The organism is Microbacterium sp. P5_E9, from assembly GCF_054049175.1.
The window spans coordinates 506,760-561,871 of the sequence record NZ_JBFUMV010000002.1 but is presented as its reverse complement, the minus strand read 5'-3'; the positions used below and the strand labels follow the sequence as shown (position 1 = coordinate 561,871).

Sequence of the window (55,112 nt, the reverse complement as noted above, 5' to 3'; positions counted from 1 at the left end):
CAGTGAGCACGGCATCCGTCCCGGTTTCGGTGAGTTCGATGTCGATCCGCGTTGCGGCATAGCGCAGTGCGTTGTCGAGCAGGTTTCGGACGACGCGGGTCAGCTGGCCGGCGTCCCCGAGCACCTGCGCCGCCGATACACGCGAAACGTCGATCGTGAGCGCGGTCTGCCCGCGGTCGCGCACCTCGGCGAGGACGATGTCATCCAAGTCGACGAGGTCTCGCGTGGCGGCGGGGATCGCTTCGTCGAGCCGCGCAAGCAGAAGCAGGTCGTCGATGAGGCGCTGGAGGCGCTCGGCGTCCTTCAGCGCGCCGCGATGGGTGGCGTTGAGGTCGGCAGTTTCAGGGTGGGCGAGATCGACTTCGAGTGCGGTGCGTATCCGCGCGAGCGGGCTGCGGAGCTCGTGCGATGCGTCCGAGACGAAGCGAGCCTGCCGTTCCGTGGTCGCCTCGAGGCGGGCGAGCATCGAGTTCATGGTCTGAGCGAGCCGCGCGATCTCGTCGTTCGATCGCGGCACGGGCACCCGCTGGTCGAGGCTCGATCCACTGATCTCGGCGACCCGCGATCGGATCCGTTCGACCGGCCGCAGGACGCGTCCGACCAACAGCCAGATCGCCAGCGCAAGGAGCATTGTTGCGATCGGAACGGCGATCAGCAGACTCCTGGTGAGAGCGTCCACGCTCTCGTCGACGTCGTCGAGGGGTGTGCCGACGATGATCGTGTATTCGCCGTGGCGTTCCGTGCGCACCCGGAACCGGGTGTCGCTGGACCCTTCCCCGACGATCACGGATGTCGCGCCGGAAGCGGGCGCGGTGAGATCGAGCCCGGGTGCTCCCGCCGTCGACGCGATGATCTCGCCCGACGCGTCGCGGACGATCGCGAAGGACTCTTCATCGCCGCGACCAGGGATCACCTCGCTCAGCGTTCCGGCATCCAGTTGCATGGTGATCGCACGGGCGTATCGCTGCAGGACCTCATCGACGCTGTCCGTCAAGACGGTGCGCTGGGTCGTGACCAGAGCCGTCGCGGCGATGATGAGCACGAGGAGCACGACGAGCGAAGCCACTGCAGACACGCTCGCACGAACGCCCATCAGCCCAGCCGGTACCCGGCACCGCGCACGGTGCCGATCAGGGTCGCTGATGTCAACGCCGCGATCTTGCGACGCAGCCGTGCGATGTACACCTCGACGATGTTCGGGTCGCCTTCAAAGTCGTCCTGCCAGACTCCGGCAAGGATGTCGCGCTTCGAAAGAAGCTGTCCGGGGCGGTGCAGGAAGAAGGCAAGAACGTCGAATTCTCGCGCCGTCAGGGGCAGTTCTGACTCACCGATCCAGGCGCGGTGCGCGAGTGGATCGACGCGCAGGTCCCCCATCGTGGTGGGCGGCGGGGGCCCGAATGCGGCGCGTCTGGTCAACGCGTGAAGGCGGGCGACCAGCACGGGAAAACTGAAGGGTTTCACGAGATAGTCGTCCGCGCCGGTATCGAGAGCCTCCGCCTCGTCAAGGTCGCCATCCTTCGCGGTCAGCATCAGCACCGGTGTCCAGTCGCCGGAGGCGCGCAAGTCGGCGCAGACCCGGAAGCCGCTGATCCCGGGGAGCATGATGTCGAGGACGATGACGTCGTAACTGCCTTCCTGGGCGCGCCAGAGGCCATCGATACCGTTGCCCGCCACCTCGACGGTGAACCCCTCCGCCGTCAGGCCGCGCTTGACCGCGCCGACGAGAACGGCGTCGTCATCTACGACGAGTACCTTCACACAATTCCTCGAGTCGCTGTACGCAGGCGAACCGCCCGCATTGTCCGGCGCATCCGCTGCTGCTCAGCGTAGGACTGCGTCAGGCTCCGCGGGCGGGTGGAACTGTGCCTACTTGCCGTCCTCGATGTCCGCCTTCGAGCTGACAACGGTGAAGCCTTCGTCGAGTTGGACATCGACCTGTGTGCCGTCGTCCCGGGTGACTTCGACTTCGTAGAGGCTCTCCTCATCCCCGACCTCGGTTCCGGTGACGGCACCCTCTCCGACGTAGTCGAGAGCCGCCCTGCTCGCCTGATCGAGCGCCGGACCGGTAATCGCCGTCTCGGTCGACGAGTCGTCCGATGTGGTGGATACCGCGGCGGCGGCACCACCCGCCGCCAATCCCGCGGTGGCCACGACCGCCGCAGTCGTAATCGCGATTCGCGTCTTGGGTTCCATAGCGTCCTCCTTTGACACCCGAAATATAGGCACCAGGCCCTGACTCTCCGCTGAACGGGCTTCGGTTGCCGGGACCACCCGGGGTTACTGTCTTGCCCATGACACGAACGAGCAGCGTGCGGAGAGTCGGGCGGGCTTTCGCGCTGAGCGCGACGGTGCTCACAATCGGGCTGGGTCTCGCGGCTTGCAGCGGGGGCGGCGGTACAGCGGCGGAGTCCCCGGCGTCGTCAAGTGGGCTCCCTCAGGGGTCAGACAAGGTGACGATCGACCCTGAAAAGTTCTCCACCCACATCGACAACCCCTACTTCCCGATGACGCCAGGCGATGTCCGCACCTATCGAGAGACCGATGACGAGGGCAAGAACGCCACCGTGGTGGTGACCGTCACCGACAAGACGAAGGTCATCGACGGCGTGACTACTCGCGAAGTGCACGACGTTCTCACCGACGGTGGCACGGTGGCCGAGGACACGCTCGACTGGTACGCGCAGGACGACCAGGGCAACATCTGGTACTTCGGCGAGGCGACCACCGAATACGGCCCCGACGGCGAGGCGTCAACCGAAGGCTCCTGGCAGGCCGGCGTCGACGGTGGAGAGCCGGGGATCGTGGTGCTCGCGGACCCTGAACCGGGCCAGGAATACCGCGAGGAGTACCTCGCCGATCACGCCGAAGACAATGCACGGGTGCTCAGCATCGACGAAATGGCCGACGTGCCCTTCGGGGCCTTCGATCACCTGCTGATGACCCGCAACACCACTCCGCTCGAGCCAGACCTGCTGGAGTACAAGTGGTACGCGAAGGGAGTCGGGCCGATCCGCGAAGAAGGGGTATCCGGCGGCTCCGACAAGACGGTGCTGATCAGTTTCCAAAAGGGCTGATCGGACGGCGGAGCCACTCTCGCTGCTGAGCGTTTTCTCACAGGGATTCGACGGACTCGATCTACACCGACACCGCCGGGAAACGGTCGTTCAGGCGGTTGCAAGCGGGAAGGTCACGCTGACCTGCAGACCCTCGCCAGGACTGTTCTGCAGGGTCGTCGTTCCCCCCGAGACCGCCGCGATGCCGGCGACGATCGAGAGCCCGAGCCCCGCACCTCCGCTTGTGCGGGCTTTGCTCTCGCGCGAGAAGCGGTCGAAGGCGAACGGGACGTAGGCGTCGTCCATGCCGCCGCCATCATCGGTGACCGTCAGCCGGAGCAGAGCGCGCTCCGACGTCAGCTTCAGCTCGATGACTCCAGACCCCCCGATCGCGTCGAGTGCATTGGTGACGAGGTTGTCGCACACCCGGCCGAAGTCCGGCTCGCTCACACACACGACGGCGGTGTCTGTCGCGTCGACGTCGGTGGAGTACTCGACGCGGATGTCGCGGCCGGCAGCCCGGAGACGGCCGCGGTCCGCCGCATCCGCGAGCTCCGTCGCGAGGTCCGGCACGGTCGCCCGGCCCGGCTTGGTCTGAGAGTCGATGCGGGACAGTTCGAGCATCGATGTCGCTAGGGTCGACAGCCGGGCGAGCGTCTTCTGGGCTGCCGCGACATCCGATCGCATGTCGGCGAGGCTCGTCGCGTGGCGCTGCGCGAGCTCGAGGCGGGTCTGGATGATCGCGAGCGGGGTGCGGAACTCGTGGCTCGCGTCCGACACGATCTGACGTTCGCGATCGGCAGAGGCCCGCAGATCGCCGATCAGCTCGTTGAGGGTCGACGCGAGGTCAGCGATCTCGTCCCGCGCCGGACCGACCGGAAGCAGGTCGGTGCCAGGTGCCGAGACGAGCTCCTCAGCGCTCTTGCGCAGCCGGGTGACCGGGTTCAGCACGGCGGAGCCGATGAGCCAGGCCGCCGCGCCGAAGGCGAGGTTGATGACCGTGAGGCTCGCGATGAGGAGGACCGCCACCTGGCCGAGCACCTGGTGATCGCTGCGGCTCGCCGTGATCACGTGCCAGGTACCATCCTCCGCGACGACCGACGTCGACCGCACGAGGTAGTCCTCGCCGACGGGGCGGACGCCGTCGGGCTCTGCGGCGAAGTCGGCGACCTGGTCTGCGAGCCCGTCGGGCAGCGTGTTGAGTACGACCGCACCCGTCGGATCGATGACCGCCACGAACTGCCCTGGTCCGGGTGGGTCCATGGCCTCGGTGTCGCCGTCGGTGATCGCCGTGATGTACGGCCCTTCGATCCCCTCGAGCAGCCGCTCCTGGCCGTCGGACACGATCTGCTGCACCTGGTTGAAGATCACGATGCCCACGGCGATCGAGATCAGGATCGCGATCAGCAGCGTGCCGCCCGTGACCCGCGCACGGATCGTCAGTCGCGAGGAGTTCACTCGTCCGCCGAGATCAGCTCGTACCCGACGCCGCGCGTGGTGGCGATGCGCACCGATGCTCCGACGGCCTCGAGCTTGCGACGCACGTAGCTGACGTACTGGTCGACGATGTTGGTATCGATGTAGGTCGGCGATCCCCAGATCGAGTCCAGGATCTCGGCGCGCGGGGTCACCTTGCCGTGGTTGACGGCGAGCAACCGGAGCAGGTCGAACTCCGTCCGGCTCAGGCGCAGCTCCTTCCCGCCCGCCGAGATCTCGTGGCGCAGCATGTCGATCTGCAGCCCGCTGATCTCGAGCCGGGATGCCCCGATCGCATCGCGGCGGCGCAGGGCTCGTAGCCGTGCGGCCAGCTCGGCGAACTCGAACGGCTTCGTGAGGTAGTCGTCGGCTCCGGCATCCAATCCGGTGACCCGATCGTCCACCGCGTCGCGAGCTGTCAGGAGGATGATCGCGAGCCCGTCGTTCTGCCGGCGCAGCCACCGGCACACCTCGAACCCCGACATCCCGGGCAGCATGACGTCGAGCACCGCGATGTCGTACGCGCCCTGCTTGGCCAGGGTGAGCGCCTCAACGCCGTCGCCCGCGACATCGACGATGTAGCCCTCTGCGCGCAGACCGCGAGCCAACAGCTCCGCCATCTCGGGCTCGTCCTCGACGGTCAGCACACGAAGAGCCATCGGCCGCCCTCCTCCCGTGGTGCGATCCTATGGCGCGGGATGAGGGCGACCCAGGGTCCGGCGCTCAGGCGGGCACGTCCACGGCGTCGCCCTCCAGTAGCAGCGACGCTTTGTACTCCTCGACCGCGGCCGCGCGCTGGTGGCGGACCTTGATGCCGAGGTAGGCGGCGAGCGCGACGATCACGGCGAGGAACACGAAGCTCGTAACGGTCGTACCCAGGCCCAGCCCGCCGTCTGCGGGATCCTGCGAGAGCAGATCGCCGATCGAGGCGCCGAGCGGCCGCGTAAGCACGTACGCCGCCCAGAAGCAGAAGACCACGTTGGCCTTGAAGGCGAAGCGGGCGATGACGATGATCCCGATAAGCGATGCGAACAGGATCGTTCCGAAGAGGTAGCCGAGGCCCATTCCCTCTGAGATCAGATCGCCGGCGGCCGTTCCCAGGGCGAAGGTGAACAGGATCGCGACCCAGTAGAAGGCCTCGCGCCGGCGGGTGAAGATCGTGTGGATTGAGAGCGTGCGCTCGCGGGCGAACCAGATGCCGAACGTCGCAGCGAGGACGACGCTGAAGATGACGGTGCTCACCCAGAGCTCGACGCCCAGCACATCTGTCAGGTTGTCGGTCAGCAGTGTGCCGACGATGCTGATGAGAACGACGACGCTCCAGTAGATCCCGGAGTTGTAGCGCTTGGTCATGAATTGCGCGACGAGCGAGATCGCCAACAGGGCGCTCATGACCCAGGTGGTGATCGTGAGGCCGAGACCGAGTCCGTCATTGAGATAGTCGGCGAACGTCTCGCCGGTGGTCGTGGAGAGGATCTTGATCACCCAAAAGGCGAACGTCACCTCGGGCACCCGGTTGAACAGGATCGTGCGGATGTGCTCCGGCATGGGTTTGGTCATGCCGACAACTCTTTCGGCGCAGAATCGGCGTTCCCGATGATCGAGGCGTGCGGGGGTGAGTGTTCTCTCAGAAAGGCGGAGGGCGGGGATGCCGCGGCCTGAGGGTTCTCTCAGAAACGGCCCTGCGGTTCGGGCGGGGATCAGCAGGCCCCGCCGTTAGCGTCGGGTGATGGAGAGACGCGGTCTGCTCGTCACGGCGATCGCCGGGATCGTGGCGGTCGTGCTGCTCGGCATCGTGATCCTCCTGTTGGGCAACGGCCCGCTCCCTGTGGACACGTGGTGGCACGACCTCATGGTGGCGTGGCGGACGGATGCCGGACTCGTTGTCGCCGAGGGTCTGCAGCTCATCGGTGCCGGGTTCTGGTCGGTTGTGATCGTCACCGCTATCGTCGCCGGGTGTGTCTTCGCCGGTCGGCCCTGGAGCGCCGCCACGGTCGTGGTCGCCGTCCTGGTGTCGCAGGCGATCACGGGTGCCCTCAAGTTCAGCTTCGCTCGGCCGCGCCCGGAGGATTCGCTCTCGACCGACGCGATGACTGCCTTCCCGTCGGGGCACACCTCGATGGCTGCGACCCTGGCAGTCGTCCTCGCTCTGCTCATCCGGGCCCGGCTCGCCACCATTCTCGCCGTGGTGTGGATCGTCGCCATGGCGTGGAGCCGCACGTATCTCGCCGCACACTGGCTGAGCGATGTGATCGCGGGTGCCGTGCTCGGCGCCGCCGTGGCGCTGCTCACCTGGACCACGCTCGACTCGATGGAGCGCGCCGCGGAGAGCCCCCTACTCATGCTCCCGAAGACCCCCGCGCCCAGATAAGAGCGGCGGCCTCGCCCTGCCGGTCCGGCGTGGGGCGCGGCCGCCGCTGCGGCTGATCGGGATCAGTCGTCCGCGGTCTCGCCGTCGGCGGTGCCGTCCTCGACGCCCTGGTCGGTGCCCTGGTCATCGGCGGTCTCACCGTCGTTCGTGCCGTCCTCGACCGCCTCGTCGTCGGCCGTCTCGCCGTCGTTGGTGCCGTCTTCCACGCCCTGGTCGTCGGCCGTCTCGCCGTCGTTCGTGCCGTCTTCCACGCCGACGCTCGTTGGCGCGGGGGACGAGGAGGATGCCTGTGCGATGGCCGGGATGCCGATCGCGAGCCCCGATGCAAGGACGATCGCGGCGATGCCCGCCCCAGTTGCGAGCCGGACCTTCTTCTTCTTCTCGGCTTCCATGTGAGCCTTCCCTTCAGACGGAATCTGCCGTCGCTCCGACGCTACGGAGCGGATCGTGAGATGAACGTGAGAGGGGTAGGCGTACTCGCACGGTCGTGCCCTCCCCCGGCGTCGAACTCAGTGAGATGTGCCCACGCAGAGAGGTCACGACGTCACGGACGATCGATAAGCCGAGACCGGCGCCCTCGCTTGCCCGCGATGGATCCGCCTGCCAGAACCTGTCGAACGCGCGCCGCGATTCCACCGCACTCATCCCGATGCCGTGGTCCTCGACCTCGATGACACCCCAGCGTCCTTTGGCGAAGACCCGGACCGACACCCTGGTGTCGTCGCTCGCGTACCGGCAAGCGTTCACGAGAAGGTTCGTCAGGACGCGTTGTACGGCGGCGGCGGATGCCACGACCTTGGGCTGGCCCGTCACCGTGACCATCACCCGCTCCGGCTGCGGCAGCATCGCGCGGGCGCGGTGCACCGCCTCGCCGAGCGCAACCAAGCTGTCGTGCGACCGCTCGCGCGGATCCTCCGACGCGACCAGCAGATCTTCGACGATGTCACCCAGGACGTGCGTCGCCTCGAGCGCCTTCTCACACGCGTCGCGATAGTCCGCGACGTTGCGTGGCCGCAGGAGCGCCAGTTCGAGCTGCGCCTGGATCGCGGTCAGCGGGGTCCGCAGTTCGTGCGATGCATCATCCACGAACCGGCGCTGCGCGGCCAGAGTGGCCGCGACCGGTTTCATCGCGAGTCCCGCGAGGATCCAGCTGGAGAGCGGCGCCACCACCAGAAGGCCGGCGAAGGCGAGCAGCAGGGCGGTGCGGAGCGTCGCGAACCCGGCCTCCGCCGTGGAGACAGATCCTCCTTCTTCGATGCCATCGAAGTCGAAGCTGGCGGTCACGAACGCGTAGACGGACACGGCGAAGACGGCGTAGGTGATCAGCTGAACAGCGGCGAACCCGATGGTCAGCCGCCAGCGTGCGCGACGCAAGATCATCGCGACCTGCTTGACACCGAATACCCGGCGCCGCGATGGGTGACGATCGGGTCGGCTTCTCCGGGCAGGGCGAGTTTGCGGCGGAGGTAGCGAATGTAGGTGGGCACCACATTGCTATAGCCCTCGTAGTTGCGATCCCAGGCGTGGTCGATGAGCTCACTGCTTGTCACGACCACATCAGGGTGACGCATCAGATAGTCGAGCACGGAGAACTCCTTCGGGCTGAGCGGGATGACGCGCCCCCGCCGCTCCACGCTCCGCTGGCCGGGATCCAGCGTGAGCGACCCGACGGTGAGCCGAGGGGGAACCGCGCTGGGTACGCGACGCAGCAGGGCGCGGATGCGGGCGAGCAGCTCGTCGACGTGGAAAGGTTTGACGAGATAATCGTCGGCACCGGCATCGAGGCACTGCACGATGGTGGCTCGGGCACTGATCGCCGTGAGCATCAGAATCGGGACATCTGACGATTTCTCCCGGATCCGCCGGCACAGCTCGATGCCGCCGCCCGACATGCCTGGCAATCGCACATCGAGTACGACGAGATCCTCAGGCTCGATTTCGAACGTCACCAGACCCGAGGCGGCATCCGCCTCCGCATCCACCGCATATCCAGCTTCGCGCAGCAATTGCGTCACGGTCTCCCCGAGCATCGGATCGTCCTCGACAAGCAAGATTCGCATCGGTCCCCCTGGGTGAATCCTGCCCTGAGTCCCTTTGAACCGTGCGCATAGGAATTGACCTGCTCTGAGAATTCGTTCAGCCTCCGCGAGTAGCTGCGTCGCTCAGCGGCGTATCCCCGTCTACAGCGTCGGCTCAGTCGCCTGCAAATGGAGGATCGTGAGCTGCACGGCCTGTGGGGAGGGGAATCCAACGGAAGTTCAATGTCGCCTCAGGCTCGGGGCTCGACCAGCGAGTCTGTGCGTGCTCCCCTGAGTCCCCACCCCGATGATGGAGAGCGCATCGTCACATACCCACAGTGGTGGCGTAACTGGCCAAAGGACGTCATCGATCCCTCATCGCGAGATCGAACTGCCAGCTGATGGAGCACCGGGCATCGTGAACGGTGCTGATGCCTCGGGCCATGGTGCGGCCCTCCGCGCCGCGTCCACCTCGGCACGCGCACGTGCCGCCCTGGCAAGATCCGCCCGTGCGGCGTTGACCGAGTCGGCGATGCTCACCTCTGGGAGTCCGCGCATCATGCTCGCGGCAATCTGCGACTGCGCGGCTCGATCCGTCGACGCGATGGTGATCGCCTCGTTGTGGAGTCGGCCGCGGGTCATCCCGACGTACAAGCCGGCGGCGTCGACGCCAGGGCCGACGATGGATGCGTCGGTTGTCTCGCCCTGGATGCCGTGGACGGTCGAGGCATAACCAAGGTGAACGTGCTCTGAGACGTACTCGGCAGTGACGAACCGCACATCGCCCGAGTCGTTGAGGCTGACCAGCTCGACGCCGCCGGGGCCGATTAGCCCCACGGTCCACAGCGCACGGTTCTCCACGCCGGCATCGCTGTCGTTCCGGCGGGTCTGCACGATGTCTCCGCGCAGGATGGGCTGCTCCTCCGCGCCGAGAATCGTCTCGCGGATCGACAGCTGGCCGAGGTCGATGCGGCGCTGCTGGATGGCACGGTTCACGGCATCCGCCTCGTCGTTCGTCGCAGTCACGAGCGCGACACGCTTTCGATCACCGGTCCAGTGGAAGTAGCCATCGACCATCGCGTCGAGTGCACGGTCCTCGCTTGCGACACGGCGCAGCAGACCACGCTCGTCGAGTTCGGCGGCAACCTTTTGCGCGGCCTCGACGGACTCGGGTTGGCGCAGTGGAAGAGTGAGATCGGCGTAGCTCCGGTCGCGGAAGCGATGCACACAGGTCATTTCGACGGTCACGCCACTGCGTCGCGCCATGCACGCCATCGCGCCGGCGTGCCCAACCGGGGCGGCCTGCAGCGGGTCACCGACCATCGCGATTCCGGCACCCGTCTCGTGCGCCAGCCGAGCGAGGGCGATCGCGGTGTGAAGGTCGACCATGCCCGCTTCGTCGACGACGATGCGGTCCCCCTCACTGACCGGCGTGCGCGGGCCGCGATAGATACGCCCTGAATCGGGGTCGGCCTCCCCTATGGCGAGACGCACCCAGGTTTCTCGACCGGCGTCGTCGCGGTTCCATCTCCAGCCATGATCGGCGAGCAGGGCGTGGAGACTGGATGCCGCAGCACCGAGTTCTCGACCGGCAACACTGGCGGCCTTCTTGGTAGGCGCGACCACGATCATGCGGCGATGCTGCGCTTCGAGCGCTCTGCGCGCGACCCGCAGCATGGTTGTCTTGCCGGTGCCGGCCGGTCCCGTGATCGTGACAAGCCGGGCGGTGCCGGCGACGGCGGCCGCGGCATCCGCCTGTCCGTCGTCGAGTTCCGCATCGGGCTCGAGCGCGTGCGCTGCGACCAAGGCGATCGTCTGTCGCTTGAGCACGCGACCCGGCTCGTTGAGGGCATCGAAGCTCTCGGCGAGATCCAGCTTCGCCGCGGCGGTCGCGGTCGCCATGTACGCCTTGATGTGACCGGGGCGCGAGGATTCATCCTCGAGGAGGTCGATCGTCCACTCTCGCGCTCGCACGACGACGTCTTCGATGAGTTCCTGCAGCGTCGCCCGATCGGCAACGACACCGGATGCCGCCACCGCCCGCACCGTGCCGGCGCGGACGTCGTAGTCGCTGAATCTGCCCCCGCAACGCGCGGACCGCTCGTCGGCGTCAACGATCGCGCGTGCCGCGAGCAGGTCTCGATCGACGTGCGCGACCGGCGTGCGAGGCGGATTCACCGGCTGGCGAGGGAGGAGCAGCGCGGGATCGATCTCTGCGATCTCGTGCCGCACGAGGTTTTCCCACTCATGCTCGTCAAGGTCGGCCGGCTTGTTCGGACGAGACAGTGCCCATGCGCGCCGGTCGATCTGCTGCAGGATGTCGTGGCTCGGCTCCTGGCCGGGATGCCCGGCGTGCCACTCCCCGAGGAGCGTGGTGCGGTTCGACTCGATCTGGTTCGATCGACGCGACAGCGGACGCACGGCGTGCGTCAACTCGGCGATCTGCCCATCGGCGTCGAGGGTGTATCCACGGCGGGCGAGTGCGGCGATCCACTCGGGATCGGTGCGGGCGGCGAGCTCCCCCTCGGCGTTTACCACCGTGTGGAACTTCATCGCGACTCGGGAGTCGACAGTGGACCACTTGCCGTCGTTCCCGAGCACCTTGGCGTTGAGCCATAGGTGCCGGTGGATGTGCGGGTCGAGCGCCCGCGAACGACGGTGCTTGAGTTCGACGACCTCGATTCGTGCGAGCTCTTCGCGGATCGCGCCGGCATGGCCGCGGCGGGCATTGAGCTCGCGCTGCCAGGTGAGGATGATGCGGTCGCGAAGACGGTCCTGCAGCGCCTCGAACTCGTCGGCGAGGTCAGGATGCAGGAGGGCCGCGATGCTGTACGTCTTCGGCGCGTTGATCGTGCCGTCCAGAAGCAGGTCGGACTTCTCGGTCAGTTGAGGGATGCCGCGTGCCTCGCCGGTGAAGGGGTCCTGTCCGTTCACCCAGCGGCGAAGCGCCGGCGCGTCGAGTTCGCTGCTGCCGGTGCGGCCGTTGAGGCACACGAACCTTGTGACGGTGGCACCCTCGGCGTGAGCGTACGTCTCGAGAGCCTCGCCGCCGCTCGTGAGCGAACGGTGCGCGTCGCAGGTGCCATCGAACGCGTAGCCGATCGCATTGCGGACGCCGCGCGACTCGGTGCCCCGCTTCCACCTCTCCAGTCCCCCGCGCATGGCGCCTAGGGTACGCCCGTTCTTGCTTATTCGGTAGGTCGTTTCACATTGGTGCCTGCGTGCATTGCTCCTTTGTTCTTCCCGGGGTGTTCTTCCCGGGGTCGTCTTCCTCCCCCTCGATCAGTTCTCGAATCGAAGGGACGCCTACCAGCTGTCGGCGACGCCAGCCTCGATGAGGCGCCGGGGCCGGCCAGCGCCTGTGCCCATGTGGCGCCCAACGAGTACGCGATGCAGACAGTCGCAATCAAGACGAATGTCGCCTCTGCAGTCGAAGGGGGCGTGAACATGGCGACCACCAGCAGCAGCACTCCACGCTGAACACCGCCAGAATCGGCCACCAGCCGGAGCGTTTCACTGTCATGACGCTAGGAACTGGCGGATGCCCTCGGCTATCGAGTCGTCATGCCGACTCCGTGTGATCGGCACGCGGCGGCACAGCAGCGTCTCCATGGTGTGCTGGCCCGCCCACAGGCGGTCAGCGACATCGGGCGGTCGGCTCTGGCGATGACGTAGAGTGCGTGGCGTGGACAACGGTGTCGGCGAGTGGTTCCTGAACCGTGCCGAATGGGCGAATCCGCACACTGCGGTGCATGGGGGTGGTGCGGGTGCCGCGCCTTGGTCGGAGGGCAATCTCGTGCGCCCGCTCGTGCACGGGGCTGCCTATTTTGAGCGGCTTCACGATGAGCTGTCGGACCTGCGGGCGGGAGACCGCGTGTGGTTCACCGACTGGCGCGGCGATGCCGATGAGCGGCTGCTCCCAGACGGGCCGTCGATCGGCGTCCTCCTCGCCCGGCTGGCTCGTGCCGGCGTAGAGATCCGTGGGCTGATCTGGCGGTCACATGGGGAGCGCGTGTCTGCGCCGATCAGTGGCCGTTCGAATGTCCACCTCGGCCGGCTCGTGAACGATGCGGGAGGCGAGGTTCTGCTGGATCAGCGGGTGCGTCTGTTCGGATCGCATCACCAGAAGTTCTTCGTCATCCGCCGCCGTGATGACCCCTCGCGGGACGTCGCGTTCGTCGGCGGGATCGACCTCTCGCACAGCCGCCGCGATGACGCGCACCACGCTGGAGACCCGCAGGCGCTGTCGATCAACCCTCGCTACGGCACGCGGCCGCCGTGGCACGACGCCACCCTTGAACTGCGGGGCCCCGTGGTCGCCGAACTTCTCGAGGTGTTCGCCGAACGCTGGAACGACCCCCATCCACTGGACCACCGCACTCCCTATCGCATGCTTCTGCAACGACTCGCGGATATGCCTCGTCACCCCAAGCCGCTTCCCGAAGCCGCACCGCCACCGCCTTCCGCGGGTCCCCACGCAGTTCAGCTGCTGCGAACCTACGGACCCAAACGGCCGCCATTCCCCTTCGCCCCGGCGGGCGAGCGCAGCGTCGCGCGGGCCTACGCAAAAGCGTTCGCCAAAGCGCGCGCGTTCATCTACATCGAGGACCAGTACCTGTGGTCAACCGAGGTCGCCGCCGGAATCGCCGACGCCCTCACCGCGAACCCTCGGCTGCAGGTGATCGTGGTGCTGCCGCGATATCCGGACGCGGACGGGCCAGTCACGGGACCGCCGATCCGGCTCGGTCAGCTGCGGGCTGTATCGATGCTTCGGCGCGCCGCACCCGACCGATTCGGCGTGTTCGATCTGGAGAACGCCGCAGACACTCCGATCTATGTCCATGCCAAGGTCTGCATCGTCGACGACACCTGGTTCACCTGCGGATCGGACAACTTCAACCGACGCTCATGGACGTCCGACAGCGAGCTCACTTGCGCCGTGGTCGACACCACCGCCGAAAGCGCCGGCGCACACGAAGCCGGGGCGGACGAGCGGCCCAGGCTTGGAGTCGCCCACCGCCTGCGCCTGCAACTCTGGTCTGAGCACCTGGGCCTCGAGGCGGACGACCCTCGTCTGCTCGACACCCGCTCGGGGCTCGCGCTCTGGAACACCACTGCGGACGCGCTCGATCGATGGCACGCCGGCGAACGCCGCTCCGCGAGACCGATCGGACAAGTGCGGCGTCACAGCATCCAGCCGGTTTCGCGAGCTCAACGACTATGGGCGGGGCCGATAAATCGCCTGATCATAGATCCGGATGCCCGGCCCCGCCGTTCGAGGGGCACCCCCGTATTCTGAACCGGCGACGATTACTCGCAGCCCGCTTCTGGTCTGAAATACGAGCGCTCGGGACTCAGCGTCAAGCATGCGGAACAAGAAGCGAGGGCGTGCGACCATCTTCAGACCCGCGCGTAGACCTGCTCAAACGATCGCCGCGCGGATAGGGATCCTGACAGGGCGCGACGCTACGGTTGCAGCGACTCTGTCCAACGCGTGGCGGAAGCAGCTTGAGTTACCCGATGAGGCTGACCGCTCGGGCGATGACGAGGGCGAGGAGGATGAAGCCTCCGAAGGACTCCAGGGACATGAGCAGTTTCGATCGCGCGGTCAGCGGCATCACGTCGGTGGGGCTGAACGCCATCGAGTTGGACAGCGAGAAGTAGAAGTAGTCGACGAAGCCGGCCGTCCAGTCGGACTTCAGCGATGACCCGACCGCTACTTCGACGATGGTGTCGTCATCCTCGTCTTGCGGAAAGCGAAAGTCGGCTCGCGGAAGGGCGGAGCGTTTCGCCATCGTGCGCACGACGGGTCCACCGCGATCGATCTCCCAGAACAGCAGCGCGAACCCAATCACATTCACCACCCAGACTTGCAGCGCCGATTGCAGCAGCGTTGGCCCGTCACCGCCCCCGTGGACGAGTACCAGAACGAGCGAGACGAGGGTGACCTGGTTGGACAGCACGACGATGATGGCGAGCGTCAGCGATGCGATGCGCGACCACGTGGTCTGCTTCTTAAGTCGGTGGGGATTGATGATGATGAGAGGGATCAGCAGCAGGATGCCGATCGCGACCGTCACATATCGCTGCACAGTGACTAGATCGTTCGGCAGTGCGCCGTACAGGACCAGCGCGACGACGAGCGCGAACACCGCCGGCCACCGGTGCTCGATGCGCGCGCTGCGCGTCAGGTGTTGGCTCACGCGCGAAGTCTAGGTCGATGACTTCCGCAACCCCGCCGCGGCGCACCGGAATGGGCTCGGGGACATAAACCCCATCGAGTTCCGGGGCGAAACCCCCGCAATCGGATGCCGACACGCAAGTGTTGGCGTGTCCACAGCAAGCGGAGTTCGCTGCCAAAAGCGGGACCGTCAGGCACGCTCACTGAAACGCACATGGGGCCGGCGCCTAAAGCAGCGACGCTTCGGGCGATCCTCAGGGTGCTGAGTGCGGCGGGAGCCTGCGCACGGCTATCCCACCCATCGGGACCTTCCATCGGCCGCCCGTCCAGGGTGACACTCGCAGCTCCGCGGCACTCTTTGAGCCAATCAGTGAGGGTGATCGAAGCCTGCACAGAGAGCGACTCCGGCCAAACCCGCTGCTCGCTGAGGGATCCCAACCCGCCCGGGCGCACACGTAGCCGCGGCCGAGAGGCTAGCCGCTATTCGGGAACAACTGTCCCAGTCGGCCGGCACCTCGACGGGCATGATTCGATCACATTGGTCGACCGCGGCCGCATGGGGCTCCTACGCTTCCGGCGTGCCCAGGGCGGCGGGTCAGTGTGAGCCTTCTCCGGACTGATCGATCGCCGCTTCGGGGGCTGCAACCTTCACCCAGATCGGCGGATGTGGTTTGCGGCGCTCACGGTAGAGCACAAACGCAAACGGGGCCCAGATGATCACCGCAAGGCCGACGCCGACGAGCATCCCACCGACCGTGTCGGATATCCAATGCGCTCCGAGGTAGGTGCGACTCAGCATCATCAGCAGTGTGTAGGCGGCTCCCACGATCCAAACCCACCTACGCCAGAAGATGATTCCCAGCGTCGTGGCGATGAGCGCTGCGTTCGCGCTATGGCCGGACGGGAACGAGCCGACGTCGGCCGTGACGAGGATATCGGTCGGACGCGGACGACCAACGACGTTCTTCATGACGAGGACGACCAGTGCGCTGGCGATCGTGGCACAGACGAAATAGAGCGCCGCCCACGGCCTTCGCCAGATGAGCAGGCCGCCGACGATGACGAGGGGAACAATCGCGACCCCGCTGATGCCCCCGCCGATCCAGTTCAAGGCGAGCGCGAGGGCCGTGAACACCGGCACGCGAGCCTCGACCAGTTCTCCCATCCACTCCACTTCGAAACCGAAGGGCTTGTCCGCCTGGCGATAGAAGATCACCGCGCCGAGCAGCACGACAAGCAACAACGCGGCGGCCGCTGAGACCACCCACCACACGCGAGCGATCTTCACCGGCGCGGGGGCTGGGCCTTCGACCAGATCCGAGATTTCTTCGTCATGCATCTGGGACATCGGCGACTTCCCGGCATCCAACACCGGTGATCCGTCGTGCGGCAGAAACACGGCACCGCGCTGCGCGCCCTGCGCTTCTTTCCCGGTCGTGGCCACAGAGGCCTCGGCGCCCGCCGCGGGTTCCCCCGACTGGCTCAACCCTCCCGGGGAATCAGTCCTGCTCGGAGACATGGCCTTCCCTTCATGTACGAATCCCACGCTACGTCCGATGGCGAAGGCCACTAATGGGCTTGCGCTCACGGCATCGGCGGGCTACCTGCGGTGCCGAACGGCGGAACACCGCCCAGGGCTTTTCCTCAAACGCCCGCTGAAGGATCCTCGGCGACGTCTGTCCGCAGCCGGATGGATGCTCCGCGGGCATCACCTTCATCCCGCGGTAGCGTGCCCGAATGAACTCATCCCCCGCCGTAACCGGCTATATCGCGATCCTGCTCCTCGTCGGCCTCGGCAAGGCGAAATTCGGGACGCTGCTGCCCCTTGGTGGCGGGCTGACGGTCGCGCTCATCGGAGCCGCTTCGATCGGCGCCGGGCTCGTGCTCATCGGAGTGCGGATGATGGAGTCCGCCCGCTGAAGGATGGGTAGCGACCACCGGGAGGGGTGTTGGTGTCCTTTGTCCTAGCGTGGACCGGTGGGGCCGTATGAGCGGCTGACGGTGGCGATCCGGACCTGGTAGTCCTCGTACCAGACCGCTCGACCGCGTGCTTGGGCGATCACGTGTTCGGTCACCCGTTTCCATCCTGCTGCCGCAGAGTCGTCCGCCCAGTAGGAGACCGTGATGCCCAGCCCTTCGCGCGCAGCCTCGACGCCAAGGAATCCCGGCTGCTGCGACGCGAGGTCGATCATCCGCTGGGACATCACCCGGTAGCCGCTGTCCCCATCGGTACGCAGCGAGGTGAATATGACAGCGGTGTAAGGCGGTTCGGGCGTCTGCGCGATCGACATGGATCACATCCTGACACTCAAGACACTCCTGGGGCGTCCGGTGCTGCACCGCGCCGACGAAGTAGCCCAACGTTGGGCACGTCGTTGCGGAACGGATGGGGCATAGCCGACTTCCGGCCCGCGCGCCGGGCCCTGAGCGCCTCACGGCGTCGGTGGTCGTCGGTAGGGTCCTGTTGTGATCGAGATCGCGCGAACCGAGCTGTCCTCCTCCGCTTCCCCCGAGCGATTCGTGGCGCGCTGGCGGGACCTCGCGACGCATCCGGAGTGGGCGGCTGGAATGGAGTACCTGCGACTCAATGAGCCCTTCGCCGTGGGGGCGAGGGGTGTGCTCAAGGTGCTCGGTGGGCGCGAGGCCCCCTTCGTTGTGACGGAGTACGTACAGGGCCGCCTGTATGCCGACACCACAATCCTCGACAATGCCGAGCTCACCGTGCACCACTCCGCCGAGCCATCGGGTTCGGGGTCGGCGCTCGTGCTGCGCGCGTGGCTCACCGGTGCGCGGGCGGGTGAGTACGCCGACGAGCTGCGCGACGACGTCCAGCGCAGCCTGGATGTCGACCTCGCGGCGCTCGCGTGGATGCTGGAGTCCGAGGACGAAGCGACTTCCCGCACTCATGAGTGAGCAGTCGCGCGCCCGCTGAGAGATCGTGACTGACCGTCCTGCGGCTTGACTCGGGGCAATGAGCTGCGGGGAGCCGACGCACCGACGACCAGCTTGTTCCCCGTTCGAGCACTGCCCGCCGAGGGATCGCTAACGGGCGAGTGCCGCGGCGGCCGCTCGCCGGAACGATCGCAATGCGGCGCCCCAGTAGAAGCCGACGCGAAGGCCGCAAGTACGCAGTGCCGCCCCATGGTCAATCGCGACGACCGTCGCCGCGCCGACCGCGACGCACCACCACGCAGCGAATACCAGCGCTCGTACCGGGGTTGGCAACGCCGCGAACTCCAGTCGTAGTTGATCGATCTGGAACGCCAGGTGGTGCTCCTCGTCAAGGGCGATCCGTGTGCCAATCGCCCGGATCATCTCGTCCGGTCCGGAACGTGCGAGGACGACGAAGTACGGCATGGCGACAGCTTCGGCGGTGAGAAACAAGGCCAGCTCGTTGCGCAACCCAAGCGACCGGCGCAGATATGTGAACACTCGGTCCGACCAATGGCCGTCCAATGTTGGAGCACCAAGGTGCAGAAGGCCACGCTGAAACAGTCCGGAATGCAGTTGCTCCTCCGCCACGAGCATGCGCAGCGCTTCTTGTTGAGCCGCGCCACAGCCGGAGGCCTTGCGGAGAAGGTGCGTACCTTCGCCCCCCTCGCCCAGTTCGAACCGCTGGAAGGACCGGATGAGAGCGGTCCGGACGTTGTCAGGAAGATCGGCCGGTGCATCCCAGTCAATGCGGGCCTCGATTGCGTCGTGCCGTGCCTGATTGGCGGCAAAGTGAGCGACCCAGCGTTCGAATACAGGGGCGCCGACATTGGCGGATACCGCAGACCTCATGACAGTAAGTCTCGCAGTGCTCCCGTGATCGTGGTCGTATCGCGACCCCTCGCGGACGGTGGTCACGACGAGGACGACCTTGTGCTCAACGACGTCATCTGTCTACAGCGCCAGAGCGGAACGTCACGACGGGCGCCCGGTAAGGGATCGGGCGTCGGGCAGCCGTTGTCACACGCAGCGCAGGCGTCTCAGCGGTTCCGCTTCGTCACGACCCCCATCGAGTCGCCCTCGAGTTCCGGGCTTTCAGCTAGCTCACTCTTAGCCGTCGCTCCGACAATCAGCGATCGAGCGGTCGGGGGCCGCGGAGTTTCCGCAGCGAGCGGTTGCTAAGCGCAGCTCGGAGCGCAGCGGAGAGCGGAGTCTGCAAATAGCGAGCGGAGGGAACGCAGCAGCCACCGACCGCTACACTCCCGTCGTCGGAGCCGGAGGGTTCAATACGTCCGATGTGCGCGCGAAGCCTCGGTGCCCGACTGTGCGATCCACTCCTCGAGTTCGTCGAGCGCGTAGACGACCTTGCGGCCGAGCTTGTAGTACTTCGGTCCTTTGTGTTCGTACCGCCACATCGCGAGCGTGTTCTTGGTGACGCCCGGCAGGAGCTCAGCCACCTGCTCGGGGCTCAAGTACTGATGGCGCAGCTGCGCGGCTTCGGTTCCGGCGAGAGTCGTCATGATCCACCTCTTTTGCGTATAACCAAACCTGATTGACACAAGTACACGCCTAAGTCATGATGTTCGTCAAGGACAATCTGCGAATTAGCGCAGTGAACAGGCAAACTGGTCAGGTGAAGGTCAAAGTGAGGACGCTCGAGGACAAGAAGATGACTGCCCGCGGCACCACGGTGCCGGTCGGGTCGGGTCTGCGAATCGCACCCGGCTTCATCGCGTCCGCCGTTGATCAAGAAACGGGCATCGAGACCGCGCTCGAGGCGCACTACCGGCGAGACGAAGGGCGATACGTCGTCACGGCCATCGTGAACCGAGCGATCAGCGAGGAGTTCGACTCGGAAGCGCTCCGACGGATGTCGTCTTCGGGCATCCTGCAGGCCGCGATCCCGAAATGCATCTCCATCGACATCTTCGAAGACGGCAACTGGACGACGGTGGCGAACATCAGCGCCGTCGAAGGTCGCCTCATCCCGGAGTGGCTGGCCAAAGCGGTGGTCAAGCGCGGGCAGACCGAAGCGCGTATGGATGTCATCGAGATCCTCTACGGCGCCTCTGCACTTGCCGGGCTGCCGCCGGTTAAGGCGGTGCAGCGCGAACTCGACGTTCCGCATCGCACCGCATCCGATTGGATCATGAAGGCGCGCAAGGCCGGCCGTCTCGAGGGCATGAACTACGCGGTCGGGCGCCAAGCCGAGAGCCAGTGACGAGCAATGGGAAGCGTCACGCCCTACGAGACCGCGAACGGTCGGCGCTATCGCGTGCGCTACCGCAAGCCGGATCACAGCCAGACCGACAAGCGCGGCTTCCGCACCAAGCGCGATGCTGAGCTCTACCTCGCGTCCGTCACCATCGCGAAGGCCACCGGCGACTACATCGATCCAGCGCTGTCCCGCACGACGGTCGGGCACCTCGCGCCGCTGTGGATCGCCTCGAAGCGACCGCCCGTACTGAAGCCCTCCTCGTACCTGCCGATCGTGACGTCGTGGAAGACCCACGTCGAGCCGAAATGGGGCCATCGGGATCTCGCCTCGATCCACCCCTCCGAAGTGCAGGCGTGGGTGAGCGAACTCGCGACCCAGAGGTCGACCTCGATCGTGCTGCGCGCCCTCGGCGTACTTGCCGGCATCCTCGATGTCGCCGTCGACGATCGTCGACTCTCCCGCAATCCGGCGCGCGGTCTGCGCAATCTTCCCCCTCGCTCCGCGAAGAAGCGGCGCGTCTACCTCACTCACGATCAGGTTCAGACGCTGGCATCGGTCTCCGCCCACCCGACCCTGGTGCTCGTCCTCGCCTATTGCGGGCTGCGCTGGGGCGAGGCGACTGGTCTCCGCGTTCGGCACGTCAACCGCGCCCGGCGTCGCCTGAACATCGAGGAGAACGCCGTCCTCGTCCGGTGGGAGGTGCACGTCGGCACACCGAAGACGCACGAGCGTCGATCAGTGCCCTACCTCGAGTTCCTCGCTCCCCTGATCGATGCCGCGTGCGCCGGCAAAGGCCCAGAGAATCTGCTGTTCGGCAATGGCGAGACGCACATGAAACGCGAGAACGACTCGGAGAACTGGTTCGCCGTCGCCGTGCGTCGCGCCCAGAAGATCGACCCCAGCATCCCCCGCATCACTCCACACGACCTTCGCCACACGGCCGCTTCGCTCGCGATCAGCGCGGGCGCGAACGTGAAGGCCGTGCAGAAGATGCTCGGTCACGCCTCGGCGGCGATGACGCTCGACACGTACGCGGATCTGTTCGACGACGACCTCGACGCCGTCGCGGATCGCATGCAGGAGGCTGCCCAGATCGCCAGCGCCGGCCGCCCCTGGGCGGCTCTCCTCGAGCGCTGAACAGACGCCTCGAACCGGCCGTAACGACGTTCGACGACGGCATTCCACGCGCACTGACACCCGAAAAGTGTGGGCAAAGTGTGGGCAAACGCGATTTCAGCGCCTGAATCACATCAATAAAAGCCAGGTCAGAAGGCATAAAACAACTGTGCCCCTGGAGGGACTCGAACCCCCAACCGTTTCCTTAGGACGGAACTGCTCTTCCATTGAGCTACAGAGGCTGGCGGCATCCATTCTACTGGGAGTCATCGGCGCGCCCCGGCGCATCGGCCTCCAGATCGATGAGCACGACCACCTTGCCGCGGGCGTGACCGCCACCGACATACGAGAGAGCTTCGGGGACCTCGTCCAGGGTGAAGGTGCGGTCGACATGGATGCGCACGGCGCCCGACAGAACCGGCTGCTCGAGCGTCGTGAAGCTCGCAGGGCCGGGGCGCACCGCCAGCACGCCGAGTCGCGCGCCGGTCAGTCGACCCAGGAGTGCGCCGATCGTGACCACCCGCAGCAGTGCCCGTGCGGTGCCCCCGACGATCAGGTAACGGCCCCCCGCGGCCAGAGCCCGGCGGTAGGCGAAGACCGAGCGACGAGCCACGAGGTCGACGATGAGGTCGTACGGCCCGCCCAGGGTGAAGTCCTCGGAGCGGTAGTCGATGACCCGCTCCGCACCGAGGGAGCGCATGAAGTCGAGCTTCTCGGCGTTGTCGACCCCGGTGACGTGCGCACCGGCGCGAACAGCCAGCTGGATCGCGAACATCCCCGAACCGCCTCCCCCGCCGTTCACGAGCATCCGGTCGCCGGGGCGTGCCCGCGCCACCGCCTGTACGGCGATGGCTCCCGCCTGCGGCAGCGTCGAGGCGTCCGCGAAGGAGAGGCCATGAGGCTTGGCTGCGAGGGCTGACTCGGGTGCCAGCGCGTACTGCGCGAAGCCGCCGAGCACCGCAAGGATGTCTCCGTGCACGGCGTCGCCGACCGCGAATCTCGACGATCCAGCCCCTAGAGCGACCACCACGCCGGCGATGTCGGATCCCAGAACGTGCCGTCTGGGCCGGAGAAGTCCGCCGAAGCGCGAGTAGGCGGGCGAACCGCGAAGGCCCTCCCAGTCGCTCAGGTTGACCGAGGTCGCGACCACCTTGACCAGCACCTGCCCGCGTCCCGGGGAAGGCATCGGCAGGTCCTCGATCGCGATCCGCGCGGGTGAACCATAACGGCGGTAGACAGCAGCTCTCACACTCACCACTCCTCGGGCGCCATGGCGCAAATCTATCGCCGGGTCTACGTTCTGTGGCATGACCAGCATGCTCGAGCGTTTGCGAGATGCGGCGAACTCACACGATGCCGAACGGTTCGCCGCTCTGTTCGCCGACGATTACGAGAGCATTCAGCCCGTGCATCCGGCCCGCTACTTCCGCGGAAACGCCCAGGTGCTGTCGAACTGGACGGCTGTGTTCGAGGGCGTGCCCGACTTCTCGTCGGAAGTGCTGTCCTCCGTGGTCGAAGGCGACACCGAGTGGGGCGAGTGGGAGTGGCGCGGCCACCATGTCGATGGGTCCGCATTTGCTGTGCGTGGGGTGATGATCCTGGTCGCGCGCGACGGGCTGGTCGCTAGGGCGCGCCTCTACCTGGAGTCCGTCGAGGTCGACGGCGGCGACATCGACACCGTCGTCCAGGAGATGTACCGGCCGCCGAGCGCGGAGTCGGCCTGACAGTCGCGACGGAGCAGCTCCCCACGGTCCAGCGCGGGCCAGTTCATCGTCTGTTCACATCGCATTTGATTTCGGGTATGAGCGGCATCGATAGCTTTCGGCTTATGCCCCTTCCTCTCTCCCGCGCTGTCGCGATTCTCGCCACGACAGCTATTGCCGGAGCGCTCGCGATCGCGCTCCCCACGGCCGCCCAAGCCGAAGGACCGACGCCCGCCTGGACGAACGTCCACATCAACGAGATCTCCTCCGACAACGGCGCCACGCCGGTCGGCGACGCGATCGAGCTTTACAACAGCAGCGATGCCGTTGTGAGCATCGCCGGCTGGCTGCAGACCGACAGCAGCGCCGCCACCGCCGCCCTGGCGTTCTCCGCAAAACTCGCGGATGGCACCGTAACCACCGAGATCCCAGCGCACGGCTATGTGTACTTCACCTCGACCAAGGGTCTGGGCAGCGGCGGCGACGGCGTGAAGCTCTACCTCCCCGACGGCGCGAACGGCACCGCCGGCACGCTGGTCGACTCGGCGGTCTATACGGCGGGCGAGGCCGGCACCGACGAAAGCAACAACTTCGGCGCAGGCGCGTTCGCGCGATGCCCGGAGGGCAGCGGCGCGTTCGTCTCGGTCGGAGCCAAGAGCTTCGGCGCGTCGAACGCCACCGCGTGCCTGACGCCACTGACCAACCCCGCGGACAACCCCGTCCCGACGCTCGCGTGCGAGCCGGAGGCGGCGTCCGGCACGGGCGCCCTTCCTGTCACCGCGGTCGTGCCGGCGGCCTGGCCGGGGAGCGCCGCAGTCGTCGTCGCCGATGCTCAGTGCGCGTGGAAGACGACGACCGGCCCTGAGGGCCGCGACATCAGCGGTCTGATCTTCGACCCGAGCGACGCGAACGTGGTCTACACGGTGAAGAACAAGAGCTGGGTCTTCCGGCTGGTGAAGCAGGGCGGCCTCTGGGTCCCCGACACCAGCAACGGCTGGGGCGCGGGCAAAGAGATCTTCTTCCCCGGCAGCACCGACCCGGTGACGAACCAGCCCGACTCCGAGGGTTTGACGATCGGCGCGGACGGCGCGCTCTACATCACCACCGAGCGCAACAACGCAGCGAACACGATCCCGCTCAACGCGATCCTGCGCTTCGACCCCACCCAGTCCACCACCCAGCTGGTCGCGACCGACGAGTGGAATCTGACCGCGGAGTTCCCCGAGCTGCACGCCGGGAACAAGACCGAAGCGAACCTCGGCTTCGAAGGCGTCACCGTCGTGCCGGACGCCTACCTGACCGCCAACGGGTTCGTCGACCAGTCGACCGGCAAGACGTACCGGCCGATCGACTACCCGACGCACGGCGGCGGACTGTACTTCGCGGCGCTGGAGAACGACGGAAAGCTGTACGCGTACGCGCTCAGCAGCGACCACTCGTTCCACCGGGTCGCTGTGGTCGACACCGGTATGGGCCATGTCATGGACGTGCAGTTCGACGCGGACACCCAGCGGATCTGGGCGCTGTGCGACAACACCTGCGGCGTCACGACGACGGTGCTGAAGGTGGGCTCGACGGGCACGATCATCCCCGAGGTCGCCTACAGCAAGCCGGCGAGCCTGCCTGTGAACAACATCGAAGGTTTCGCCCTCGCGCCGAGCACGACCTGCGTCGACGGCACCAAGGAGGTGCTCTGGGGGGACGACGGCATCTACGGCGCCGGCCCGGGCAGCGCAACGGAGGGGCACGCGCTCTTCAGCGGGCGCATCGACTGCGACCTGCACCTCGGCGCGCAGGGCGTGCCGGCACCGGACGATTGGGCCAAGACCAAGGTCTACAACACCGGCGACACGGTGAGCTATGGCGGCAAGGTCTTCGAGGCGCTCTGGTACACCTCGGGCCAGACGCCCGGCACGAAGAAGAACGGCGCCTGGGCCGAGATCGCCATCGCCCCCGACGTTGGGCTGCGCCGTGGGTGGGCGCCCGGCGAACGGCCGGGCGCCCTCCACCTCGCCTCAGCGGAAGTCCCTGGATTGGTGCTGCACCCCCACCCTGAGGTCTTCGAACCCGTCGGCGAGGAGGTTCGTGACGCCTTCGACCGAGCGCTCCAGCATCCCGCGCACGATCAGTGCTGGTGAATCCCGCACGACCCGGCGGTAGCGATTCCACACGCCGACGGAGCAGATGACGTTGACGAGACCGTGCTCGTCTTCGAGATTGAGGAACGTGACCCCGGATGCCGTGGCCGGCCGCTGCCGGTGGGTCACGAGTCCGGCGACTTCGACCCGCCTGCCGGTCTCATGGGCGCGCAGCTCGCTCGAGGTGAGAACCCCTCGCGCGTCGAGCCCGGACCGGTAGTGGGTCATGGGGTGGTCGTCGGTCGAGACCCCGGTCGCCCAGAGGTCGGCGGCCAGCCGCTCGTAGCTCGTCGGATCGGGGAACAGCGGCGGCTGCACGGCGACGAGCGAATCGGGAAGGTATCTGGCCCGGTCCTCGGCCGCGGAGCCGGCGAGCCAGATCGCCTCACGCCGGGTCAGTCCGAGGCACTCGAACGCCCCCGCGGTGGCGAGCGCCTCCAGCTGCGCCCCGGTCACGTCGGTGCGGCGCACCAGGTCGCGCAGGTCGCGATAGGCGCCACCGCGAGACCGCTCCGCCACGATGCGCTCGGCCACCGCAGCGCCGATGCCCTTCACCCCGCCAAGGCCCAGGCGCACCGCGAACCGGCCGTCGCGGCGATGATCGGCCGACTCGTCGGGGGCGTGCAGGTCGAACTGCCCGACGGGCGGCTGCACACGGTGGGTGCAGGCATCCATCCCCGTCGACGCACCCCCGGTCGCTGAGCGCTCTAACTGAGGAGATTCGCGGTTCTGAGGATGAACCAGCCCAGAGCCATCCCCGGTACTGCGAATCTCCTCGGTTGGGGAACCGCGCACCGGTGGTTCCTGAGTAGGCGGCGAAGCCGCCGTATCGAAGGGCTCGAGCACCGCCTCGACACCCGAGGCATGAAGGTCGGGCCGGAGCACCTCGACGCCGTGCCGGCGTGCATCGGCCACGAGCGTCGCGGGCGAGTAGAACCCCATCGGCTGGGCGCGCAGCAGCCCGGCGAGGAACGCGCCGGGGTAGTGCAGCTTGATCCAGGAGCTCGCGTAGACCAGCAGTGCGAACGACAGCGAGTGCGACTCCGCAAACCCGAAGTTCGCGAACGCCTGGATCTTCGCGTAGATGTCATCGGCCGCCTGACCGACGATGCCGTTCGTCGCCATGCCCTCGTAGAGTCGCTCGCGCAGCGACTCGATCCGCTCGACCCCGCGCTTGGAGCCCATCGCGCGGCGCAGCAGATCGGCATCCTCCGCGGAGCACTCCCCCACCGCCATGGCCATCTGCATGAGCTGCTCTTGGAAGACGGGGATGCCGAGGGTGCGCTCGAGCACGGGCTCGAGCTTGGGGTGGGCATAGGTGACCGGCTCGCGCCCGAGCTTGCGGCGGACGAACGGGTGCACCGCGCCACCCTGGATGGGCCCTGGCCGGATGAGGGCGATCTGCACGACGAGGTCGTAGAAGCGTCGCGGCTGCAGCCGCGGCAGCAGACCCATCTGCGCGCGCGACTCCACCTGGAACACGCCGATCGAGTCGGCGCGGCAGAGCATGTCGTAGACCGCCTTCTCCTCCTTGGGAATCGTGGCGAGCTCCCACTGCTCCCCCGTCGTGTCGCGGATCATGTCGAAGCAGTACTGCAGGGCAGCCAGCATCCCGAGCCCCAGCAGGTCGAACTTCACGAGCCCCATCCAGGCTGCGTCTTCTTTGTCCCACTGGATCACCGTCCGGTTGGGCATGCGCGCATGCTCGATCGGCACGACCTCTCCGACCGGCCGGTCGGTGAGCACCATGCCGCCGGAGTGGATGCCGAGATGCCGAGGCGCCTTCAGCAGCTCGGTCGCGTACTCCAGGACGAGCGGAGGGATGTCGTGATCCGCTGTGCTCTCGAGCATCGCGCCCCACTGCTCGACCTGCTTCGACCAGGCGTCCTGCTGACCGGGCGAGTGCCCGAGCGCCTTGGCCATGTCGCGCACGGCGTTCTTCGGGCGGTACTGGATGACATTCGCGACCTGCGCGGCACGCTCGCGCCCGTACTGCCCGTACACCCACTGGATGATCTCCTCACGCCGATCCGAGTCGAAGTCGACGTCGATGTCGGGCTCCTCATCGCGCAGCGAAGAGAGGAACCGCTCGAACGGCAGCTGGTACGCGATCGAGTCGACGGCAGTGATGTCGAGCAGGTAGCAGACGGCGCTGTTGGCTGCGGAGCCACGACCTTGGCACAGGATGCCGCGGCGCCGCGCCTCCTGCACGATCCCGTAGACGATCAGGAAGTAGCCGGGAAAGTCCTTCAGCTCGATGACGCCGAGCTCCTTCTCGATGCGCGCCCGATCGTCGGCGGTGAGGTCGGGGTACTTGCGCGGCACCGCCTCCCAGACGAGCTGCCGCAGATACGACATCGGCGTGTGTCCCGCCGGGACGTCCTGCTTGGGCAGTGCGGGCTTGGCCTTGCGCAGCGGGAAGGCGAGCTCGTCGGCGAGGGCGACGGTGCGGGCGACCGCGCCGGGGTAGCGGGCGAAGCGCTCGGTCATCTCGGACCCCGACCGCAGGTGCGCGCCGGCGTGGGCGGGAAGCCACCCGTCGAGCTCGTCGAGCCCCCGGTTCGCCCGCACCGCGGCGACCGCCGCCGCAAGGCGCTCGCGCTCCGGCACGGCGTAGTGCACGTTGTTGGTGGCGAGCACCGGCAGACCCCGCTCGGCGGCGAGTCGGGCGAGGAGGTCGTTCTCGCGCGAATCGAGCGGGCTGCCCTGGTCGATGAGCTCGACGTTGACGGCATCCCTTCCGAACAGCGCGACGAGCCGGTCGAGCTCGCGTTCGGCACCTGAGGCCCCTTCGGCGGCGAGGGCCAGACGCACCGCGCCCTTGCGGCACCCGGTCAGCACGGCCCAGTCGCCCGCCGCCTGCATGGCGAGTTCATCGAGGTCGTACACCGGCCGGCCCTTCTCGGCACCGTGGAGCTGAGCGTGGGTGAGGGCCGCGGCGAGCCGGTGATAGCCCGCTTCGCCGCGCGCGAGCACGAGCAGGTGACTGCCGACGGGGTCGGGCTCGCCGTTCTGCGGCTTCGTGAGCTCGAGCGAGAGCTCCGCGCCGAACACGGTCTTCAGGCTGAGCGTCTCAGCGGCCTCGGCGAACCGGACGATCCCGTAGAACCCGTCGTGGTCGGTGATCGCGAGGGCGTGCAGCCCAAGGCGCTCGGCCTCCTCGGCGAGATCCTCCGGCGAGGAGGCGCCGTCGAGGAACGAGAACGTCGAGTGCGCGTGCAGCTCGGCGTAGGGCACGCTCTCGGCCGGACGCTCGATCACCGGCGGCACATAGGGACCGCGCTTGCGTGACCACGCGGGACTGTCGCCGCCGTCGGCGCCGGCGGGCGGACCGCCCGGGCGCCGGCGGTCGCTCAGCAGCCGCTCCATCTCGGACCACGGCACGGAGGGATTGTCGAAGCCCATCTCAGGATCCTTCAGTCATAGCGGGCCTCGGCCGTCCACTCGCCGCGCTCCCAGACGAGCAGCCACGCCATTCCCTCGGCATCGACGACCTGGAACCGGTGCGCACGACGCGCCCGCGCGGCATCCCATCCCCGCTCGCTGATCGGCCACGGCCCCGCCCAGCGCTCGATCGCACGGCTGCGGCCGCCCTCGGCGAGCATGGCCGGCGATGCGGTCACCCGGCCTCGCGCATCGACTTCCACCGGGCCGCCGAACTCCGCGGTGACCTTGACTGGACGCGGCGGCGCGAACACCGCGGTCGGCAGCGGATCGGGCAGACTCCCCGGCCACGGGCTCGTTCTCGTCCTGGCCGGTGTGGCACGGTCTCCCCACGGCACGAGCACCTGCCGCTCGGCGAGCCATCGCCCTCCGCCGATGACCGGGGTCACGACGCCGCGATGACCGAGCATCGCCTGCACCCGGGACAGGGCGTGATGCACCCGCTCCTCCGGCCCCGAACCGAAGATGGCGGGGGCGTGATGGGATGCCGCATCCACCGCCTCCGGCGAGATCCGCACGAGCGCCACCCCGCTGCGCAGGCCCTCCGCATCCTCGCCAAGCTGCCATCGCACCCGGTCGACGATCGCAGCCGCGTCGAAGGACCCGGGGTGCAGCCAGACCCGCTCGCTGCGCTCACCGCGGTCGCCGACCAGCTCGACGCGCAGCTCGGTGCAGACCAGGTCGATCGCTCCGAGCCTCGTGAGGAACTCGTCGGCGGCCACCCGCATGCCGAACGCGACCTGATCGGCGATCTCGAGCGGCGGCTCGAACACCACCTCGCGATGCAGCTCGGGCGGTGGAGTGCGCGGCTGGATGGCCCGGGCATCGAGACCCGCGGCGAGGGCGTGCAGACGGATGCCGCGCTCCCCGAACCGCTCCCGCACCCGGTCGGGCTCGAGCGCGCTGAACTCCCCCAGGGTCTGCACTCCGAGCCGGGCGAGCAGGCCGGGCAGCTCGGTCGCCCCACCCTCGGCCGCCACCAGTGTCGCGATCGGCAGCGGGGCGAGAAAGGCCGCGGCCTCTCCGCTCGGGACGACGCAGACCTCGTCGGCTTCGGCCGCGGCGACCCTGGCCGCCTGCTCGGCCGTGAACGGCCCGTCGGCGATGCCGGCCCGCACCCCCACCAGCCCCTGCTCGCCCAGGGCGGCCAGCAGCACACGCGCCGCCTCCCGCTCGCCGCCGTAGTAGCGGGCAGGACCGCGCGCCCTCAGTGCGCACAGCCCTGGGCGCACGAGCTGCACGCCCGGTGCGCGCTCCTCGATGCACGCCACGACGGGCGCGAAGACGCGGTGATCGCGCACATGGTCGGCCGCGACCACCTTGAGCCGCGGGCAACGCGCCTGCGCATCCCGGCGGCGCTGGCCACGGCGCACCCCGTCGGCGCGTGCGGACGGCGAACAGGCGACGACCTCCCCGTGCTCCAGCACCGCGATCGCCTCAGCGGGATCGCCCGCCCCCTCTCGGGCGAGCGCCGTGACCGGCCAGTCCGGAAACCACAGCACGATGGTGCGCACCGGCACGGCACCCGGGGTATCGCGGGGAGTCTCAGCGCGGATGTCGGAGCGCACTCAACCCACCGCCTCCAGCAGCTCGCCCCGGGACTCCTCCTGGTGCCGCGGACCAGGCAGCGCCGGCTGCACCGACACGACCTTCCGCATCGGCGTCACGGCGGGCTCCCCGCGGGTCTCGGGCACAACCGAGACCTCTCCGCGGGCGCCGGGAAGCAGCATCCGCTGTCGCCGGGGCATCGGCCACCGCCTGCTCGACACCGTCACGGTCACGCTGCGATCGGCGAGGTAGCCGTGACCGCGACCCACGCCGGACCACTGCGGCTCGCCCACGTCGAGCGTCGCCTCGGCCAGCGGCCACGGCCCCTGCACGAGCAGCACCGTGCCGCGATCGCGCAGCCGCGCGCCCAGCCGCGCCATCTCGGCGTCGCCGGCGCGCGCCGGTGGGCGCACGGCCACCACTGGCAGCACCTCGGCGAGGGTCGCGGTCACGGCGAGCCACCGACTGCCGGCATCGGGGACCAGCACGAGTCGGGCGAGATCGACACCGATCGCCTCGGCCGCTTCGGCGCCGAGCTCCGGCATCCCGATCACACCGCACCAGGATCCGTCCTGCGAAGGCCGGGCGAGCAGCGCGAGCAGCAACGACATGGACCGCCCCAGCGTGTAGGCGGCGCCAGGCCTCAGCCCGCCACCGGGCAGCAGCGCTGCGAGCGCGGGATGCACGGGCAGCACCGGGGCGTCCAGCCGGAGCCCCTGCACCCGCTCGAGTTGCGCGCGCAGCTGCAGCACCTCGTCGCCCTGCTCCTGGCGCGCCTCGTTCCGCACGATCGCCCTCACCTCTACAGAATAGAACAGATGTTCTATTGCTTCAATGACTCGATCGAACTTATCTCCGGCCTCCGACATTCCCGCGCGTCGGCGTCGGAGGCGAGAAACCTCGACTCAGCGCGTGAGCGAGGCCGTCGTCGCGATCCGGGCGAAGCCGCCCGCCTGCAGCACGAGCGCCGTCGTCGCCATGATCTCCGCCGCCGAGCGCGTCACGGTGCCGAGGCCCGCGACATCCGCCGTCAGATCGAAGGTGCGGGTCGCATCGAGCACGACAGTCGTGTCGTAGCCGAGGTTGCCCGCCATCCGCGCCGTGGTCTCGACGCACATGTTGGTCTGGATGCCGCAGATCACGAGTTCGCCGATCCCCTGCTCCTGCAGCCAGGCGTGCAGGTCGGGGTCACCGTAGAAGGCCGAGTTGACGTTCTTCGTGACGAACAGCGCCGGCCGGGCCGCGGCGACGGGGTCGACCAGCGCATTGCCCGCCGCGGCGGGATGCAGCGGCGAGCCCGCGGAGCCGGAGTCATGCCGCACGACGACGATCGGCTCGCCGGATCGCTCCCAGGCGCCGATGAGCGCTGCGACGTTCGCCTCGCAGTCCGGGTTCGCCGTGTCGCCCCAGAAGTCCAGGTCGTCGAAGGCGCGCTGCATGTCGATCACGATGAGGGCTCGGGTCATGGGTCCATCCCATCACGCCGAGTCTTCCCGCGAACACGGCTGACCCGCTAACTTAAGGGCACCGTGGAACCGTCCACGCACATCCGCCGAAGGAGGCCGCCGTTGGACGGTGCCGCTCATCCGACCCTGCTCGAGTCGCTCTCGGCATGGGTGCTCATCGTGACGTTTGCGATCTCGCTGATCTACGAGCTGTGGAGGGCGACCGCTAAGGCCGGCACGACACGCTACGACTCCCTGCCGGAGTTCGCGAAGCTGTCGTGGCTCTACGTCGTCGCGGCGATCGTCATCGTCCTGCTGTTCGTCGGCGTGCCCTTCGCCGCGTGGGTCGGCCTGATCTTCTCGCTGGCCGTCATCGTCGTGTCGATCTTCTACTACAATCCCCAGATGATGCTCGAGCGCAAGCCCGGCATCATCGACTGGGTGGAGGACCTCGTCTACACGGGGCTGCTGTTCGTCGTCGCAGCCTTCCTGACGCTCGAGGTGTCAGGACTCACGCTCGCATAGACCCGGGGTCTACGCGGCGAGCTCGAGGTACGGCTCCCAGCGCGGGTCGGTGCGCTCGGTCCCCCGCACGGTCCACTGCGCACCATAGGGTGGCCGCGGGACGAGCCGCAGCTCCCAGCCCATCTCCTGGGGCGTGCGATCGCCCTTCACGTTGTTGCACCGCAGGCAGCATGCGACGAGGTTCTCCCACGAGTCCGCGCCACCGCGCGACCGCGGCAGGACGTGGTCGATCGTCGACGCCATCTTCGCGCAGTACGCGCAGCGGTGCGCATCGCGACGCAGCACTCCACGACGGGTGACCGGGATGTGCCGGCTCCCTGGAACGCGCACGTAGCGTCTCAGCAGGATGACCGCAGGGCGTTCATACGCCCCGCGCGCTCCCCACACCGGATCGCCGTCGATGTGTTCGACGACCGTGGCCTTCTCATTCATCACCAGCACGAGGGCCCGCTTGAACGACACGACAGCGAGCGGCTCATAGCCCGCATTGAGCACCAGAGTGCGCATTCCTCATCCTCTCGAACGGCCGGGACGGCTTCCCGGTGATTCGACCGACGATGTTCAAAGGCTCAGGGGCATGAAAAAAGGCGCTGTCTCACAGACAGCGCCTTGGCGCCACGGCAGTGCCGTGGCATCCGCTCACACGATGCCGAAGGACGAGCAGGCCAAGCGCATCCATGGTTCGGATGCGTGGCATGGCGCCCATCGACGACCCTCCGCTTTCTCTCAGCGTCGGTTTCAGGCTAACGCACGCCTTGCAGACACGGGCCGTTCGCGGAGGTGAACCCGCGAGGGCGTGTCGGAGAACGGATGCCTCGTCAGCCCGCGTTCGTCTGGAGCCAGGCCAGCGGGTCGACGTACGTTCCGTTGATCTTGACCTCGAAGTGCAGGTGGTTCGCCGTGGAGCTGCCGGTGCTGCCGACGGCTCCGATGAGCTGACCCGCGGAGACGGACTGCCCCGCCACGACCTGGCGGCTGCCGTACGTCATGTGACCGTACAGGGTCGAGACCTGCTGACCGCCGACGACCGAGTCGATCACGACGGCGACACCGTATCCGTTGTAGCCCTCGGACGAGACGCGCACGACGCCGGAGGCTGCGGCGAAGATCGGGGTGCCGGCGGGCGCCACCATGTCGAAGCCGTTGTGGTTCGGCCGGTTCGCCGGACGGAAGAGGTTGTATGACGCGTAGGTGAAGTTCGAGACCGGCCAGCGCACCTCGCCGGAACCGGGGGCCGTCATCGAGAGGTTCATCCGGAACACACCACGGGCCGGCGACGCCGCCGCGGCGGCCGCGGCGGCCTTGGCACGGGCGGCTGCGGCCTCCTCGGCCTTCTTCGTGGCGATCTCGTCGGGGGTGGTGGCCGAGTAGGAGCCGCGCTCGAGCTGCTCGGACGTGGCGTCCGAGGCGACCACGAGCGACTGCGCGTCGTCGGCGGCGACCTGCTCGAGCGTCACAGCGGCCTCAGCAGGCGAGCGCCACGCGCCGTAGGCGGGGAGGGCGACGGTGGCGATGAGCCCGCCGACCATGGCCAGGATGACCAGGCTGCGAAGCGGACGCACCTTCTCGCGGCGGGCCTTCGGAGCCGACGCGACGCGCGTGGCGCGTCCCACCATCGGACGGCGGATCAGCGTGCGGGGCGTGCGCGAGCGTCGAGTGAGACTCGTCTCGTCGTGCTGCGACGCATTGTCCGCAGGCGATTCGTTCTCTTCAGCCAAACTATCCTCCGGCGCCTCTGCGCCGGGGCGCTGGCTCGTCGGGCACTCGGTGTCGGGGCACATGTGCGGGTTTCACCACGCGGACGACGAGCCGGGGAGGCAATCCGTGCGGGGTCCGTCGGCGGGCTTCTCGCCTGGTGGACACTTCGAGGCTACCCGAAGGTCACGATTCTGTCACGCTGACGCCCTGGCAGAACCCTGGGCATCGGCCCTGCGCCCCGAGCGTCAGCCTCGTGCGTCGACCAGGAAGACGTGTGCGGCGACTTCGACCGGGAGCTCAAGGGCTTCGTCGACGCCGTCCATCTGCACGAGGACATAGCCCTCGCTGAACCGGAAATCACCGGTGCCGCCGGGAACCACGCCGGCGGACATGAACTGCTTCAGCAGCTCCGGGTCGACCTGGGCGGGCTCGGCGAGGCGCCTGACGGTCCCCTGAATAGGCCCACCGGTCTCGTTGAGGATCCGGACCAGTCCCACCACGCCCTGGTCGAACGTGTTCGCTGCGGCATCGCCGAGCTGGTCGAGCCCGGGGATCGGGTTGCCGTACGGGGATTCGGTGGGATGCCCCAGCAGCTCCACGAGGCGCAGCTCCACCTGCTCGCTCATCACGTGCTCCCAGCGGCAGGCCTCTTCGTGGACGTAGGCCCAGTCCAGCCCGATCACATCGGAGAGCAGCCGCTCGGCGAGCCGGTGCTTGCGCATGACGTCGACGGCCTTCTGGCGGCCGGAGCCGGTCAGCTCGAGCCTGCGGTCGTCCGAGACGACGACGAGTCCATCGCGCTCCATTCGTCCCACGGTCTGCGAGACCGTGGGGCCGGAGTGGCCGAGCCGCTCCGAGATGCGCGCACGCAGCGGGACGATGCCCTCCTCCTCCAGTTCGAGGATCGTACGCAGGTACATCTCGGTGGTGTCGATGAGATCTGTCATGAGTCCTAAGCCGGGGGTCGACGTGCTCCGCAAGCCTATCGGCTGGCCGCGCGCCGGCGGGCGTCACGGAGCGTCACCCGGCGCCGAACGGGCGAGGCGGGCCCGCCTAGAATCGGACCATGGCCCACGTGCTGCTGCCCCGCGAGATCCTGCCCTCCGACGGACGATTCGGGTGCGGCCCGTCGAAGGTCCGCCCCGCTCAGCTGGAGGCCCTCGCCGGCCCCGGCGCGGCACTGCTGGGCACCTCGCACCGCCAGGCGCCGGTCAAGGACCTGGTGGGACGCGTGCGGGCACGCCTGGACGACCTGTTCCGCCTCCCGAACGGGTACGAGATCATCCTCGGCAACGGCGGATCGACCGCCTTCTGGGATGCCGCCGCATTCGGCCTCATCCAGGAGCGGAGCCAGCACCTCGTCTTCGGCGAGTTCGGCGGCAAGTTCGCCGCCGCAGCGAAGGCCCCCTGGCTGCAGGCTCCGGACGTGCGCGAGGTCGCCGCGGGCGGCCGTACGACCGCTGAGCCGGTGGCGGGCGTGGACGTCTACGCCTGGCCGCACAACGAGACCTCCACCGGGGTCTCGGCGCCGATCACCCGCGTCGTCGGCGACCCCGGCGCGCTCACGGTCATCGATGCGACGAGCGCTGCCGGGGGCATCGACTTCTCCGTCGCCGAGGCCGACGTCTACTACTTCGCCCCGCAGAAGAACCTGGGCTCCGACGGCGGGCTCTGGTTCGCCGCCGTCTCTCCCGCGGCCATCGAGCGGATCGAGCGGATCGCCGCATCCGGGCGCTACATTCCGGAGTTCCTCAGTCTCAAGAACGCCGTCGACAACTCGCGGCTCAACCAGACGCTGAACACCCCCGCGCTGACCACCCTCATCCTGCTCGACGAGCAGCTCGACTGGATCGGCAGCAACGGCGGCCTGCAGTGGGCGGACGCCCGCACGCACGAGTCGTCGCAGGCGCTGTACGACTGGGCCGAGGCATCCGCGTTCGCGACGCCGTTCGTCGCCGACCCGGCCGACCGCTCCCCCGTCGTGGTGACCATCGACTTCGACGAGACGGTCGATGCGGCGGCGGTCGCCAAGAGCCTGCGCGCCAATGGGATCGTCGACACCGAGCCGTACCGCAAGCTCGGCCGCAACCAACTGCGGGTCGCGACCTTCGTGTCGATCGAGCCGGACGACGTGCGCCGGCTCATCGAATGCATCGACTACACGGTCGAGAACCTGTAGGCACCTGAGCTCGGCTCTTCGACAGGCTGCAGAGTCGCCTCGAGCGGTCGAAACCGCCCTTCGCGGCAGTTCGAGACGACCGCGCCAGGCGCTTTCGACAGCGCGAGCCACGTAGGCCCGGCCGGGCGTCGTGCACACCTACGCCGCACGCTGCCGGACCACGCGCGGCTCCGCGCCGTCGTTCTCGCGCCCGCGGGACTGATCCCGCTCAGCCCCTAGTAGGACCGGTCGGCTTCGTCCTCGTCGCCCTCTTCGTCGTCGGCTTCTTCGTCGTCGTCGGCTTCGTCGAATTCGAAGGCCTCGGACTCTTCGGCGTCTTCGAACTCACCGGCATCCGTCTGCTCGGCGAACTCGTCGATGTCGACGCCGTCGACGTCTCCGGCGTGCAGGATCGGGGATCCGTCGTTGTCGAAGTCGGCGGCGTCCAGGTCGTCGATGTCGTCGAGGTCGTCGCCGTCCTCGTCCTCGTCGCCTTCGATGCCCTCGACGGCCTCATCGGCGTGTGCGAGCTGCGCGGCCTGGTAATCGGCGAGGCGGACCGCCCACGGCACCCACTCGGGGGCGAGCAGGGCGCCGTCGCCGGGGAGGAGTTCGACCTCGAGGACCGTGGGGTCCTCGCCCTCGACGCGCGCGACGCTGACCGTCCAGAACCAGCCGGGGTAGCCCGCGAGTCGGTTCTCGAAGCGGAGCGAGACGACCCCGCCCTCTTCGAGGGTGTAGCCGGCGGGCGCGCCGACCGTCCATTCGGACGTGATCTCCAGCAGCGCTGCGCGGGCCTGGTCGTGCGCGGCGATGAGACGCTCGTCGGGCTCCGTGAACGGCCGTTCCTCGGGCGCCACGGCATCCCTCTCGCCGGACTCGTCGGGCTGGTGCTCGGCGGGCTCCACCACGGCGCTCTCATCGGGTTCGACGAGAGGCTCAGCGTTCCCCTGCTCAGGCGTCGAGGTCATCCGCGACCTTGCGCAGGACCGCAGCGACCTTCTTCGAATGTGCGCCGCTCGGGTACCGCCCGCGGCGGAGATCGCCGCCGATGTCGTCGAGGAGCTTCACGAGGTCTTCGAGGATGATCGCCATGTCGTCGGCGGGCTTGCGCGCGCGCTTGGCGAGGCTGACCGGCGCCTCGAGGACGCGCACCGAGAGGGCCTGGAGACCGCGCTTGCCGTCGGCGACGCCGAACTCGAGCCGGGTGCCCTGTTTGGGTGCCGGGGCTCCGGCGGGCAGGGCCGTGGCGTGCAGGAAGACGTCTTGGCCGTCATCACCCGTGATGAAGCCGAAGCCCTTCTCCTCGTCGTAGAACCTGACCTTGCCGGTGGGCATCGGAACCTCGCTTGAACTCGCAGGGGGGATTGCCCGGCACTGCGCGGGCATGACTCAACGGGGACCTCGGGATCCCGTTCCTCCAGACTACGCCACGAGCGCCACCCGGTAGGCTGATGCGGATGAGCACTCGAACCCCCGGCCCTGACCTCCCGGTGCGCCGGATCGACCGGGTCCTGGCCTTCATGGCACTGGGGCTCACGGTCGCCTCCATCGTCTGCTTCTTCGCGGTCATCCTCGCCCGTCCGGCCGGCGTCACCGACTTCACGCAGGGCATCTGGCCACTTGTCGTGGTCCTGCCGCTGATTGCACTGCCGATCGCCTTCGTGATGATCGTGACGCTGCTCATCATGAGCTTCGTCCGCCGTTCTCGCCTCAACAAGGGGGCGTAGGCCAACCCATGACCACCGACGAGCGCATGCTCGCGACGTGGCTCGCGGCCAGCGATGATGCGGGCCTCGCGCAGACCTTCGCGTTCCGCGGAGTTCCGGCTGCGGCCGCCTGGCACGATGCCTTCGACGCGGCGGCGGCGCTGCTGGACGCGGCATCCATCGATCGCGCACTCGTGCGCCTCCCCCGTCGCTCGCTCGCCGTGCTCGCACGCGGCGAGTCCGACCCCGATCTCGCGCGTCTCGCCCTGACCGATCTCGAAGGCACGCCGTACTCCGCCGTGGAGGCGCGGGTGCGCCATGCGCAGACCCGCAACCCCGACGCCTTCCTCGACGGCACTCCGCCGACGCAGCCGGCCCCCGCGGCCGACGCGCACGAGACGGCGGCTGCTGCCGAACGGGCGTTCACCGCGGCGAGCGCCCTCGCCGACCTCCTCCTCGCCGCTCGGCACGCGCCCCTCGCCCGTACCGGCGCCGGAGCCGTCAGCGCGGTAGACCGCAAGCGCCTGATGGATGCCGGGGCGGTGGACTCCGCGGACGAGCTCGACGATCTGGTGCATGCCGCCCGCGGCGCCGAACTGCTCGCCGCGGCCGAACGCGACTGGGTGGTCACCGAGACGGCCGATCGCTGGCTCGAGGAGGGCACGGCTCAGCGCTGGGCCCGCGTCGCCGAGGGTGTGCGCGAAGCGCTGCCGCGAGGTCTCCGCACCGCCGATGGCGGGTTCGCCCCCGCATCGGAGTGGCAGGCCGCCTATCCCCTCGATTCGGACTGGCCGGCCAGGGCCGCGCAGCTGCAGCGGATCGCCGTGCGCTGGGGCATCATCACCCCGAGCGGCGGCGAACCCCCCTGGGTTCGCACGCTGCGTCGTGGTGGAGAGGCGGATGCTGCGGCACTGTCGGACGTGCTGCCCCCCGAGATCGACCGGGTGTACCTCCAGGCCGACCTCTCGGCGATCGCGCCCGGTCCCCTTGCTCCTGCGCTCGACCTGCGGCTGCGTCGCATCGCGCAGCGCGAATCGCGGGCTCAGGCATCCACCTACCGCTTCTCCGCGGACTCGCTGGTCGCCGGAATGACCGGCGGCGAGACGGCCCAGTCCATCCGGGAGTTCCTCACGAGCCTCTCTCTGACCGGCATCCCGCAACCCCTCGACTACCTCATCGAAACGACGGCCGCACGGCACGGTCTGGTGCGGGTGCGCACCGACCCCGAATCCGGTCGCACCTATGTCGAGTCCGCCAACCCCGCGGTGCGGGATGCGATCGCGGTCGACCAGGGGCTGCGTCCGCTCGGCCTGGTGCGCGACGGCGATGCCCTCACGACTCGGGTGGGACGCGATGCGCTCTACTGGGCCCTCGCCGACGCCCGCTACCCGGTGATCGCGGTCGACGATCTGGGTGCGCCGCAGTCACCGCACCGACGGCCGGCACGCTCCGCGTCGGCGCAGGACGATCCGCCGCTCCAGGCCTACGCAGGGCTGATCGGCCGGCTCCGTGCGGCGCATGAGACTGATTCCGATGCGGCCTGGCTCGGGCGCGAGCTCGACCAGGCGGTGCGCGCTCGCGCAACCATCCAGGTGGCGGTGCGGCTCCCCGACGGCTCGGAGCGAGCCTTCATCCTGGAAGCCACCGGGCTGGGCGGCGGGCGCCTCCGCGGACGCGACAAGGGAGCGGACATCGAGCGGACCCTCCCGGTCTCGAGCATCGTGTCGGTGCGTCCCGCGTGACGGTGTGAGTCCGTCCCGCTGCCCGACGGGTCGGCGGTGACCCGTGCGGTCGAGGGCGCCCAGTAGACTGGGCCCTTATGGCTGACGGTCCCCTCATCGTGCAGAGCGACCGGACGGTGCTGCTCGAAGTAGCCCATCCGGACGCCGAGAGCGCGCGACATGAGCTCGCGATTTTCGCAGAGCTCGAGCGTGCCCCCGAGCACGTGCACACCTACCGGATCACCCGGCTCGGGCTGTGGAACGCCCGGGCGGCCGGGCATGACTCCGAGGACATGCTCGCCACCCTCGACCGCTGGACGCGCTTCCCTGTACCGCCGTCGGTGTCGATCGACATCCGCGAGACGGTCGGCCGATACGGTCGCCTCGTCATCGAGCGCGACGACGAGGGCCGGCTCGTGCTGCGCTCGACGGATGCCGCAGTCCTGGCCGAGGTGTCGAAGAACAAGCGCATCCAGCCCCTGCTGATCGGCCGGCCGAGCCCGGACGCGTTCCTCATCGACGCGTGGGCGCGCGGGCACATCAAGCAGGAGCTGCTGAAGATCGGGTGGCCGGCCGAGGATCTCGCCGGCTACACGCCGGGGACGCCGCATCCGATCGAGCTCGCCGAAGACGGCTGGACCCTCCGCCCTTACCAGCGGCAGGCCGTGGACATCTTCACCCAGGGCGGCTCGGGCGTCGTGGTGCTCCCCTGCGGGGCCGGAAAGACGCTCGTCGGAGCGGCCGCGATGGCCGACACGAAGACGACCACGCTCATCCTCGTGACCAACACCGTGAGCGCCCGGCAGTGGCGCGACGAGCTGCTGCGCCGCACCTCGCTCACCGCGGAGGAGATCGGCGAATACTCCGGCCAGGTCAAAGAGGTCAAGCCCGTCACCATCGCGACGTATCAGATCCTCACCGCCAAGCGGGCCGGCCAGTACGCGCACCTCGCGCTGCTCGACGCCCTCGACTGGGGTCTCATCGTCTATGACGAGGTGCATCTGCTGCCCGCGCCGGTGTTCAAACTCACCGCCGACCTCCAGGCGCGCCGCCGACTCGGCCTGACCGCGACCCTCGTGCGCGAGGACGGCCGCGAGGGCGACGTGTTCAGCCTGATCGGCCCCAAGCGGTTCGATGCGCCGTGGAAGGAGATCGAGGCCCAGGGCTTCATCTCGCCCGCCGCCTGCTACGAGGTGCGCGTTGATCTGCCCGCGGGCGACCGGCTGGAGTATGCCGCGGCCGCGGACGACGAGCGCTACCGCCTTGCCGCCACGGCGCAGGCGAAGATCGGGGTGGTCCGGCGCCTGGTCGCCCGCCACGCCGGCGAGCGGATCCTCGTCATCGGGCAGTATCTCGACCAGATCGACATCCTCGCCGAGGCCCTCGATGCCCCCAAGATCACCGGCGCGACCCCGATCGACGAGCGGGAGACGCTGTACCAGGCCTTCCGCGTCGGCGAGATCTCGCTGCTCGTGGTCTCGAAGGTGGCGAACTTCTCGATCGACCTGCCCGAGGCATCCGTCGCCATCCAGGTCTCCGGATCGTTCGGCTCCCGCCAGGAGGAGGCCCAGCGTCTCGGCCGGCTGCTGCGGCCGAAGGAGTCGGGCAACACGGCGAGCTTCTACACGCTGATCGCCCGTGACACCGTCGACCAGGACTTCGCGCAGAACCGCCAGCGCTTCCTCGCCGAGCAGGGCTACGCGTACACGATCCTCGACGCCGACGGCATCGCGGCGTGATTCAGGGAGCGATCCCTGTCGTCCGCCGGTAGACGTCCACGAGTGCGGCGCGGTCTGTGAACGTCCGCGCGTAGATCGCCTCGAGCTCGGGCGCGAAGCCGCCGTCGGGCAGGAGCTGCGACCCGAGGTAGGCGAACTGCTCGGTGCTGAGGCTGTGCTCGTCACCCCCTGTCGACGACGCGATCTGCGCGAGCACGACGTCGTCGACCGGGATGCGCGCGACCTCGGCCGCGACGAGGCCGTCGACGAAAACGCGCTCGGTGTCGCCCATCCGCGCATAGGAGGCGTGGAGCAGTTCGTGCGCGCCGGTCGTCACCATCTGTTCAGCCCACCGCGGATCAGCCGGACGCAGGATGTAGATGCGTCCGACCGTCTTCGTGCCGCCGAACGTGGTCGCCATGAAGCAGCCCGCGTTGTACCAGCCCTGTTCGACGGGAGGTGCAGGGGCGACGTCGGAGCACGCCTCTTCGATGCCCGCCGCGTCGAGGATCTCAGGCTGCATCTCGAAGAACACGCTGCGTCCCTCGTCAGTGAGGAACATCTGATCGGCGAGCGCGAGGGCGTCCTGCGCCGGTGCGGGCGCCGCGTATCCGCTGACGGTCCGGGACGTCTGGGCGACCCAACCCGCCATGTGGGAGCCCGTCGCGACGTCGGCGAGCACGGCGATCCCGATGATCGCCGCCAGCCAGCCGATCACCCCGGCGCGGCGGTGCCGCGGCGTGCCCGGCACATCGCCCTGGCCGGCCCGCGGCGGCTGCTCGAAGAGTGTCACAGGCGAGAGCCTAGGATGCCTGCGCCACTCACCGGGCCGTGTAGCGCAGGAGGACGAACCCCTCGTCGTCGGTGATGGCGTGTGCGAGCGCGAACGGCCGGTCGGCCTCGGGTGCACCGCGCACGATCCGACCGGCGGATCCGCCGACGAACCGCGGGGCGAGCGTGATGCAGACTTCGTCGACGAGCCCGACGTCGAGCAGGTCGCCGAACAGATGCGGCCCGCCCTCGCAGAGCACCTGCGTCCAGCCGCGTGCGGCGAATGCAGCCAGCATCGCGGGCAGCTCGACGGTCTCCTGGCCGCACTCGATCACGTCGGCTACGGCTGCCAGCGCCCGGCGCCGCGCCACCGGCGCCGCACCCGAAGTCACGATGACCGGACGCCCGACGGCCTCAGTGAAGAACGGCGCATCCGGCTCCAGGTCGAGGTGCCGGCTCACGACCGCGAGCGCGGGCTGAGCAGGCAGGCCCCGGTGCGTCCGCCACGCGCTGTGCTCCGCTCGCACTGTCACACCCCCGTAGCCCTCGGCGCGCACGGTGCCGGCGCCGACGACGATGACATCCGCCATGGTCCGCAGCACCTGCATCAGCGTTCGATCCGTCGCGCCACCCAGCGCGCCGCTTCTGCCGTCCAGGGTCGCGGCGCCATCGGCGCTCTCCACGAAGTTCATCCGCACCCTGGTCTCGGTGCGCGATGGCAGCGCATACGCCTCGAACAGGTCTTCCTGCGAAGGCATCAGTCATTCCCCTCGGGCCGCATGTTGTGCACGAGATAAGCGGGCTCGCGCCAGCCGAGCACCGCCTCCACCATCCGCAGAGCGTCCACCGTCTGACGCACGTTGTGCGTGCGCACGATACGCGCGCCGCTCAGGGCGCAGACGACAGCGGCGGAGATCGAGCCGGCTACACGATCACCGCGGTCGCGCGCCAGGCTCTCGCCGATGAAGTCCTTGTTCGACAGCGCCACCAGCAGCGGCGCGCCGAGGTGCGTCAGCTCCTCGAGGCGCCGGGTGAGTTCGAGCGAGTGCAGCGTGTTCTTGTTCAGGTCATGACCGGGGTCCAGCACGATCCGATCGGCGGGGACTCCACGGTCCAGAGCCCGCTGTCGTCGCTCGGTGAGGAAAGCGGCGACCTCCGTGATGACATCGTCATAGTGCGGCTGCGGGAGCTGGGTGCGCGGCTGGGCGAGGCTGTGCGCGATCACGATCGTCGCGCCGCCCGCGGCCACCACGTCGGCCATCGCGGGCGATCGAAGCCCGGTCGTGTCGTTGATGATGGTCGCTCCCGCCTCGATCGCCGCCTGCGCGACCTCGGGATGGAACGTGTCGACGCTCACGGGTGCCAGCGCCGCGAGTTCACGCACGACGGGGATCACCCGCGCGATCTCGTCCGCGATCGGCAGCGCGGGGCCTGGTGCGAACTTCACTCCCCCGACATCGATGAAGTCGGCGCCGTCCGCCACTGCGGCAGCTCCCGCCGCGACGGCCGCATCCAGCGCGAACGTCGCCCCGCGATCGTAGAAGGAGTCCGGGGTCCGATTGACGATCGCCATCACCGCGAGGCGGCGCTCCAGGTCGAATCTCAGGCTGCCGACGGCGAGTTCACTCACCGCGCCAGGATACGGCCGGTTCAACGGATGAGACTCGCCAGCGGCGTCCCGGCATCCGCCAGGGCCGCGGCATCCACCCGTTCGCCGCTTCGAATCAGCCTCTGGATCGCATCCTGCACGTCCCACACATTGACGTTCATCCCGCCCACCACCCGTCCGTCCAGGGCCCAGAACGCGATGAACTCCCGGGCATCGAGGTCGCCCCGCACGATCAGCTCTGCGCCCGACATGAGCGGAGGGTAGCCGGACAGCTCCATGCCGAGATCGAACTGATCGGTGTAGAAGTACGGGATCTTGTCGTGCACCGCCGACCGCCCCATCATCCCCCGCGCCGCCACCGGTCCCGCTTCGAGGGCGTTCGCCCAGTGCTCGCTGCGCAGGCGGCGCCCGATGACGGGGTGATGAGCATTGGCCACGTCTCCGGCGGCCCAGACATCCGGCGCGCTCGTGCGCAGGGACGCGTCGGTGAGGATGCCGTTGTCGACATCGAGCCCGGCTGCTTCGGCGAGCGCGGTGTTCGGGATGGCGCCCACCCCGATCAGCACGAGATCGGCCGGCACGGTCTCGCCGTCGACGACGACACCTTCAACGCGGTCTCGGCCATCGATCCGCTGCACCTGGACGCTCGCGCGCAGGTCGACGCCGTGGTCCTCGTGCAGCCGGCGGAACACCCCGCCCATCCGCTCGCCCACCGCAGCGGCGAGCGGCACGGGATCGCGCTCGAGGATCGTCACGTCGTTGCCGAACCCCCGCGCGGTGGCTGCGACCTCCATGCCGATCCACCCCGAGCCGATGAGCACGAGCTTCCGCCCGCCGTCGCGGAGCTTCTCGGCCAAGGCCTCAGAGTCGTCCAGCGTGCGCAGCGAGTGGACGCCCTGGAGGTCATGGCCGTCGATCGGCAGCCGACGCGGCGAAGCGCCGGTGGCCAGCAGCAGGGCGTCGTACGACAGGTCTCCATCGCTGGTCGCCACCCGGTGCGCGGCGGCGTCGAGCGCGGTCGCCGTGGTGCCGGTGCGCAGGTCGATGTCGTGCTCGGCGTACCACTCGGCCGGATGGAGGATGACTTCGCCGAGACCTTCCGAGCCCGCGAGGTAGCCCTTCGACAGCGGGGGCCGCTGGTACGGGGGATGCGCCTCCGCGGTGACGACCGTGACGTCGCCGTCCCACCCCTCGTCCCGCAGCGTCTCCGCGGCCTTCCCGGCCGCGAGTCCCCCGCCGACGATCACGATGTGCGCCATGGCTCCTCCTCGATCGCTGCCGCGCTGCGCCTCCGTGCTCCGACGATACGCCTGCTCGGCGGCGCCGATCCGGCGCTCGTTCCAGGATTGAGCCGGACCACTCCGCGCGATATCCAGCAGCGGCATGCGTTACCTCGCCATAATGAGGGCATGACCGCACCGCGCATCCTCGTTGTCGACGACGAGCCGAACATCCGCGACCTGCTCATCACGAGCCTGCGCTTCGCGGGCTATCAGGTCCGGGCCGTCTCCAATGGGGCCCAGACCATCTCAGCCGTTCTCGAGGAAGAACCCGACCTGATCATCCTCGACGTGATGCTGCCCGACATGAACGGGTTCAGCGTGACGAAGCGGCTGCGCGGTGCCGGATACACCGCGCCGATCCTCTTCCTCACGGCGAAGGACGACACCGAGGACAAGATCACCGGCCTGAACGTCGGCGGCGATGACTACGTCACGAAGCCGTTCAGCCTCGACGAGATCGTCGCCCGCATCGCCGCGATCCTGCGTCGCACGATGCAGGCCGACGAGGAGTCGATGATCCGCGCGGGCGAGCTGACGATGGACCAGGACACGCATGACGTCCGCGTCGGCGAGGTGTCGATCGATCTGAGCCCGACCGAGTTCAAGCTGCTGCGCTACCTCATGCTCAACCCGAACCGGGTGCTGTCGAAGGCGCAGATCCTCGATCACGTCTGGGAGTACGACTTCAACGGCGACGCCGGCATCGTCGAGAGCTACATCTCGTACCTGCGCCGCAAGATCGATCCGCATTCCACCGAAGCGCTCATCCAGACCAAGCGCGGCTTCGGCTACATGCTCAAAGCCGGCAAGCCCGCCTGACGCCCGGCCGAGAGGGGGCCGCTCTGGCGACCAAGTCCGATGCGGTCACCCGGTGGTGGCGTGGCACCAGCCTGCGCGCCAAGGTCACCGGGGTCACTGTCGCGCTCCTGGCCGTCGGTCTCGTGGCGGCGGGCATCGGCACGATGCTGTTCCTGCGCAACGCGCTGCTCGCGAACCTGGATGCCCAGCTCGAGTCGCTGGCGCCGACCGATCTGGCCAACGGGCTCTTCGAGGCTCAGATCGACGGCAACCAGGTGACCTTCACGGTGAAAGAGGATGCCGCGGCGACCGACTACTACGTCGCCCTCTACGCACCGACCGGCGAACTGAAGATCTGGACAGGCGGCGACCCGGGTCGCACCCCAGACTTCCCCCCTTCCATCTCACTCGAGCAGACGGCGGCGCGCGGCACCGCCCCGTTCAGCATTCCGAGCGTCGAGGGCGGGTCGGGATTCAGGGCGAGCACCGACTACTACCCGGTCGAGGGCGTCAGCGACCTGTACACGCAGCTCGTCGCCCTGCCGGTCGCCCCGATCAATCAGGTCGTCGCCTCGTTCCTGTCCATCTACGGCATCTTCGCCTTCATCTCGATCGTGGTGGGGGCGCTCATCACGCGCTGGCTGGTGACCCTCACCTTCCGAAGTCTCGGCCAGGTCGAGTCCACCGCGATGTTGATCGCCGCCGGCGACTTCAGCCTGCGCATGACCGACATCGAGCCGACCACCACCGAAGTCGGGCGGCTCAAGACCGCGATCAACGCGATGCTCGGACGAGTGGATGCCGCGATCTCCCAGCGCGACGCCACCGTGCGGCAGATGCGCCGGTTCATCGGCGACGCGAGCCACGAGCTGCGCACCCCGCTGGTCACCGTGCGGGGCTACGCCGAGCTGTATCGCATGGGCGCGATCACGGGCGATGACGACGTCTCGCAGGCCATGGAGCGGATCGAGAAGGAAGCCATGCGCATGGGCGTCCTCGTCGAGGATCTGCTCGCCTTGGCACGCCTCGACGAGCGGCGCGACGTCGTGATCACGCCGGTCGACCTCCGGCCGATCGCCCGGGATGCCGCCATGGACGTGCGCGCGGCATCCCCCCACCGTCCGGTGACGGTCATCGATACGACGATCGCCGAGCTGCCGGCGCCGGCCCCGGATCCAGAGGAGCAGGAGCCCGGCGACAGCCCCGCTCGCGGCCGCCGCACACCGACCAGCCCGTCGGCGATCTCCCGCGCGGGCGCAACCCTCTCGCTGCTGCGCCGCCGACCCCGACCCGTTCCGGCGTCGCAGGCGACGACCTCCGGTGAAGCTCCTCCGATGTCTCCCGTCGATCTCGGACAGGAGACGGATGCCGTGTCCCTGACCCCGCCGATCGTGCTGGGGGACGAGAACCGCGTCCGGCAGGTGGTCGCGAATCTGCTCGGCAACGCCCGGCGCTTCACGACGACGGATTCTCCGATCGAGCTGCGGGTCGGGGTCGACCCGATCGCGCGCACCGGGTGGATCGAGGTCGTCGACCACGGCGAGGGCGTGCCCGACCAGATCAAGGAGAAGATCTTCCAGCGCTTCTGGCGAGCCGACACCTCACGCGCCCGCGAAACCGGGGGCACGGGTCTCGGCCTGTCGATCGTCTCGTCCATCGTCGAGGCGCTGCACGGCACGGTCGAGGTGATCGACACGCCGGGCGGCGGCGCGACCTTCCGGGTGGCGCTCCTCCTCGCGCCCGATCCGGCTCAGGCGTCGACGCCGACGGAGCCGCTGCGCATCGGCGAGAACGGCTGATCTCCTCCCCAGCCCGCGCGGTAGAGGCGGTGTCCACCGCGCGTGGACGCGGGCCTCGGGGTGCTGCGCGAGTACCTAGCGTGGACCTCCCCGACACAGAGGAGCCCTCATGGCCACGTTCTCCGTCGACAGCGACGCTGTCTTCTCCGCCTCCGCCGCCGTGCGCGGCACGATCGATCGCCTGGAGGGCGAGACGCACGCGATGCTCTCGCAGCTCACCCAGCTGCAGGCATCCTGGACCGGCGGGGCATCCGTCGCCTTCCTGTCCGTGATCGACCAGTGGCGCGCGACCCAGCGCCAGGTCGAAGACTCGCTCGCCGCGATCAACGGCGCCCTCGGCGTCGCCGCCCGCCAGTACGCAGAAGCCGAGCAGGCCTCGCTCAGTCTGTTCCGCTGACCCGGATCCTCCCGGAAAGGAAGAAGGGCCCCTCCGTAAGGAGGGACCCTTCTTCGTGAATGCCTGTCGGCGCTCTGCGGACTTAGAAGTCCATGCCACCCGACGGGTCGCCGGCCGGAGCCCCGACCTTCTCGGGCTTGTCGGCGACGACGACCTCGGTGGTGAGGAACAGCGCGGCGATCGACGCGGCGTTCTGCAGCGCGGAGCGCGTCACCTTGGCCGGGTCGATGATGCCCTGTGCGAACAGGTCACCGTACTCGCCGGTCGCGGCGTTGAGGCCGTGACCGATCGGCAGGCCCGCGACGGTGTTCGCGACGACGCCGGGCTCGAGACCCGCGTTGAGGGCGATCTGCTTGAGCGGAGCCTCGATCGCGACACGCACGATGTTGGCACCGGTCGCCTCGTCACCGGTCAGCTCGAGGCCCGCGAGGGCCTTCTTGCCGGCCTGGATGAGCGCGACGCCACCACCGGGGACGATGCCCTCCTCGACGGCCGCCTTCGCGTTGCGAACGGCGTCCTCGATGCGGTGCTTGCGCTCCTTGAGCTCGACCTCGGTCGCTGCGCCGGCCTTGATGACGGCAACGCCACCGGCGAGCTTGGCGAGGCGCTCCTGGAGCTTCTCACGGTCGTAGTCGCTGTCGGTGTTCTCGATCTCGCGACGGATCTGGGTCACGCGACCCTCGAGGAGCGCGGGGTCGCCGGCGCCTTCGATGATCGTGGTCTCATCCTTGGTGATGATGACCTTGCGCGCACGGCCGAGCAGGTCGAGGGTCGCGTTCTCGAGCTTGAGACCGACCTCCTCGGTGATGACCTGTCCACCCGTGAGGATCGCGATGTCCTGCAGCTGCGCCTTGCGGCGGTCGCCGAAGCCGGGAGCCTTGACGGCAGCCGACTTGAAGATGCCGCGGATCTTGTTGAGCACGAGAGTCGCAAGCGCCTCGCCCTCGACGTCCTCGGCGATGATGACGAGCTCCTTGCCGTCCTGGATCACCTTGTCGACGATCGGCAGAAGGTCCTTGATGTTCGAGATCTTCTGGTTCGCGATCAGGATGTATGCGTCCTCGAAGACGGCTTCCTGGCGCTCCGGGTCGGTCACGAAGTAAGGGTTGATGTAGCCCTTGTCGAAGCGCATGCCCTCGGTGAGCTCGAGCTCGGTGCCGAAGGTCTGCGACTCCTCGACGGTGACGACGCCTTCCTTGCCCACCTTGTCGATGGCCTCGGCGATCAGCGCGCCGATCTCCGGGTCAGCGGCCGAGATCGAAGCGGTGGCGGCGATCTCCTCCTTGGAGGTGACTTCCTTTGCGCTCGCGAGCAGCTCGGCGGTGATGGCCGCAACGGCCTTCTCGATGCCCTTCTTGAGCGAGATGGGGTCGGCTCCGGCTGCGACGTTGCGCAGGCCTTCGCGAACGAGCGCCTGTGCGAGGACGGTGGCCGTCGTGGTTCCGTCACCGGCGACGTCGTCAGTCTTCTTGGCGACCTCCTTGACGAGCTCCGCGCCGATCTTCTCGTACGGGTCGTCGAGCTCGATCTCCTTGGCGATCGAAACGCCGTCGTTCGTGATCGTGGGGGCGCCCCACTTCTTCTCGAGCACGACGTTGCGGCCGCGGGGGCCCAGTGTCACCTTGACTGCGTCGGCCAGAATGTTCAGGCCGCGCTCGAGGCCACGGCGGGCCTCCTCATCGAAAGCGATGATCTTTGCCATGTGTGTGTCGTCCCTCCCGGACGTAGTGGTCTTTAGCACTCAACAGGAGTGAGTGCTAATCCATTCTGGCACTCGACCCAGGAGAGTGCAAGCCGCGCCGACCTCCGCGCTACACAGTCGGACACACGACGGCACCCCGGGAGCGAAACGCTCGCCGGGGTGCCGGAAGACTGTGCGGTATCGGATGCCGCGGACCGCGGCATCCGATCGTCAGACGACGCGGACCGCCTCCGCCTGCGGACCCTTCTGTCCCGTCCCCACCGTGAACTCGACGGCCTGGCCCTCTTCCAGAACGCGGAAGCCGGTCATGTCGATGTTCGAATAGTGGACGAAGACGTCCTGGCCATCTGAGACGGTGATGAAGCCGAAGCCCTTCTCGGCGTTGAACCACTTGACGGTGCCCTTGGTCATGGTGCTCACTCCTGTTTGCTGACAACAGGGCCATCGTATGGTCGGCATTCCGGCCGAATCGGCCGTGTGGTCAACTGTTGACACGCATGCCGCGAAGTGTTTACTCGGCCGAAACACTGCGCCGAACGGGCTCAGGGAGTGGCGGAGGGACTCGGTGGATTGGCCGTGCGGTCGAGGCCGACCACGACCACGAGCTGCTTCGCCTGGCTCTCGTCGACATCCGCGGTGTTCGGGTCGTCGACCGGCTGGTAGACGTCGCTCTGCGCGACCTCCGCGCCGCCGAGGACCTCATCCGCGAGTCCGCGGGCCGCCGCCTCGTCCTCGGGGAACGCGTAATAGACCGTGGTCTGCGCGAAGTCGGTGGAGCCCGCGTCGCTGGGGTGCACGGTGTCGGGCGCCCAGCCCGCTTCGACGATCAGATCCTTCGTCCGCGTGGCGAGTCCCTCCTCGGGCGTCGCGTTGAGCACGATGACCGAGTACGAGGTGTCGACGACGCCGGTCACCTCCGGGATCGGAGTGGACGTGGGGGACGGTGTCGGGAAGAGCACGACGCGCCCTGAGGCGATCAGGGTGCCGAAGATGCCGACGCCGACGAGGACGATCGTCGCGAGCACCGCCCACAGCAGCACCACCCAGCCGCGCATCCGGGGATTCTCGGCACGATGTGCGCCGACCCGACCGGCGGCCGCGGGCAGATCGTCGAAGCGATCGCTCGGGTAGCTCGTTTTCGGCACCTGACGATGCTACCCGGCCGCGCTCGGCGACCCGTTACCGGCGCCGTGCACCGGGTGTTCGATCCCGCTCGCGGTGCGCACCGCATCGCGCTGCCGGCGCAGGCGCTTGACGAGCATGGGGTCGTGCTCCTGCGCGTCGGTGGTGTCGATCAGGCGGCCGAGGAGCTGGTAGTAGCGGGCGGGCGACAGCTCGAGGTCGGCGCGGATCGCCTCTTCCTTCGCACCCACGTGGCGGCGCCACTCCGCTTCGAAGTCGAGGATCGCTCGATCACGGTCGGTCAGGGGCACTCGTCCACGCTAACCCCGGCTCGTCGATCCATCGGCGCGCCACTCCACGAACGCCCCGAGCGGGTCGACCGCGGCCAGCGGGACTCCATCGCGGCCGAGGACGAACCCGCCCCAGGCGCCGGCATCGATCGGCGGATGCCACGCCTGATGCAGTCCGGGCTGATCGATCGTGATCCACACGGCAGGCAGCGCTGCGAGCGCGCCGAGCAGTCGCTCGCGCCCGGCGCGCGGGATGTGCGGCAGGACTCCGGGTGTGGTGATCACCAGCGTCGCGTCACGGGGAGCGAGCGCCGCGACCGAGGCCAGGACGGCCGGGTCGCTCGCGTCCCCCGCCACGAGCAGCGGCGGGTCCGCCGCGACGATGTCGAGCGCCGCCTCGATCCGAGCCTCGCGTCCCTCCTCCCCCGGCCAGACGAGGGTCGTGAGGAACCGACGATCCGCGGGATCCCGCGCGTCGAGCGGTGCGAGGTCGATGCCGGCGCGCCAGACGACCTGCGGCATCCGCAGCGGCGGCGAACCCCGCAGTTCGCTCTCCAGCACGACCGTCGAGCGTCCGTCCACGGGATCGAGCGCCACCGGCGTCGCACCGGCGTAGCGGTAGGAGTAGCGGTCCGGGTAGAGGCACAGGCCGGCGCTCGCGCCGAGCTCGAGCAGCGCGATCGGCCCCTTGATGCTGCTCAGCGCGGGCAGCAGCGCGGCGCAGCGGAGGGGCTCGTTGGTCTGGAGTCCCCGGCGCGCGCACTCCGCCTCGACGTCGGCGGCGTGCTGCCCGAGCCAAGCCGCCCACTGCGCGAACGACCCGACCGACGCGCCGAGCAGACGAGTCACCGCGAAGACGAGCGGCGGCTGCCGGCGCGTCTCGGGGATGCGCGCGAGGATGCCGGCGACCGCAGGATCCGCGGCGACGCCTGCCGCCCACTCCTCGTAGATCGCGGAGCGCCCACGCGCCTCCTCCCGAGCGAAGCGGGCATAGCGCTCGCGGACGGCATCTGCGGCGGTCGCGGCATCCGAATCGCTCGTCACGAGTCCCATTCTGGGTGAACCGGCAGGTACCCGAGGGACAGGGATGCGCGGGGTCGGGTTGAATGGAAGGGCTGGAGGAGAAACCCATGACCTACGAAGTGAACAAGTCCGACGCCGAGTGGCGCGCGCAGCTCGACGCGAATCAGTACGCGGTGCTGCGCGAGGCGGCGACCGAGCGTCCGTGGACCGGTGAGCTCCTCGATGAGCAGCGCGCCGGGCTGTACACCTGTGCCGCCTGCGGCGCTGAGCTGTTCCAGGCCGGCACGAAGTTCGACTCGCACTGCGGGTGGCCGAGCTTCTACGAGTCGATCCGACCCGAGGCCGTCGAGCTCATCGAAGACCGCAGCGTCGGCATGCTCCGCACCGAGGTGCGCTGCGCGGCGTGCGGCTCGCATCTCGGCCACGTCTTCCCCGACGGGGTCGGCACGCCGACCGGCGACCGCTACTGCATGAACTCGATCTCGCTGAAGTTCAGCCCGGAAGAGCAGGCATGACCGTCCCCACGGCCACGGCGCTGGAGGCCGTTCGCGCGCGTCGGTCCTGGTCGAAGGTGACGGATGTCGCCCCCACCCATGCCGAGCTGCTCACTCTCGTCTCGGCCGCGGGACGCGTCGCCGACCACTCGTCGATGCGCCCCTGGCGGCTCATCGAACTGCGCGGCGCTGACCGCGACCGGCTCGGTGCGGCCATCGCCAAGGCGGAGGGCGACAAGAAGCCCTCGACCAAGCCGCTGCGCGCGCCGCTGCTGATCGCCGTCGTCGCGAGCTTCCGCAAGAGCGAGAAGGTGCCGAACTGGGAGCAGGAGGCCGTCGCCTCCGGCGTCGCCCACACGCTCAGCCTGCTGCTGGATGAAGCAGGCTGGGGCGTCATCTGGCGCACCGGCCACTACACGCGCAGCAAGCCGGTCGCGAAGGTGCACGGCCTGGGCAAGGATGAAGTGCTGCTCGGCTGGCTGTACGTCGGCGGCAAGCCGCCGCGGGCCCGCCAGGGCAGGCGCAAGGCCGTGGACGCACGGCACCACATCTCGCGGCTTCCGCAGGCGAAGGCCTGAGGGCGCCTATCTCCCGGGCTGCGGCCTTCTCCGCCGCCACGGCGCGGTCGCGACCACGACCGAGCTGAGCGCGACGGTCACGACGAGCACCTCCTGGACGAGCCCCGGACTCGCCGAAGCCGGCCAGATGGCATCCAGCACGACCGACATGAACAGCTGCCCCACGATTGTGCCGAGCGCGAGCAGCAGCACCCCCGTGTAGGCGACGAGTGCCGCGGAGATGAAGATGTAGGCGACGCCGAGCGTGCCGCCGAAGTACAGCCAGGGCTCCGACGGGAACGCCTCCGGCGACCCGACCAGGCCGACGTGGATGAGCGCCGCCACCGCGAGGATCGCCGTCCCGCCGATGAAGTTGACGAGCGTCGCGGTGAGGGGCGTGCCCACGCGCTGCCGCAGCCGGCCATTCGTCGCCTGCTGCCACGCCACGCCGATGCCCGCGACGAACGGCAGCACCAGCATCCAGATCGGCACATCGCCTACACCCGCGCCCGAGAAGGACAGGATCACCGCGGCGAGGGCCAGGGCTCCTCCGGCGACGCGGGGCATCGTGACGGCGACGACCCCGCCCGGACCGAAGCCGGCGCGGTCGAGGAAGAGCCCGCAGACGGTCTGTCCCGCGACGTAGCCCACGGTGAACAGCGAGACGCCGATGACGCCGACCACGATGCCCTGCGTTGCGACGGTGAGGGCGCCGGCGGCGCCGCCCACCAGCATCCACCACGGAATCGTGCGTCCTCGCACACCCTCGACGAGGTTGCGCACTCCGCTGCGACCGACCGGCAGCGCCGCACTGAGCACGACGAGCAGGGCAAGACCCGACCCGAACGAGATGACCGCGGCCACGAAGCCGTCGCCCAGCCGGAGGCCGAGCTGGCCGTTGATCCGTGCCTGGATCGCGGTCAGAACGCCGATGAAACCAGCGCCGCCCAGCGCCGCCCACAACGGGACGTGCGCGATCTCACGAGTCCCAGAGCCCACGAGCCGACTACGGGACTTGAACCCGTAACCCCCTAATTACAAGTTAGGTGCGCTACCAATTGCGCCAAGTCGGCAGAGCCACCATTCTATCCGCCCGCCGACTGCGCGAATGTCAGGGGGTGGGCGACGGCGTGGGGCTCGCGGTCTTGTAGTACGAGTCGCTCGCGATCGTCAGGACGAACTGCGAGAACTCGGCGGGGTCGTCCAGGGCACCGGCATACGGGATGCCGTTCACGAGCACCATCGGGGTGCCGGTCAGCGCCACCCCGTCGGTGTCGGGGATCGCCTTGAGTGCGCGATCGGTCGCCGCCTTGGCCCAGGACGCGAAGTCCTCGTCCTCGATGCACGCGCGGACCACCTTCGGCGAGGCGGCACCGGACGCCTGGGCCATGTCCGCGAGCTCGTCATCGGTGAAACCGGCGGAGTCGAGATCGGGCTGCTTCGCGAGCAGGGTGGTCGTGAATTTGAAGAAGGTCTCCGGCGAGTGATTGGCGACGCACGCGGCGGCGCTCGCGGCGCGCAGCGAATAGCGCGTTCCGCTCGACTTCGAGGTCAGCATCGCGACGGGGTAGTAGGTCAGCGACGCGGCGCCCTCTGTCACCCAGGACGAGAGCTGCGGCGCATTCGCGGCCTGGAAGTCCTGCGAGCCTGGGGAGAGGTAGTCGACGTAGACCCGGATGTCGACGGCGGCATCGGCCGTCGCGCTCGGGTCCGGCGTAGCCGAATCCACCGGAGCCGCGGTGGCACTCAAGGCTCCGGCATCCGCGTCCGCCATCTCGCCCTGCTCGTCGTCGGGGGCGACGCCCGAGATCGTGGTCACGATCACGCCGTCCGCGGTGACATTGGCGGGGTCGAGCATGGGCTTCGATGCGGCGGAGCCGACCGCCCACGACACCACGACACCGGCGACGACTACGACGGCGACCACGGCGGCGGCGACCGACGCGACCCGGATCTTCCGGGCGCGCGACTGCTTCGCCTGCACCAGCTGCGCCTTCTCACGAACCGCTTCTCGGCGGTCGCTCGGGACGGGAGCGTTCTGCGTGTCGTCGCTCGACATGAAACCTTCTGGGACGGTGGGCCGGTGATCGGCAGGC

Annotated in this window: 54 protein-coding genes, 2 tRNA genes and 1 pseudogene (1 of these 57 only partly in view); 19 read left to right on the top strand and 38 right to left on the bottom strand. The window is 68.6% G+C overall.

The window, feature by feature from the left end:
* From ACXJ3V_RS06020 to ACXJ3V_RS06010, 3 genes are all read right to left on the bottom strand, one after another.
* On the bottom strand, window positions 1–1,066 hold the 5' portion of the coding sequence (locus tag ACXJ3V_RS06020) for an ATP-binding protein (RefSeq protein ID WP_457099349.1). Its footprint begins 227 nt before the window's first position; the window shows 1,066 of its 1,293 coding nt (coding positions 1–1,066); the start codon lies at window positions 1,064–1,066; the stop codon falls past the left edge of the window.
* A gap of 26 nt (window positions 1,067–1,092) precedes the next feature.
* Window positions 1,093–1,758 carry a response regulator transcription factor gene (locus ACXJ3V_RS06015; RefSeq protein WP_457099348.1) on the bottom strand — a complete coding sequence of 222 codons (666 nt, stop codon included), beginning with the start codon at window positions 1,756–1,758 and terminating at the stop codon, window positions 1,093–1,095.
* A gap of 108 nt (window positions 1,759–1,866) precedes the next feature.
* Window positions 1,867–2,193, bottom strand: coding sequence for a PepSY domain-containing protein (locus ACXJ3V_RS06010; RefSeq protein ID WP_457099347.1), 327 nt, complete (start codon window positions 2,191–2,193; stop codon window positions 1,867–1,869).
* Window positions 2,194–2,450: 257 nt separating this feature from the next.
* Between ACXJ3V_RS06010 and ACXJ3V_RS06005 the strand changes: the two genes are divergently transcribed.
* Window positions 2,451–3,074 carry a hypothetical protein gene (locus tag ACXJ3V_RS06005; protein WP_457099346.1) on the top strand — a complete coding sequence of 208 codons (624 nt, stop codon included), beginning with the start codon at window positions 2,451–2,453 and terminating at the stop codon, window positions 3,072–3,074.
* Window positions 3,075–3,164: 90 nt separating this feature from the next.
* On the opposite strand, the gene ACXJ3V_RS06000 is transcribed toward ACXJ3V_RS06005, so the two are convergent.
* The 3 genes from ACXJ3V_RS06000 to ACXJ3V_RS05990 form a co-directional block, all read right to left on the bottom strand.
* Complete coding sequence (locus ACXJ3V_RS06000; protein ID WP_457099345.1) at window positions 3,165–4,511, bottom strand: sensor histidine kinase; 1,347 nt, start codon at window positions 4,509–4,511, stop codon at window positions 3,165–3,167.
* Complete coding sequence (locus ACXJ3V_RS05995) at window positions 4,508–5,188, bottom strand: response regulator transcription factor (RefSeq protein ID WP_457099344.1); 681 nt, start codon at window positions 5,186–5,188, stop codon at window positions 4,508–4,510. The genes ACXJ3V_RS06000 and ACXJ3V_RS05995 overlap by 4 nt, the downstream gene beginning before the upstream one ends.
* Window positions 5,189–5,252: 64 nt before the next feature.
* Window positions 5,253–6,089, bottom strand: coding sequence for a COG4705 family protein (locus ACXJ3V_RS05990; protein WP_457099343.1), 837 nt, complete (start codon window positions 6,087–6,089; stop codon window positions 5,253–5,255).
* Window positions 6,090–6,258: 169 nt separating this feature from the next.
* On the opposite strand from ACXJ3V_RS05990, the gene ACXJ3V_RS05985 reads away from it, so the two are divergent.
* Window positions 6,259–6,900 carry a phosphatase PAP2 family protein gene (locus ACXJ3V_RS05985; protein WP_457099342.1) on the top strand — a complete coding sequence of 214 codons (642 nt, stop codon included), beginning with the start codon at window positions 6,259–6,261 and terminating at the stop codon, window positions 6,898–6,900.
* A gap of 62 nt (window positions 6,901–6,962) precedes the next feature.
* Here the strand turns inward: ACXJ3V_RS05985 and ACXJ3V_RS05980 are convergent, their stop codons facing one another.
* The 4 genes from ACXJ3V_RS05980 to ACXJ3V_RS05965 all read right to left on the bottom strand — a co-directional run bounded on the left by ACXJ3V_RS05980 (window position 6,963) and on the right by ACXJ3V_RS05965 (window position 12,080).
* On the bottom strand, window positions 6,963–7,292 hold the full coding sequence (locus tag ACXJ3V_RS05980) for a hypothetical protein (protein ID WP_457099341.1): 330 nt from the start codon (window positions 7,290–7,292) through the stop codon (window positions 6,963–6,965).
* Window positions 7,293–7,305: 13 nt separating this feature from the next.
* A complete protein-coding gene (locus ACXJ3V_RS05975) occupies window positions 7,306–8,280 on the bottom strand; it encodes a sensor histidine kinase (RefSeq protein ID WP_457099340.1) in 975 nt (324 codons plus the stop codon).
* Window positions 8,277–8,960, bottom strand: a complete 684-nt coding sequence (locus ACXJ3V_RS05970; protein WP_457099339.1) for a response regulator transcription factor — start codon at window positions 8,958–8,960, stop codon at window positions 8,277–8,279. Before ACXJ3V_RS05970 ends, ACXJ3V_RS05975 begins: the two co-directional genes overlap by 4 nt.
* 333 nt (window positions 8,961–9,293) lie before the next feature.
* Window positions 9,294–12,080, bottom strand: a complete 2,787-nt coding sequence (locus ACXJ3V_RS05965; protein WP_457099338.1) for an AAA family ATPase — start codon at window positions 12,078–12,080, stop codon at window positions 9,294–9,296.
* 523 nt (window positions 12,081–12,603) lie between these two features.
* Between ACXJ3V_RS05965 and ACXJ3V_RS05960 the strand changes: the two genes are divergently transcribed.
* Complete coding sequence (locus ACXJ3V_RS05960) at window positions 12,604–14,217, top strand: phospholipase D family protein (RefSeq protein ID WP_457099337.1); 1,614 nt, start codon at window positions 12,604–12,606, stop codon at window positions 14,215–14,217.
* 214 nt (window positions 14,218–14,431) lie between these two features.
* On the opposite strand, the gene ACXJ3V_RS05955 is transcribed toward ACXJ3V_RS05960, so the two are convergent.
* Together ACXJ3V_RS05955 and ACXJ3V_RS05950 are read right to left on the bottom strand one after the other, a co-directional pair.
* The gene (locus tag ACXJ3V_RS05955) at window positions 14,432–15,121 is read right to left on the bottom strand and encodes a hypothetical protein (RefSeq protein WP_457099336.1); all 690 of its coding nucleotides are present in this window, start codon (window positions 15,119–15,121) and stop codon (window positions 14,432–14,434) included.
* Window positions 15,122–15,694: 573 nt separating this feature from the next.
* Entirely contained in the window at window positions 15,695–16,669 is a 975-nt protein-coding gene (locus tag ACXJ3V_RS05950) for a phosphatase PAP2 family protein (RefSeq protein WP_457099335.1), read from the bottom strand.
* 167 nt (window positions 16,670–16,836) lie between these two features.
* Between ACXJ3V_RS05950 and ACXJ3V_RS05945 the strand changes: the two genes are divergently transcribed.
* Window positions 16,837–17,019: a hypothetical protein gene (locus ACXJ3V_RS05945; protein ID WP_457099334.1), complete on the top strand. Its 183-nt coding sequence runs from the start codon at window positions 16,837–16,839 to the stop codon at window positions 17,017–17,019.
* A gap of 44 nt (window positions 17,020–17,063) precedes the next feature.
* Here the strand turns inward: ACXJ3V_RS05945 and ACXJ3V_RS05940 are convergent, their stop codons facing one another.
* Window positions 17,064–17,390 carry an antibiotic biosynthesis monooxygenase family protein gene (locus tag ACXJ3V_RS05940; protein ID WP_457099333.1) on the bottom strand — a complete coding sequence of 109 codons (327 nt, stop codon included), beginning with the start codon at window positions 17,388–17,390 and terminating at the stop codon, window positions 17,064–17,066.
* 175 nt (window positions 17,391–17,565) lie between these two features.
* On the opposite strand from ACXJ3V_RS05940, the gene ACXJ3V_RS05935 reads away from it, so the two are divergent.
* Window positions 17,566–18,012, top strand: coding sequence for a hypothetical protein (locus ACXJ3V_RS05935; RefSeq protein WP_457099332.1), 447 nt, complete (start codon window positions 17,566–17,568; stop codon window positions 18,010–18,012).
* A gap of 129 nt (window positions 18,013–18,141) precedes the next feature.
* Here the strand turns inward: ACXJ3V_RS05935 and ACXJ3V_RS05930 are convergent, their stop codons facing one another.
* Window positions 18,142–18,882 carry a ferritin-like domain-containing protein gene (locus ACXJ3V_RS05930; protein ID WP_457099331.1) on the bottom strand — a complete coding sequence of 247 codons (741 nt, stop codon included), beginning with the start codon at window positions 18,880–18,882 and terminating at the stop codon, window positions 18,142–18,144.
* 431 nt (window positions 18,883–19,313) lie between these two features.
* A complete protein-coding gene (locus ACXJ3V_RS05925) occupies window positions 19,314–19,550 on the bottom strand; it encodes a helix-turn-helix transcriptional regulator (RefSeq protein WP_457099330.1) in 237 nt (78 codons plus the stop codon).
* Window positions 19,551–19,663: 113 nt separating this feature from the next.
* Here ACXJ3V_RS05925 and ACXJ3V_RS05920 point away from each other — a divergent pair, with 113 nt between their 5' ends.
* Together ACXJ3V_RS05920 and ACXJ3V_RS05915 are read left to right on the top strand one after the other, a co-directional pair.
* The gene (locus ACXJ3V_RS05920) at window positions 19,664–20,251 is read left to right on the top strand and encodes a hypothetical protein (protein WP_457099329.1); all 588 of its coding nucleotides are present in this window, start codon (window positions 19,664–19,666) and stop codon (window positions 20,249–20,251) included.
* 6 nt (window positions 20,252–20,257) lie between these two features.
* Complete coding sequence (locus ACXJ3V_RS05915; RefSeq protein WP_457099328.1) at window positions 20,258–21,385, top strand: tyrosine-type recombinase/integrase; 1,128 nt, start codon at window positions 20,258–20,260, stop codon at window positions 21,383–21,385.
* A 149-nt stretch (window positions 21,386–21,534) separates the two neighbouring features.
* Here the strand turns inward: ACXJ3V_RS05915 and ACXJ3V_RS05910 are convergent.
* Window positions 21,535–21,606 (bottom strand) — tRNA-Arg (locus tag ACXJ3V_RS05910).
* Between the two features lie 14 nt (window positions 21,607–21,620).
* Entirely contained in the window at window positions 21,621–22,550 is a 930-nt protein-coding gene (locus tag ACXJ3V_RS05905; protein WP_457099327.1) for an NAD(P)-dependent alcohol dehydrogenase, read from the bottom strand.
* A 121-nt stretch (window positions 22,551–22,671) separates the two neighbouring features.
* Between ACXJ3V_RS05905 and ACXJ3V_RS05900 the strand changes: the two genes are divergently transcribed.
* A complete protein-coding gene (locus tag ACXJ3V_RS05900) occupies window positions 22,672–23,088 on the top strand; it encodes a nuclear transport factor 2 family protein (RefSeq protein ID WP_457099326.1) in 417 nt (138 codons plus the stop codon).
* 77 nt (window positions 23,089–23,165) lie between these two features.
* Window positions 23,166–24,989 (top strand): annotated as a pseudogene (locus ACXJ3V_RS05895) (lamin tail domain-containing protein); the annotation flags it as partial.
* A 93-nt stretch (window positions 24,990–25,082) separates the two neighbouring features.
* Here ACXJ3V_RS05895 and ACXJ3V_RS05890 read toward each other — a convergent pair.
* The 4 genes from ACXJ3V_RS05890 to ACXJ3V_RS05875 all read right to left on the bottom strand — a co-directional run bounded on the left by ACXJ3V_RS05890 (window position 25,083) and on the right by ACXJ3V_RS05875 (window position 31,663).
* Window positions 25,083–28,610: an error-prone DNA polymerase gene (locus tag ACXJ3V_RS05890; RefSeq protein WP_457099325.1), complete on the bottom strand. Its 3,528-nt coding sequence runs from the start codon at window positions 28,608–28,610 to the stop codon at window positions 25,083–25,085.
* A gap of 11 nt (window positions 28,611–28,621) precedes the next feature.
* Window positions 28,622–30,217, bottom strand: a complete 1,596-nt coding sequence (locus tag ACXJ3V_RS05885) for a DNA polymerase Y family protein (protein WP_457099324.1) — start codon at window positions 30,215–30,217, stop codon at window positions 28,622–28,624.
* On the bottom strand, window positions 30,218–30,997 hold the full coding sequence (locus tag ACXJ3V_RS05880) for a hypothetical protein (RefSeq protein WP_457099323.1): 780 nt from the start codon (window positions 30,995–30,997) through the stop codon (window positions 30,218–30,220).
* A gap of 105 nt (window positions 30,998–31,102) precedes the next feature.
* Window positions 31,103–31,663, bottom strand: a complete 561-nt coding sequence (locus ACXJ3V_RS05875) for a cysteine hydrolase family protein (protein ID WP_457099322.1) — start codon at window positions 31,661–31,663, stop codon at window positions 31,103–31,105.
* Between the two features lie 102 nt (window positions 31,664–31,765).
* Between ACXJ3V_RS05875 and ACXJ3V_RS05870 the strand changes: the two genes are divergently transcribed.
* Window positions 31,766–32,167: a hypothetical protein gene (locus tag ACXJ3V_RS05870; protein WP_457099321.1), complete on the top strand. Its 402-nt coding sequence runs from the start codon at window positions 31,766–31,768 to the stop codon at window positions 32,165–32,167.
* 9 nt (window positions 32,168–32,176) lie between these two features.
* On the opposite strand, the gene ACXJ3V_RS05865 is transcribed toward ACXJ3V_RS05870, so the two are convergent.
* The 3 genes from ACXJ3V_RS05865 to ACXJ3V_RS05855 all read right to left on the bottom strand — a co-directional run bounded on the left by ACXJ3V_RS05865 (window position 32,177) and on the right by ACXJ3V_RS05855 (window position 34,812).
* Window positions 32,177–32,674: an HNH endonuclease gene (locus ACXJ3V_RS05865; protein WP_457099320.1), complete on the bottom strand. Its 498-nt coding sequence runs from the start codon at window positions 32,672–32,674 to the stop codon at window positions 32,177–32,179.
* 311 nt (window positions 32,675–32,985) lie between these two features.
* Window positions 32,986–33,885, bottom strand: a complete 900-nt coding sequence (locus ACXJ3V_RS05860; protein ID WP_457099319.1) for a M23 family metallopeptidase — start codon at window positions 33,883–33,885, stop codon at window positions 32,986–32,988.
* A 225-nt stretch (window positions 33,886–34,110) separates the two neighbouring features.
* Window positions 34,111–34,812 carry an iron dependent repressor, metal binding and dimerization domain protein gene (locus ACXJ3V_RS05855; RefSeq protein WP_457099318.1) on the bottom strand — a complete coding sequence of 234 codons (702 nt, stop codon included), beginning with the start codon at window positions 34,810–34,812 and terminating at the stop codon, window positions 34,111–34,113.
* A gap of 119 nt (window positions 34,813–34,931) precedes the next feature.
* Between ACXJ3V_RS05855 and serC the strand changes: the two genes are divergently transcribed.
* Complete coding sequence (gene serC / locus ACXJ3V_RS05850; RefSeq protein WP_457099317.1) at window positions 34,932–36,044, top strand: phosphoserine transaminase; 1,113 nt, start codon at window positions 34,932–34,934, stop codon at window positions 36,042–36,044.
* A 215-nt stretch (window positions 36,045–36,259) separates the two neighbouring features.
* Here serC and ACXJ3V_RS05845 read toward each other — a convergent pair whose 3' ends face one another.
* Both ACXJ3V_RS05845 and ACXJ3V_RS05840 read right to left on the bottom strand, forming a co-directional pair.
* Window positions 36,260–36,994: a DUF3027 domain-containing protein gene (locus tag ACXJ3V_RS05845; protein WP_457099316.1), complete on the bottom strand. Its 735-nt coding sequence runs from the start codon at window positions 36,992–36,994 to the stop codon at window positions 36,260–36,262.
* Entirely contained in the window at window positions 36,978–37,361 is a 384-nt protein-coding gene (locus ACXJ3V_RS05840) for a cold-shock protein (protein ID WP_457099315.1), read from the bottom strand. The genes ACXJ3V_RS05845 and ACXJ3V_RS05840 overlap by 17 nt, the downstream gene beginning before the upstream one ends.
* Before the next feature lie 122 nt (window positions 37,362–37,483).
* Between ACXJ3V_RS05840 and ACXJ3V_RS05835 the strand changes: the two genes are divergently transcribed.
* The 3 genes from ACXJ3V_RS05835 (at window position 37,484) to ACXJ3V_RS05825 (ending at window position 41,192) form a co-directional block, all read left to right on the top strand.
* Window positions 37,484–37,753, top strand: coding sequence for a multidrug ABC transporter ATPase (locus tag ACXJ3V_RS05835; RefSeq protein WP_457099314.1), 270 nt, complete (start codon window positions 37,484–37,486; stop codon window positions 37,751–37,753).
* Between the two features lie 8 nt (window positions 37,754–37,761).
* On the top strand, window positions 37,762–39,474 hold the full coding sequence (locus ACXJ3V_RS05830) for a helicase-associated domain-containing protein (protein WP_457099313.1): 1,713 nt from the start codon (window positions 37,762–37,764) through the stop codon (window positions 39,472–39,474).
* Between the two features lie 77 nt (window positions 39,475–39,551).
* Window positions 39,552–41,192 (top strand): DNA repair helicase XPB, encoded by a 1,641-nt coding sequence (locus ACXJ3V_RS05825; protein WP_457099312.1) that lies wholly within the window; start codon window positions 39,552–39,554, stop codon window positions 41,190–41,192.
* A 1-nt stretch (window position 41,193) separates the two neighbouring features.
* Here ACXJ3V_RS05825 and ACXJ3V_RS05820 read toward each other — a convergent pair whose 3' ends face one another.
* From ACXJ3V_RS05820 to ACXJ3V_RS05805, 4 genes are read right to left on the bottom strand one after another with little or no spacing between them, the layout of a single operon-like run.
* Window positions 41,194–41,964: a hypothetical protein gene (locus ACXJ3V_RS05820; RefSeq protein WP_457099311.1), complete on the bottom strand. Its 771-nt coding sequence runs from the start codon at window positions 41,962–41,964 to the stop codon at window positions 41,194–41,196.
* 28 nt (window positions 41,965–41,992) lie between these two features.
* Window positions 41,993–42,700 (bottom strand): pyrimidine reductase family protein, encoded by a 708-nt coding sequence (locus tag ACXJ3V_RS05815; protein WP_457099310.1) that lies wholly within the window; start codon window positions 42,698–42,700, stop codon window positions 41,993–41,995.
* Window positions 42,700–43,572 carry a dihydropteroate synthase gene (folP, locus tag ACXJ3V_RS05810; protein WP_457099309.1) on the bottom strand — a complete coding sequence of 291 codons (873 nt, stop codon included), beginning with the start codon at window positions 43,570–43,572 and terminating at the stop codon, window positions 42,700–42,702. The genes ACXJ3V_RS05815 and folP overlap by 1 nt, the downstream gene beginning before the upstream one ends.
* 20 nt (window positions 43,573–43,592) lie before the next feature.
* A complete protein-coding gene (locus tag ACXJ3V_RS05805; protein WP_457099308.1) occupies window positions 43,593–44,810 on the bottom strand; it encodes an NAD(P)/FAD-dependent oxidoreductase in 1,218 nt (405 codons plus the stop codon).
* Between the two features lie 150 nt (window positions 44,811–44,960).
* Here ACXJ3V_RS05805 and ACXJ3V_RS05800 point away from each other — a divergent pair, with 150 nt between their 5' ends.
* The 3 genes from ACXJ3V_RS05800 (at window position 44,961) to ACXJ3V_RS05790 (ending at window position 47,828) form a co-directional block, all read left to right on the top strand.
* On the top strand, window positions 44,961–45,653 hold the full coding sequence (locus ACXJ3V_RS05800; protein WP_457099307.1) for a response regulator transcription factor: 693 nt from the start codon (window positions 44,961–44,963) through the stop codon (window positions 45,651–45,653).
* A gap of 143 nt (window positions 45,654–45,796) precedes the next feature.
* On the top strand, window positions 45,797–47,431 hold the full coding sequence (locus ACXJ3V_RS05795) for an ATP-binding protein (protein ID WP_457099427.1): 1,635 nt from the start codon (window positions 45,797–45,799) through the stop codon (window positions 47,429–47,431).
* A gap of 109 nt (window positions 47,432–47,540) precedes the next feature.
* Window positions 47,541–47,828 carry a WXG100 family type VII secretion target gene (locus tag ACXJ3V_RS05790; protein ID WP_457099306.1) on the top strand — a complete coding sequence of 96 codons (288 nt, stop codon included), beginning with the start codon at window positions 47,541–47,543 and terminating at the stop codon, window positions 47,826–47,828.
* Between the two features lie 82 nt (window positions 47,829–47,910).
* Here ACXJ3V_RS05790 and groL read toward each other — a convergent pair whose 3' ends face one another.
* The 5 genes from groL to ACXJ3V_RS05765 form a co-directional block, all read right to left on the bottom strand.
* Window positions 47,911–49,530: a chaperonin GroEL gene (gene groL, locus ACXJ3V_RS05785; protein WP_457099305.1), complete on the bottom strand. Its 1,620-nt coding sequence runs from the start codon at window positions 49,528–49,530 to the stop codon at window positions 47,911–47,913.
* Window positions 49,531–49,740: 210 nt separating this feature from the next.
* The gene (locus tag ACXJ3V_RS05780; protein ID WP_457099304.1) at window positions 49,741–49,941 is read right to left on the bottom strand and encodes a cold-shock protein; all 201 of its coding nucleotides are present in this window, start codon (window positions 49,939–49,941) and stop codon (window positions 49,741–49,743) included.
* Between the two features lie 131 nt (window positions 49,942–50,072).
* Window positions 50,073–50,675 carry a LytR C-terminal domain-containing protein gene (locus ACXJ3V_RS05775; RefSeq protein ID WP_457099303.1) on the bottom strand — a complete coding sequence of 201 codons (603 nt, stop codon included), beginning with the start codon at window positions 50,673–50,675 and terminating at the stop codon, window positions 50,073–50,075.
* Between the two features lie 9 nt (window positions 50,676–50,684).
* A complete protein-coding gene (locus tag ACXJ3V_RS05770) occupies window positions 50,685–50,963 on the bottom strand; it encodes a DUF3263 domain-containing protein (protein ID WP_457099302.1) in 279 nt (92 codons plus the stop codon).
* Between the two features lie 9 nt (window positions 50,964–50,972).
* On the bottom strand, window positions 50,973–51,995 hold the full coding sequence (locus tag ACXJ3V_RS05765; RefSeq protein WP_457099301.1) for a DUF2332 family protein: 1,023 nt from the start codon (window positions 51,993–51,995) through the stop codon (window positions 50,973–50,975).
* Window positions 51,996–52,072: 77 nt separating this feature from the next.
* On the opposite strand from ACXJ3V_RS05765, the gene msrB reads away from it, so the two are divergent.
* Complete coding sequence (gene msrB / locus ACXJ3V_RS05760; protein WP_457099300.1) at window positions 52,073–52,480, top strand: peptide-methionine (R)-S-oxide reductase MsrB; 408 nt, start codon at window positions 52,073–52,075, stop codon at window positions 52,478–52,480.
* The gene (locus tag ACXJ3V_RS05755; protein WP_457099299.1) at window positions 52,477–53,037 is read left to right on the top strand and encodes a nitroreductase family protein; all 561 of its coding nucleotides are present in this window, start codon (window positions 52,477–52,479) and stop codon (window positions 53,035–53,037) included. Before msrB ends, ACXJ3V_RS05755 begins: the two co-directional genes overlap by 4 nt.
* A gap of 6 nt (window positions 53,038–53,043) precedes the next feature.
* Here ACXJ3V_RS05755 and ACXJ3V_RS05750 read toward each other — a convergent pair whose 3' ends face one another.
* The 3 genes from ACXJ3V_RS05750 to ACXJ3V_RS05740 all read right to left on the bottom strand — a co-directional run bounded on the left by ACXJ3V_RS05750 (window position 53,044) and on the right by ACXJ3V_RS05740 (window position 55,075).
* Entirely contained in the window at window positions 53,044–54,015 is a 972-nt protein-coding gene (locus ACXJ3V_RS05750) for a DMT family transporter (protein WP_457099298.1), read from the bottom strand.
* 1 nt (window position 54,016) lies between these two features.
* Window positions 54,017–54,089: transfer RNA gene (locus tag ACXJ3V_RS05745), tRNA-Thr, on the bottom strand.
* 38 nt (window positions 54,090–54,127) lie between these two features.
* The gene (locus tag ACXJ3V_RS05740; RefSeq protein ID WP_457099297.1) at window positions 54,128–55,075 is read right to left on the bottom strand and encodes a DsbA family protein; all 948 of its coding nucleotides are present in this window, start codon (window positions 55,073–55,075) and stop codon (window positions 54,128–54,130) included.
* Between the last annotated feature and the right edge of the window lie 37 nt (window positions 55,076–55,112).

Coding starts and splice junctions, on each gene's coding strand:
- ACXJ3V_RS06010 (WP_457099347.1), bottom strand. CDS start 2,193: ATGGAACCCAAGACGCGAATCGCGATTACGACTGCGGCGGTCGTGGCC.
- ACXJ3V_RS05995 (WP_457099344.1), bottom strand. CDS start 5,188: ATGGCTCTTCGTGTGCTGACCGTCGAGGACGAGCCCGAGATGGCGGAG.
- ACXJ3V_RS05990 (WP_457099343.1), bottom strand. CDS start 6,089: ATGACCAAACCCATGCCGGAGCACATCCGCACGATCCTGTTCAACCGG.
- ACXJ3V_RS05985 (WP_457099342.1), top strand. CDS start 6,259: ATGGAGAGACGCGGTCTGCTCGTCACGGCGATCGCCGGGATCGTGGCG.
- ACXJ3V_RS05980 (WP_457099341.1), bottom strand. CDS start 7,292: ATGGAAGCCGAGAAGAAGAAGAAGGTCCGGCTCGCAACTGGGGCGGGC.
- ACXJ3V_RS05975 (WP_457099340.1), bottom strand. CDS start 8,280: ATGATCTTGCGTCGCGCACGCTGGCGGCTGACCATCGGGTTCGCCGCT.
- ACXJ3V_RS05970 (WP_457099339.1), bottom strand. CDS start 8,960: ATGCGAATCTTGCTTGTCGAGGACGATCCGATGCTCGGGGAGACCGTG.
- ACXJ3V_RS05965 (WP_457099338.1), bottom strand. CDS start 12,080: ATGCGCGGGGGACTGGAGAGGTGGAAGCGGGGCACCGAGTCGCGCGGC.
- ACXJ3V_RS05945 (WP_457099334.1), top strand. CDS start 16,837: ATGAACTCATCCCCCGCCGTAACCGGCTATATCGCGATCCTGCTCCTC.
- ACXJ3V_RS05940 (WP_457099333.1), bottom strand. CDS start 17,390: ATGTCGATCGCGCAGACGCCCGAACCGCCTTACACCGCTGTCATATTC.
- ACXJ3V_RS05930 (WP_457099331.1), bottom strand. CDS start 18,882: ATGAGGTCTGCGGTATCCGCCAATGTCGGCGCCCCTGTATTCGAACGC.
- ACXJ3V_RS05925 (WP_457099330.1), bottom strand. CDS start 19,550: ATGACGACTCTCGCCGGAACCGAAGCCGCGCAGCTGCGCCATCAGTAC.
- ACXJ3V_RS05915 (WP_457099328.1), top strand. CDS start 20,258: ATGGGAAGCGTCACGCCCTACGAGACCGCGAACGGTCGGCGCTATCGC.
- ACXJ3V_RS05905 (WP_457099327.1), bottom strand. CDS start 22,550: ATGCCTTCCCCGGGACGCGGGCAGGTGCTGGTCAAGGTGGTCGCGACC.
- ACXJ3V_RS05900 (WP_457099326.1), top strand. CDS start 22,672: ATGACCAGCATGCTCGAGCGTTTGCGAGATGCGGCGAACTCACACGAT.
- ACXJ3V_RS05890 (WP_457099325.1), bottom strand. CDS start 28,610: ATGGGCTTCGACAATCCCTCCGTGCCGTGGTCCGAGATGGAGCGGCTG.
- ACXJ3V_RS05875 (WP_457099322.1), bottom strand. CDS start 31,663: ATGACCCGAGCCCTCATCGTGATCGACATGCAGCGCGCCTTCGACGAC.
- ACXJ3V_RS05865 (WP_457099320.1), bottom strand. CDS start 32,674: ATGCGCACTCTGGTGCTCAATGCGGGCTATGAGCCGCTCGCTGTCGTG.
- ACXJ3V_RS05855 (WP_457099318.1), bottom strand. CDS start 34,812: ATGACAGATCTCATCGACACCACCGAGATGTACCTGCGTACGATCCTC.
- serC (WP_457099317.1), top strand. CDS start 34,932: ATGGCCCACGTGCTGCTGCCCCGCGAGATCCTGCCCTCCGACGGACGA.
- ACXJ3V_RS05845 (WP_457099316.1), bottom strand. CDS start 36,994: ATGACCTCGACGCCTGAGCAGGGGAACGCTGAGCCTCTCGTCGAACCC.
- ACXJ3V_RS05840 (WP_457099315.1), bottom strand. CDS start 37,361: ATGCCCACCGGCAAGGTCAGGTTCTACGACGAGGAGAAGGGCTTCGGC.
- ACXJ3V_RS05835 (WP_457099314.1), top strand. CDS start 37,484: ATGAGCACTCGAACCCCCGGCCCTGACCTCCCGGTGCGCCGGATCGAC.
- ACXJ3V_RS05830 (WP_457099313.1), top strand. CDS start 37,762: ATGACCACCGACGAGCGCATGCTCGCGACGTGGCTCGCGGCCAGCGAT.
- ACXJ3V_RS05825 (WP_457099312.1), top strand. CDS start 39,552: ATGGCTGACGGTCCCCTCATCGTGCAGAGCGACCGGACGGTGCTGCTC.
- ACXJ3V_RS05815 (WP_457099310.1), bottom strand. CDS start 42,700: ATGCCTTCGCAGGAAGACCTGTTCGAGGCGTATGCGCTGCCATCGCGC.
- ACXJ3V_RS05805 (WP_457099308.1), bottom strand. CDS start 44,810: ATGGCGCACATCGTGATCGTCGGCGGGGGACTCGCGGCCGGGAAGGCC.
- ACXJ3V_RS05800 (WP_457099307.1), top strand. CDS start 44,961: ATGACCGCACCGCGCATCCTCGTTGTCGACGACGAGCCGAACATCCGC.
- ACXJ3V_RS05795 (WP_457099427.1), top strand. CDS start 45,797: ATGCTGTTCCTGCGCAACGCGCTGCTCGCGAACCTGGATGCCCAGCTC.
- ACXJ3V_RS05790 (WP_457099306.1), top strand. CDS start 47,541: ATGGCCACGTTCTCCGTCGACAGCGACGCTGTCTTCTCCGCCTCCGCC.
- groL (WP_457099305.1), bottom strand. CDS start 49,530: ATGGCAAAGATCATCGCTTTCGATGAGGAGGCCCGCCGTGGCCTCGAG.
- ACXJ3V_RS05780 (WP_457099304.1), bottom strand. CDS start 49,941: ATGACCAAGGGCACCGTCAAGTGGTTCAACGCCGAGAAGGGCTTCGGC.
- ACXJ3V_RS05765 (WP_457099301.1), bottom strand. CDS start 51,995: ATGGGACTCGTGACGAGCGATTCGGATGCCGCGACCGCCGCAGATGCC.
- msrB (WP_457099300.1), top strand. CDS start 52,073: ATGACCTACGAAGTGAACAAGTCCGACGCCGAGTGGCGCGCGCAGCTC.
- ACXJ3V_RS05755 (WP_457099299.1), top strand. CDS start 52,477: ATGACCGTCCCCACGGCCACGGCGCTGGAGGCCGTTCGCGCGCGTCGG.
- ACXJ3V_RS05740 (WP_457099297.1), bottom strand. CDS start 55,075: ATGTCGAGCGACGACACGCAGAACGCTCCCGTCCCGAGCGACCGCCGA.